62 protein-coding genes and 1 pseudogene (2 of these 63 only partly in view) are annotated in these 57,671 nt (G+C 51.3%); 32 read left to right on the top strand and 31 right to left on the bottom strand.

The window, feature by feature from the left end; genetic code table 11:
- The 5 genes from tca_RS02705 to tca_RS02685 form a co-directional block, all read right to left on the bottom strand.
- On the bottom strand, positions 1–285 hold the beginning of the coding sequence (locus tca_RS02705) for a hypothetical protein (RefSeq protein WP_048175377.1). Its footprint begins 666 nt before the window's first position; the window shows 285 of its 951 coding nt (coding positions 1–285); it begins with the start codon at positions 283–285; its stop codon lies beyond the left edge, outside the window.
- A 43-nt stretch (positions 286–328) separates the two neighbouring features.
- Positions 329–1,453, bottom strand: coding sequence for a 3-dehydroquinate synthase II (locus tag tca_RS02700; RefSeq protein WP_048060849.1), 1,125 nt, complete (start codon positions 1,451–1,453; stop codon positions 329–331).
- A gap of 1 nt (position 1,454) precedes the next feature.
- Positions 1,455–2,255 carry a 2-amino-3,7-dideoxy-D-threo-hept-6-ulosonate synthase gene (locus tca_RS02695; RefSeq protein ID WP_010876218.1) on the bottom strand — a complete coding sequence of 267 codons (801 nt, stop codon included), beginning with the start codon at positions 2,253–2,255 and terminating at the stop codon, positions 1,455–1,457.
- Complete coding sequence (locus tca_RS02690; RefSeq protein WP_010876217.1) at positions 2,236–2,796, bottom strand: trans-aconitate 2-methyltransferase; 561 nt, start codon at positions 2,794–2,796, stop codon at positions 2,236–2,238. Before tca_RS02690 ends, tca_RS02695 begins: the two co-directional genes overlap by 20 nt.
- Positions 2,797–3,121: 325 nt before the next feature.
- Positions 3,122–3,979, bottom strand: coding sequence for a pantoate kinase (locus tca_RS02685; RefSeq protein ID WP_048061230.1), 858 nt, complete (start codon positions 3,977–3,979; stop codon positions 3,122–3,124).
- A gap of 128 nt (positions 3,980–4,107) precedes the next feature.
- Here tca_RS02685 and tca_RS02680 point away from each other — a divergent pair, with 128 nt between their 5' ends.
- On the top strand, positions 4,108–4,773 hold the full coding sequence (locus tag tca_RS02680) for a histidinol phosphate phosphatase domain-containing protein (protein WP_048060848.1): 666 nt from the start codon (positions 4,108–4,110) through the stop codon (positions 4,771–4,773).
- 245 nt (positions 4,774–5,018) lie between these two features.
- Here tca_RS02680 and tca_RS02675 read toward each other — a convergent pair whose 3' ends face one another.
- Positions 5,019–5,147 carry a hypothetical protein gene (locus tag tca_RS02675; RefSeq protein WP_269889786.1) on the bottom strand — a complete coding sequence of 43 codons (129 nt, stop codon included), beginning with the start codon at positions 5,145–5,147 and terminating at the stop codon, positions 5,019–5,021.
- A 126-nt stretch (positions 5,148–5,273) separates the two neighbouring features.
- Between tca_RS02675 and tca_RS02670 the strand changes: the two genes are divergently transcribed.
- The 4 genes from tca_RS02670 to tca_RS02655 are packed head-to-tail and all read left to right on the top strand — an operon-like array spanning position 5,274 to position 7,253.
- Positions 5,274–5,912: a flavin reductase family protein gene (locus tca_RS02670; protein ID WP_010876213.1), complete on the top strand. Its 639-nt coding sequence runs from the start codon at positions 5,274–5,276 to the stop codon at positions 5,910–5,912.
- Positions 5,909–6,160 (top strand): dTDP-4-dehydrorhamnose 3,5-epimerase family protein, encoded by a 252-nt coding sequence (locus tca_RS02665; protein WP_010876212.1) that lies wholly within the window; start codon positions 5,909–5,911, stop codon positions 6,158–6,160. The genes tca_RS02670 and tca_RS02665 overlap by 4 nt, the downstream gene beginning before the upstream one ends.
- A complete protein-coding gene (locus tca_RS02660; RefSeq protein ID WP_197538713.1) occupies positions 6,132–6,455 on the top strand; it encodes a dTDP-4-dehydrorhamnose 3,5-epimerase family protein in 324 nt (107 codons plus the stop codon). The genes tca_RS02665 and tca_RS02660 overlap by 29 nt, the downstream gene beginning before the upstream one ends.
- 21 nt (positions 6,456–6,476) lie before the next feature.
- Positions 6,477–7,253, top strand: coding sequence for an AAA family ATPase (locus tca_RS02655; protein ID WP_048060846.1), 777 nt, complete (start codon positions 6,477–6,479; stop codon positions 7,251–7,253).
- A 141-nt stretch (positions 7,254–7,394) separates the two neighbouring features.
- Here tca_RS02655 and tca_RS02650 read toward each other — a convergent pair whose 3' ends face one another.
- Positions 7,395–8,327 (bottom strand): Ig-like domain-containing protein, encoded by a 933-nt coding sequence (locus tca_RS02650; RefSeq protein ID WP_010876209.1) that lies wholly within the window; start codon positions 8,325–8,327, stop codon positions 7,395–7,397.
- Positions 8,328–8,585: 258 nt separating this feature from the next.
- Between tca_RS02650 and tca_RS02645 the strand changes: the two genes are divergently transcribed.
- Positions 8,586–9,539, top strand: a complete 954-nt coding sequence (locus tca_RS02645; protein WP_286709112.1) for a zinc metalloprotease HtpX — start codon at positions 8,586–8,588, stop codon at positions 9,537–9,539.
- 225 nt (positions 9,540–9,764) lie between these two features.
- Here the strand turns inward: tca_RS02645 and tca_RS02640 are convergent, their stop codons facing one another.
- Both tca_RS02640 and aroD read right to left on the bottom strand, forming a co-directional pair.
- Positions 9,765–10,379, bottom strand: coding sequence for a S24/S26 family peptidase (locus tag tca_RS02640; protein WP_048060845.1), 615 nt, complete (start codon positions 10,377–10,379; stop codon positions 9,765–9,767).
- 2 nt (positions 10,380–10,381) lie between these two features.
- Entirely contained in the window at positions 10,382–11,047 is a 666-nt protein-coding gene (gene aroD / locus tca_RS02635) for a type I 3-dehydroquinate dehydratase (RefSeq protein ID WP_286709111.1), read from the bottom strand.
- A 233-nt stretch (positions 11,048–11,280) separates the two neighbouring features.
- On the opposite strand from aroD, the gene tca_RS02630 reads away from it, so the two are divergent.
- The 4 genes from tca_RS02630 to tca_RS02615 all read left to right on the top strand — a co-directional run bounded on the left by tca_RS02630 (position 11,281) and on the right by tca_RS02615 (position 14,856).
- Complete coding sequence (locus tag tca_RS02630; protein WP_048060844.1) at positions 11,281–12,012, top strand: hypothetical protein; 732 nt, start codon at positions 11,281–11,283, stop codon at positions 12,010–12,012.
- A 156-nt stretch (positions 12,013–12,168) separates the two neighbouring features.
- Entirely contained in the window at positions 12,169–13,035 is an 867-nt protein-coding gene (gene sucD / locus tca_RS02625) for a succinate--CoA ligase subunit alpha (protein WP_286709110.1), read from the top strand.
- Positions 13,035–14,228, top strand: a complete 1,194-nt coding sequence (gene hmgA / locus tca_RS02620) for a hydroxymethylglutaryl-CoA reductase (NADPH) (RefSeq protein ID WP_286709109.1) — start codon at positions 13,035–13,037, stop codon at positions 14,226–14,228. The genes sucD and hmgA overlap by 1 nt, the downstream gene beginning before the upstream one ends.
- A gap of 49 nt (positions 14,229–14,277) precedes the next feature.
- Entirely contained in the window at positions 14,278–14,856 is a 579-nt protein-coding gene (locus tca_RS02615) for a TIGR00267 family protein (protein ID WP_010876200.1), read from the top strand.
- Between the two features lie 259 nt (positions 14,857–15,115).
- On the opposite strand, the gene tca_RS02610 is transcribed toward tca_RS02615, so the two are convergent.
- The 4 genes from tca_RS02610 to tca_RS02595 are packed head-to-tail and all read right to left on the bottom strand — an operon-like array spanning position 15,116 to position 17,328.
- On the bottom strand, positions 15,116–15,949 hold the full coding sequence (locus tag tca_RS02610; protein ID WP_010876199.1) for a TatD family hydrolase: 834 nt from the start codon (positions 15,947–15,949) through the stop codon (positions 15,116–15,118).
- 4 nt (positions 15,950–15,953) lie between these two features.
- Positions 15,954–16,652, bottom strand: a complete 699-nt coding sequence (locus tag tca_RS02605) for a DUF116 domain-containing protein (RefSeq protein ID WP_010876198.1) — start codon at positions 16,650–16,652, stop codon at positions 15,954–15,956.
- A 47-nt stretch (positions 16,653–16,699) separates the two neighbouring features.
- Entirely contained in the window at positions 16,700–17,185 is a 486-nt protein-coding gene (locus tag tca_RS02600) for a hypothetical protein (protein WP_010876197.1), read from the bottom strand.
- Positions 17,173–17,328: a hydrogenase maturation nickel metallochaperone HypA gene (locus tca_RS02595; protein ID WP_143485748.1), complete on the bottom strand. Its 156-nt coding sequence runs from the start codon at positions 17,326–17,328 to the stop codon at positions 17,173–17,175. The genes tca_RS02600 and tca_RS02595 overlap by 13 nt, the downstream gene beginning before the upstream one ends.
- A gap of 236 nt (positions 17,329–17,564) precedes the next feature.
- On the opposite strand from tca_RS02595, the gene tca_RS02590 reads away from it, so the two are divergent.
- From tca_RS02590 to tca_RS02575, 4 genes are all read left to right on the top strand, one after another.
- Positions 17,565–19,568 carry a VWA domain-containing protein gene (locus tca_RS02590; RefSeq protein ID WP_269889784.1) on the top strand — a complete coding sequence of 668 codons (2,004 nt, stop codon included), beginning with the start codon at positions 17,565–17,567 and terminating at the stop codon, positions 19,566–19,568.
- A gap of 109 nt (positions 19,569–19,677) precedes the next feature.
- Positions 19,678–20,187: a DUF367 family protein gene (locus tag tca_RS02585; RefSeq protein WP_048060842.1), complete on the top strand. Its 510-nt coding sequence runs from the start codon at positions 19,678–19,680 to the stop codon at positions 20,185–20,187.
- 2 nt (positions 20,188–20,189) lie between these two features.
- Positions 20,190–20,336 carry a 50S ribosomal protein L40e gene (locus tca_RS02580; protein WP_010876192.1) on the top strand — a complete coding sequence of 49 codons (147 nt, stop codon included), beginning with the start codon at positions 20,190–20,192 and terminating at the stop codon, positions 20,334–20,336.
- Between the two features lie 42 nt (positions 20,337–20,378).
- Positions 20,379–21,116 (top strand): geranylgeranylglyceryl/heptaprenylglyceryl phosphate synthase, encoded by a 738-nt coding sequence (locus tca_RS02575; RefSeq protein WP_048060841.1) that lies wholly within the window; start codon positions 20,379–20,381, stop codon positions 21,114–21,116.
- Between the two features lie 280 nt (positions 21,117–21,396).
- Here tca_RS02575 and tca_RS02570 read toward each other — a convergent pair whose 3' ends face one another.
- Complete coding sequence (locus tca_RS02570; protein ID WP_010876190.1) at positions 21,397–23,958, bottom strand: ATP-dependent helicase; 2,562 nt, start codon at positions 23,956–23,958, stop codon at positions 21,397–21,399.
- Between the two features lie 118 nt (positions 23,959–24,076).
- Between tca_RS02570 and tca_RS02565 the strand changes: the two genes are divergently transcribed.
- The 4 genes from tca_RS02565 (at position 24,077) to tca_RS02550 (ending at position 27,904) form a co-directional block, all read left to right on the top strand.
- Positions 24,077–25,729 carry a helix-hairpin-helix domain-containing protein gene (locus tag tca_RS02565; protein WP_269889783.1) on the top strand — a complete coding sequence of 551 codons (1,653 nt, stop codon included), beginning with the start codon at positions 24,077–24,079 and terminating at the stop codon, positions 25,727–25,729.
- Positions 25,730–25,855: 126 nt separating this feature from the next.
- Positions 25,856–26,050, top strand: a complete 195-nt coding sequence (locus tca_RS02560) for a response regulator (protein ID WP_010876188.1) — start codon at positions 25,856–25,858, stop codon at positions 26,048–26,050.
- Positions 26,001–27,098, top strand: coding sequence for a response regulator (locus tca_RS02555; RefSeq protein WP_286709108.1), 1,098 nt, complete (start codon positions 26,001–26,003; stop codon positions 27,096–27,098). Before tca_RS02560 ends, tca_RS02555 begins: the two co-directional genes overlap by 50 nt.
- Complete coding sequence (locus tag tca_RS02550) at positions 27,071–27,904, top strand: glycosyltransferase family 2 protein (protein WP_269889832.1); 834 nt, start codon at positions 27,071–27,073, stop codon at positions 27,902–27,904. The genes tca_RS02555 and tca_RS02550 overlap by 28 nt, the downstream gene beginning before the upstream one ends.
- A gap of 46 nt (positions 27,905–27,950) precedes the next feature.
- Here the strand turns inward: tca_RS02550 and tca_RS02545 are convergent, their stop codons facing one another.
- Together tca_RS02545 and tca_RS02540 are read right to left on the bottom strand one after the other, a co-directional pair.
- Entirely contained in the window at positions 27,951–29,225 is a 1,275-nt protein-coding gene (locus tca_RS02545) for an amino acid permease (RefSeq protein ID WP_010876185.1), read from the bottom strand.
- A 93-nt stretch (positions 29,226–29,318) separates the two neighbouring features.
- Entirely contained in the window at positions 29,319–30,632 is a 1,314-nt protein-coding gene (locus tag tca_RS02540) for a hypothetical protein (RefSeq protein WP_010876184.1), read from the bottom strand.
- Between tca_RS02540 and tca_RS09230 the strand changes: the two are divergent.
- The 7 genes and pseudogenes from tca_RS09230 to tca_RS02505 form a co-directional block, all read left to right on the top strand.
- Positions 30,538–30,810: pseudogene (locus tca_RS09230) on the top strand (hypothetical protein); the annotation flags it as partial. The gene tca_RS02540 and the pseudogene tca_RS09230 sit on opposite strands and share 95 nt — an antisense overlap.
- Before the next feature lie 54 nt (positions 30,811–30,864).
- A complete protein-coding gene (locus tca_RS02530) occupies positions 30,865–31,209 on the top strand; it encodes a heavy metal-binding domain-containing protein (protein WP_269889831.1) in 345 nt (114 codons plus the stop codon).
- 122 nt (positions 31,210–31,331) lie between these two features.
- Entirely contained in the window at positions 31,332–32,381 is a 1,050-nt protein-coding gene (locus tca_RS02525; RefSeq protein ID WP_269889781.1) for a DNA double-strand break repair nuclease NurA, read from the top strand.
- Entirely contained in the window at positions 32,381–33,907 is a 1,527-nt protein-coding gene (locus tag tca_RS02520) for an ATP-binding protein (RefSeq protein ID WP_269889780.1), read from the top strand. The genes tca_RS02525 and tca_RS02520 overlap by 1 nt, the downstream gene beginning before the upstream one ends.
- A gap of 8 nt (positions 33,908–33,915) precedes the next feature.
- Positions 33,916–35,172 carry a DNA repair exonuclease gene (locus tca_RS02515; protein ID WP_269889830.1) on the top strand — a complete coding sequence of 419 codons (1,257 nt, stop codon included), beginning with the start codon at positions 33,916–33,918 and terminating at the stop codon, positions 35,170–35,172.
- The gene (locus tca_RS02510; RefSeq protein WP_010876179.1) at positions 35,169–37,682 is read left to right on the top strand and encodes an AAA family ATPase; all 2,514 of its coding nucleotides are present in this window, start codon (positions 35,169–35,171) and stop codon (positions 37,680–37,682) included. The genes tca_RS02515 and tca_RS02510 overlap by 4 nt, the downstream gene beginning before the upstream one ends.
- Positions 37,683–38,114: 432 nt before the next feature.
- On the top strand, positions 38,115–38,693 hold the full coding sequence (locus tca_RS02505; protein WP_286709107.1) for a hypothetical protein: 579 nt from the start codon (positions 38,115–38,117) through the stop codon (positions 38,691–38,693).
- A 227-nt stretch (positions 38,694–38,920) separates the two neighbouring features.
- Here the strand turns inward: tca_RS02505 and tca_RS02500 are convergent, their stop codons facing one another.
- The 5 genes from tca_RS02500 to tca_RS09225 form a co-directional block, all read right to left on the bottom strand.
- Positions 38,921–39,256, bottom strand: coding sequence for a hypothetical protein (locus tca_RS02500; RefSeq protein ID WP_010876177.1), 336 nt, complete (start codon positions 39,254–39,256; stop codon positions 38,921–38,923).
- Positions 39,257–39,297: 41 nt separating this feature from the next.
- Positions 39,298–40,164, bottom strand: a complete 867-nt coding sequence (locus tag tca_RS02495) for a thiamine pyrophosphate-dependent enzyme (RefSeq protein WP_269889779.1) — start codon at positions 40,162–40,164, stop codon at positions 39,298–39,300.
- Positions 40,161–41,828, bottom strand: coding sequence for a 2-oxoacid:acceptor oxidoreductase subunit alpha (locus tca_RS02490; RefSeq protein WP_286709106.1), 1,668 nt, complete (start codon positions 41,826–41,828; stop codon positions 40,161–40,163). Before tca_RS02490 ends, tca_RS02495 begins: the two co-directional genes overlap by 4 nt.
- Positions 41,829–41,841: 13 nt before the next feature.
- On the bottom strand, positions 41,842–42,339 hold the full coding sequence (gene msrA / locus tca_RS02485; protein WP_353681343.1) for a peptide-methionine (S)-S-oxide reductase MsrA: 498 nt from the start codon (positions 42,337–42,339) through the stop codon (positions 41,842–41,844).
- Positions 42,340–42,404: 65 nt separating this feature from the next.
- Positions 42,405–42,968 carry a class III signal peptide-containing protein gene (locus tag tca_RS09225; protein WP_353681342.1) on the bottom strand — a complete coding sequence of 188 codons (564 nt, stop codon included), beginning with the start codon at positions 42,966–42,968 and terminating at the stop codon, positions 42,405–42,407.
- A 48-nt stretch (positions 42,969–43,016) separates the two neighbouring features.
- Here tca_RS09225 and tca_RS02475 point away from each other — a divergent pair, with 48 nt between their 5' ends.
- The 5 genes from tca_RS02475 to tca_RS02455 all read left to right on the top strand — a co-directional run bounded on the left by tca_RS02475 (position 43,017) and on the right by tca_RS02455 (position 49,636).
- Positions 43,017–43,286, top strand: coding sequence for a hypothetical protein (locus tag tca_RS02475; RefSeq protein WP_286709104.1), 270 nt, complete (start codon positions 43,017–43,019; stop codon positions 43,284–43,286).
- Between the two features lie 28 nt (positions 43,287–43,314).
- A complete protein-coding gene (locus tca_RS02470) occupies positions 43,315–44,529 on the top strand; it encodes a Mur ligase family protein (RefSeq protein ID WP_286709103.1) in 1,215 nt (404 codons plus the stop codon).
- A gap of 303 nt (positions 44,530–44,832) precedes the next feature.
- Positions 44,833–47,823, top strand: coding sequence for a Mur ligase family protein (locus tag tca_RS02465; RefSeq protein WP_286709102.1), 2,991 nt, complete (start codon positions 44,833–44,835; stop codon positions 47,821–47,823).
- Positions 47,801–48,970, top strand: coding sequence for a hypothetical protein (locus tca_RS02460; protein ID WP_286709101.1), 1,170 nt, complete (start codon positions 47,801–47,803; stop codon positions 48,968–48,970). The genes tca_RS02465 and tca_RS02460 overlap by 23 nt, the downstream gene beginning before the upstream one ends.
- A 9-nt stretch (positions 48,971–48,979) precedes the next feature.
- Positions 48,980–49,636 carry an NTP transferase domain-containing protein gene (locus tca_RS02455; protein ID WP_286709100.1) on the top strand — a complete coding sequence of 219 codons (657 nt, stop codon included), beginning with the start codon at positions 48,980–48,982 and terminating at the stop codon, positions 49,634–49,636.
- Positions 49,637–49,721: 85 nt separating this feature from the next.
- Here the strand turns inward: tca_RS02455 and tca_RS02450 are convergent, their stop codons facing one another.
- The 9 genes from tca_RS02450 to tca_RS02410 form a co-directional block, all read right to left on the bottom strand.
- On the bottom strand, positions 49,722–49,931 hold the full coding sequence (locus tca_RS02450) for a hypothetical protein (RefSeq protein ID WP_115892307.1): 210 nt from the start codon (positions 49,929–49,931) through the stop codon (positions 49,722–49,724).
- A 20-nt stretch (positions 49,932–49,951) separates the two neighbouring features.
- The gene (locus tag tca_RS02445; protein WP_286709099.1) at positions 49,952–50,638 is read right to left on the bottom strand and encodes a DUF169 domain-containing protein; all 687 of its coding nucleotides are present in this window, start codon (positions 50,636–50,638) and stop codon (positions 49,952–49,954) included.
- Positions 50,639–50,647: 9 nt separating this feature from the next.
- Positions 50,648–50,830 carry a hypothetical protein gene (locus tca_RS02440; RefSeq protein WP_010876164.1) on the bottom strand — a complete coding sequence of 61 codons (183 nt, stop codon included), beginning with the start codon at positions 50,828–50,830 and terminating at the stop codon, positions 50,648–50,650.
- Positions 50,831–50,931: 101 nt separating this feature from the next.
- Entirely contained in the window at positions 50,932–51,633 is a 702-nt protein-coding gene (locus tca_RS02435; RefSeq protein WP_286709098.1) for a hypothetical protein, read from the bottom strand.
- Between the two features lie 141 nt (positions 51,634–51,774).
- Positions 51,775–52,323: a pseudomurein-binding repeat-containing protein gene (locus tca_RS02430; RefSeq protein ID WP_286709262.1), complete on the bottom strand. Its 549-nt coding sequence runs from the start codon at positions 52,321–52,323 to the stop codon at positions 51,775–51,777.
- A gap of 1 nt (position 52,324) precedes the next feature.
- Entirely contained in the window at positions 52,325–53,023 is a 699-nt protein-coding gene (locus tca_RS02425) for a PsbP-related protein (protein WP_286709097.1), read from the bottom strand.
- 31 nt (positions 53,024–53,054) lie between these two features.
- On the bottom strand, positions 53,055–53,369 hold the full coding sequence (locus tag tca_RS02420; protein ID WP_286709096.1) for a DUF4064 domain-containing protein: 315 nt from the start codon (positions 53,367–53,369) through the stop codon (positions 53,055–53,057).
- Positions 53,370–53,386: 17 nt separating this feature from the next.
- The gene (locus tag tca_RS02415) at positions 53,387–53,893 is read right to left on the bottom strand and encodes an FxLYD domain-containing protein (protein WP_286709095.1); all 507 of its coding nucleotides are present in this window, start codon (positions 53,891–53,893) and stop codon (positions 53,387–53,389) included.
- Between the two features lie 33 nt (positions 53,894–53,926).
- The gene (locus tag tca_RS02410; protein WP_048175340.1) at positions 53,927–54,253 is read right to left on the bottom strand and encodes a DUF2085 domain-containing protein; all 327 of its coding nucleotides are present in this window, start codon (positions 54,251–54,253) and stop codon (positions 53,927–53,929) included.
- A gap of 496 nt (positions 54,254–54,749) precedes the next feature.
- Between tca_RS02410 and tca_RS02405 the strand changes: the two genes are divergently transcribed.
- Positions 54,750–55,343, top strand: a complete 594-nt coding sequence (locus tca_RS02405) for a CRISPR-associated transcriptional regulator Csa3 (protein ID WP_048061223.1) — start codon at positions 54,750–54,752, stop codon at positions 55,341–55,343.
- 99 nt (positions 55,344–55,442) lie between these two features.
- Complete coding sequence (locus tca_RS02400; protein ID WP_286709094.1) at positions 55,443–56,273, top strand: ATP-binding protein; 831 nt, start codon at positions 55,443–55,445, stop codon at positions 56,271–56,273.
- Positions 56,274–56,370: 97 nt separating this feature from the next.
- On the opposite strand, the gene tca_RS02395 is transcribed toward tca_RS02400, so the two are convergent.
- Positions 56,371–57,671: the 3' portion of a cobaltochelatase subunit CobN gene (locus tag tca_RS02395; RefSeq protein ID WP_286709093.1), read on the bottom strand. 3,130 nt of this gene lie beyond the right edge of the window; 1,301 of the gene's 4,431 nt are visible here — the last part of the coding sequence; its start codon lies beyond the right edge, outside the window; the stop codon is at positions 56,371–56,373.

Here is a 57,671-nt window from a genome sequence, read left to right as displayed (position 1 = left end):
GCCATAGTAGTCGCAGTTCCTGATTATCACGGTTTTTGATACCGGCTCGTAGAGCACCTCAAGGTCCCCGCCATCTGAGATTGCGAATACCTTTGCATGGGGCCTCACATCGTCGCTCATGAATTTGAAGTTAGCCTCCCATTCCTCCTTGAATGAGATGTTATCGGTCAGTAGCTTGACACAGGCACCGTGCAGGTTGGCCTTCCTCTCAAATAACCTCAGATCTGAGAGTTCAGCGAGTACTTCATCCTTCTCGGAGGGCCCTATCAACTTCACATGGTACATTTTATCCCTTTCTGTAGCGGGGCATGGCTTCCTTCACACACCATCATTTCTCGATTATGGTCTCCTTTATGGCCATCCCGAAGTGCCTGGCGGATTCGTCGAAGTAGACCAGGACCCTGTCACCCTCACCCAGTTCACTTACAGATACCGGTTCACCCTTATCATTCACGAGCCTTATTGTCTCGGCATTCTGGAGGAGTGTCCTGACCTTCATGCCTTCATACTCTGCCTCAACGAGCATCAGGGGCCTCTTTTCGATCTTCACCCTCCCCACAATCGCGGAGCGTGATCTGCCATCCCTGTCCACTATGATGACCTCGTCGCCGGTTTCAAGTTCCGAGAGGTACCTGGTCCTGCCACCGGGCACCATGACGTAGGCCTGTACAGGACCCGCATTGACACGGAAGGGCCTTGATGCCACATACTCACTTTCAAGGGATTCACTGTGCACCAGGAACAGTCCCTGTGAGTAGCTACCCACAAGCATGCCCTCGCCTATCCCCATTATGGAGCATGTGTCCACGCAGACCCTGTCACCTGATCCGATGGGCTCGATGCGGGTTATGGTGGCGGGTTTAAGTTCGTAGGTCTCGCTTTCAATATTCTCAAGGAGGGCTGCAATGTCCTTTATCTGGGATATGTCTGCCGGTTCTATGAGGACACCGTCGGTTCCGTGTTCAAGGGTTTCAAGGGCAACCCGGGCCTCGTCCACGTCAGCCACCGCGGCGATGAGTTTAACATCCTCTTCCTGCAGGTCTGCGATTATGTTCTCCAGGGGGATGATCTTCCAGTCCTCACCCACCAGTATGAGGTAGTCAACGACGCGCCCGAGCCTCCTGGCAAGCTCCTCATGGGCCTTGCTCCTTATCTCCACGTAGGCTGCAACCTGTCTTCCACTTTCACTGAGTTCTGATGCCATTTCAATGTCCCTTGAGTACTCAAGGGTCTCCGGGAGTTCAAGGGTCCCGTCACCCTCACCATCCCTACCTACAAGTACTATATCCGCGTCCTCATCAGGGGAGATGAGGGTCAGGTTACCGAGCTTCTTTATCCTCCCGGAATCGGCGGTGTCCACTATGTGGTCTATCCCTGATTCCAGGGCCGCCGTTATGAAGGTCTTCTTCTCATCCCAGTAGGTGTCGGGGGCCAGGAGCCATGCGAACTTCATCTCACTCGCCACCCTTCAGTATCCTGACGGCCTCCTCGACACTCAGGCCATCATGGACTATGCCTGCTATGGCCCCTGTCATGTTTGCAGGTGAATCGGCCTGGAATATGTTCCTTCCAATGGCGACCCCTGCGCCCCCTGCCTCCACAGAGTCACTGACCATCTGGAGTAGCTCCTCCTCTGTCTCTATCTTTGGTCCGCCAGCTATCACCACAGGGACCGGGCACCCCTTCACAACGTCCCTGAAGGTGTCAGGGTCACCGGTGTAGTTGGTCTTTATTATGTCTGCACCGAGCTCTGCGCCTGCACGGGCTGCCAGCTTCACGACCTCCGGGTCGTGCTCATCATCTATCTTCTTACCCCTGGGGTACATCATGGCAATGAGGGGCATGCCCCAGTCATCACAGATCTCTGCAACGGTTCCGAGTTTTATCAGCATCTCGGGTTCCCTTTCGGATCCCACATTCACATGGACGGATACCGCGTCGGCACCCAGCTTGAGGGCCTTCTCAACTGAGGTCACAAGGACCTTGTGGTTTGGGTCGGGGCCGAGGCCTGTGCTGGCCGAGAGGTGTATTATGAGTCCTATGTCCCTCCCGTATCCCCTGTGTCCACTCCTGACCATTCCCTTGTGCATGAGAACGGCGTTTGCACCGCCACTTGCAACCTCATCTATGGTGCCTGCCATGTCGATTATCCCGCGAACGGGTCCAATGGAGACTCCGTGATCGAGGGGTACTATGACAGTCCTGTCCGTCTTCCTGTTGATTATCCTCTCAATCCTAATCCTTTTGCCTATCATGGGCACCCTCCTTGTATATCTTGCTGGACCAGAGCTTAAATTCCCTGAGTCGTGGGGGGATTCCAGCGTCCCCACTTGACTCAAGCCATCCATACCTGGAGGTGAATGACTCTTCGGTGATGGATGAGCATACAAAGTCCAGGAGCCCCCGGTTCCTTATGATGGAGACCCCTGGTTTGAGTGTGGATGACCAGATGAAGTAGACCTTGAAGGTTGTATCCGGGTGGTAGCCACCTCCAAGGTCCACGCTGAGAACATCACAGCTGTCTATCATGGTGCAGACCTTCTCGAGGGTTTCATGGAGCCGCACATCCCCTGAGATAAATTCAACGTTGTCACGTTCCCTGCTGAGGGACTCCATTACCTCGACAGCCTCGGGGCTGTTGTCGACGGCCACAACCCTCCCCTCAGGTACAAGGTCCGAGATTATGCGCGTTGAGTTACCCACGTGGCAGCCAAGCTCCACGACGGTGTGGGATGGTTCAAGGACCTCCCTGAGGACCTCACGGTAGATGTTGATATCATACACTATCCTTATCATCTGATCACGAAGCTGCTTCTGCTAACATCAATTAATATATCCTTTTAATTTAAAGTATTTTCCCCACAAATCCACATATCTGTTCATTATGAACCTCAGATGTAAGGAAAGGGTCATATAAGGCATAATCCAGCGGTGCTGGAGTTTTCAGAGTCTACGGTCGAGTGGCTGTCGGATCAGGGTCAGGGCCTGGCAGGGTATGTTTTCATATGGACTGAGTTTTGGAGTTCTGAGTACTTCCGGGGCCTGTGGCAGGGTATGTTTTTCATATGGACTGAGTTTTGGAGTTCTGAGTACTTCCGGGGCCTGTGGCGGGGTATGTTTTTCATATGAACCTTGCACCCAGCTGGTCGATACCGTAGGTACTGGTGCCAGCGCCACCGGCGTCAGGGTCCTCTGATAGGGCGAATACTGTGTTCCCCAGCATGGCCATGGAGGCACCCAGCGTACCCTCTGAGAGTTCCTCCAGGGGTTCCCTGAGCTCCCGGGGGATGAGGCCTGCCCCCTCTGCAAACTCCCGGGAGAGCTCCATGAACCGGGCCGGGGCTGGTCTCTTAAGCAGGCGACCTATCATACCACCCCCCATCCTGTTGATGGCCCTCACATGGGCATCATCATGTATCACCGATGCGGTGTCAAGTTCCCCCAGCGTCCGGGTTATAACGTGGAGGCCGTCCTGGATGATCCTGTCAACCCTCCCGTACCCTGGCGGCCCCTCCCGGGTCCTGATGACCATTCCACCTGTTACCTCAGCTATGAGGTCCCCGAGACCGGTTCCGAGTTCAACCTCTGCACGGTGTGCCACCTCACCTGCCATGTTGAAGGTGATGGGGAGTTCCAGTTCAGATGCAATTGCAAGGACGCTCCCGAGGGCGCAGGCGGCTGATGTCCCGAAGCCACACCCTATGGGCACCTCCACCTCGTGGTGGATACTCACCCCCTCACTGAACCCTGTGAGCTCCCTCAGGATTTCAACGGCCCTAATGCTAACTCCATCATCATCTCTCCTTCCGTTCACCCTCACCTTCGTGGTGTCATCTGAACCCCTGAGCTTCACCCCGGTTTTAACACCCCTGTCCAGGACGACACCGGCCCCCCTGGACCCTGACCTCAGGGGGTCCCTCTGCATTACAACCTCGAAGAATCCTGTTATGTGTGCTGGTACAAAGACCCTGGGCTTCATTTTAAATACTTCCCTGAACATACCTTAATCTTTGATGTGTATCAACAGCAATATAATGATTTTCAGGGAGGAGAGAATTGTTGCGACCCTCCCGGTACAGATTGTAATGATTTCATGGAGGGCCTGAAATTAGAAAGAGGATAGATCTTCACACCCACAGCCTCCTGAGTGACGGTGAGCTCCTGCCATCCGAACTTGCAAGGAGGGCCTGTGTACTTGGACATGAGGCAATAGCCATCACTGACCACATAGACGCCTCGAACATAAACACCATAACAAACCTCATCGACGCCGTGGAGGACATAGGTGATAACTGGGACATCACGGTTATCCCGGGGGCTGAGATCACACATGCGCCCGTTGAGATAATTGAGAAACTTGCAGTGAGGGCAAGGAGGCTCGGGGCCGAGGTGATTGTTGTACACGGCGAAACCCTGGTGGAGCCGGTGATCCCGGGCACCAACCATGCAGCGGTAAGCTGCCCGGAGGTTGATATACTGGCCCATCCGGGCCTGATAACGATTGAGGACGTTGAACTGGCCCGTGAGAATGATGTGACCCTTGAGATAAGTGCCAGGAAGGGGCACTGCCTTGGTAATGGTCACGTGGCAGCCATTGCAGGGGAGGTTGGTGTCCCCATCGTGATTGACACGGATACCCATGCACCGGGGGATCTGATCGACTATGAGATGGCACGGAGGATAGGCCTCGGGGCAGGTCTAACCGAGTCCGGAGTGGAGGAGGCGCTTGTGAAGAACCCCAGGAGGCTCCTTAAAAGGAACGGTATCCTCTGAAACTTGAAATGGACTCGGCGGATTTAAGGCGGCTTCAGCTGCTGTGGAATTCTATCCTTCTTTTTTCTTCGGTTCTGCTGCTGATTCAGATAGAATATCTTATATAATCCGCAGCTCTCATAATAATCCCCTGAAAGTGTTCAGATCTTTAATGTCTTCCTTATATAATTTTGCCACCTATATTCGTATTTTGATCCAGGATACTGTTAGAATCCCCATTTCATTTTTTAACTCAATTTAATTAGCTAATCCAGCACTAAATCCATAAGATTCTCGTATAGGTTATCTGAACTTCCAGCGAATTCTTTTGAGTGATTGTTGTTTTTGATTTTCTTTGGAGGATGTGATAATACATACTCCACGAGTTCCCTCAACTTTAAACCACCACTACAGGAAGTAGTAATAAGCATTAAAGAATATACGGCAAAATAATAATACTTTTTGATTTAGAACTAATATTTATATATACGAGAGGAAAAAAATTATGGATTGGTGATAATATGATACTTGAAAATTTTAAGAGAGAATCTCTGATACCGCTGCCAGTGACATTTATCTCAACGACAAGTAAAGATGGAATTAGGAACATAGCACCTTATTCATGTGTTATGCCAGTTTTACGCCCCTTTGATCTGATCTGTGTGGCTTCAGCAAAGATGAGAGACACAGTTGTTAATATCAAAGACACTGGGGAATTTGTTATTAATATGCCAGGGGTTGAAATGGTTGATAAAGTGATACCAACAGCTTCGCATGTTCCTTTTGATGTTAATGAATTTGAACTGGCGGATTTAAAGGAAAGACCCTCAAAAAAGGTTAAAGCACCGGGAATTGAAGGGTGTTATGCATGGATGGAATGTAAACTGCATAACATTTATGAAGATGAGTATGAAGGCTTTCCTTATTTATTGATCCTCGGTAAAGTTGTGCATCTTGAAGTGAACGATGATATCTACAATCCAGAAGATGGTTCATGGGACATAGAGAAGGCTAACCCTTTAATGATGGTAGAATCGGATCGTGGAATGCATTTCTGCACTGTTAGCGATATCAATAAATTTGAACCCTACGGTGCAATGTTCCCGGATGGCAAGGATCCTTTAGCATGGATGTATGAAAAAAGGGAGACCCGCGAATGAAACCAAAAAGTTTAAAAAATTTTGATGAACTGGAAAAGCCACGAGTTCAAAATATTCCAGGTTTTTATGGAGAAAAACTCATTGACGGAGTGGTTATAAATGATCTGAAAATGTTCAGTGATGAAAGGGGATTCCTGATGGAACTCCTTCGTTTGGATGACAAGAAACTGAAAGGAGAGAATATCAGGCAAATTAATTGCTTCATATTCCTATCCAAAGATGATCAAGGGCTGGAATCTTCACTCTAAACAGGAAGATCGTCTGATCTGTGTCGTGGGAATGGTAAAGCTTGCCCTATATGATTACAGGGAAGATTCACCTACATATCAGGTCCTTAATGAGATATTTATGGGTGAAAAATGTCCCTGTGTAGTCTATATCCCTCCTGGAATTTTTCACGGTACGAAAAATATAGGTAATAAAATATCGGTGGTAATCGGAATGCCTTCTCTTCTTTACGATCCTGAAAATGTTGATGAAAGGAGGGTCAATCCTCTTGATAATGATATAATCCCTTATAACTGGAACTGTAGGATGGAATAATTCAAGATGGAAGGTTTCGGCATGCCCAAGTTAATTATTAGTGGTCGAGGCGGAAGTGGAAAGAGCACGCTGGTAACTTTAATAGCTCACACACTTAAAGAACAGAAAAAAAGGGTCCTGGTTGTTGATTCGGATGAATCTAATATTGGATTAAGTGGGATCTTAGGAATTGAGCCAGCAGAGAAAACTCTCATGGATTATCTTGGCGGTAAACCTCGTGTAATGAAAAAGTTGAGGTCAATGATCAGAGATGGGGAAACTGAACCCGAACTTTTCAGGGAAAAATTTGATCTAGAGAGTCTATCACAGGAATTTGTGTGCTGGGTTGGATCTTTAGGTTTAATGCAGATAGGAAAAATTGATCATGCAATGGAGGGATGTGCCTGTCCTATGGGAGCTGTAACGAGAGATTTCCTGAATCATGTAAGATTAGAAGAAGATCAATGGGTTTTAGTAGATACTGAAGCAGGAGTAGAACACTTCGGGCGTGGAATAGTGGAGGGGGCAGATGCTGTAGTGATGGTGGTAGATCCTTCCAGTGATGCAGTTCTACTAGCAGAAAAGGCTGCAAAACTTACCCATGAAGCAGATAAACGTTTTGGAGTAATCCTCAACAAAATTGATGAGGAAACGGAGCCAATTTTGACAGAACTATTAACTTCAGAGGGTAACGAAATTAAAGGTGTTCTACCTTATTCACCAGCTATAACCAAAATGAATCTAAAAGGGGAATCACTGGGAGCATATGCTGTTAAAAATGAAGTGGATGAAATCATCAGGGAATTAATGAAATGTTAGTGTAGAAAACAGCACAGAAGCGCTTTTATCCTGCAGTTTTATAATCCAGAAAAAGAAAAGATCTCCCAACGATTCTCTAGGCTTACATATCCATCATTAGAACAATTCTAAAAAATAAATGAAGAATGGTTTTTTTCTACCCTATCTTCTCCCGGTCCTGAACCTAAGCGTCCATTTATTCTCTGGGGCGTCAACCAGTGCACCGGCCGGTATGGTGAGGGTGTACCAGCTGTTCCGGGATAGCCTGTAGACTGGTTTCACATAGAGGGTGTTACCGGAAACCCATGTCCTGACCCTCACAGATTTACCATACCTGTTTTTGAGGGTTACCCTGCTCCAGTACCTTCCAGGTTTTATTGTCTTTGAGAAGGTGACCCTTATTATCGGCCTCCTTGAGGTTACAGCTCCCGCAGCCGGGCTACTTGAAGTGATGTTTATACCCCTTGAAATGTAGGTTCTGAGGCTTTCAAGGCATGATATGAACATACCTGCGTCGCTGAGCTTTCTTGACTGGCTGTCATATTTATAGGTCTCATATATTATGGTGCTGTATCCCTGTGAGGCTATCGGCACTGTCACGTACTGAGGACTCGTTGCCTTTGGGGGTGTATATACTCTCAGGAAGCCCATCCTGGATACTATCTGTTCCGTGTAATTTATGGTTGCAAGGTTCTCTGAGATCACATAGAGGAAGCGGGGGTATGCGTATCCACTCTGACGGTAAAGGTTTTCATGGCAGTCAATGACCAGCATGGGCTTCTCATTCTTTACATCAGGTACAATGAAGTTCCTTGCAAGTAGCTGGCCGTTCATACGGCCCTTCGAGTAGTCGTAGGCATTGGATGTCACATGGACGCTGTAGAGGACGTATCTTTTTGTGAGGTTTGAGGTCTGGAGGGTCTTCCTCACGGCTTCATGTATACCTGACTCACGGGGATGAACCCCTATTATGAGTCCTATGGTCTCATTGGAGCTCTGGTTACCGTAGTAGTCCTTCTCAACATAGCCGTAACTTGTATTGCCTATCTGGACGGCCTGACTGGATCCGATAAGGGCAAAGATGGTCACTAACATTAGAACTTTCCATAGATTCCTGATATTATCATCCCCTTAATATGAAATATACTTTAATATTTAATAAACTTTGGGTCTCAGGGAATGGTCTCTTTGGTCGGGGTGCTATGCTACATGCGGATCCCGGCTACCGTGCTTACAGTCAGGAACCTCCATATTCAGGGCCCTCCATACCTTACAATAATAACAAAAGATTTATATCATCACATAATAAAATAACACTTTGTAACTAATGGCTCGATGGAGGAAAAAGCCAAAATGAGAAGACTCAGCACATGGAAACTGAAGCTCAGAATGTTCCTGGCGACAGTACTTTTATTCGGATTGATCTATGCGATACTCATGGTCGTAGGATCCATCCTGGGACTTGGAGGACCACTCTTCTATGCCCTCCTGGGTTTCGGAGTGATATTCCTGCAGTACCTCATCTCCCCGAAGATAGTGGAACTCACAATGAACGTCCACTACGTGAGCGAAGCAGAAGCACCCCGACTGCATGCAATGGTCGATGAACTTGCACGAAGGGCCGGCATACCCAAACCAAGGGTCGGAATAGCGGAGATCGCATTGCCCAACGCATTCGCCTTCGGAAGAACAAAGGCTGATGGAAGGGTGTGCGTGACCCGGGGGATACTCAACCTTCTTGATGAGGAGGAACTGAGGGCAGTCCTCGGACATGAGATATCCCATATAAAGCACAGCGACATGATAGTCATGACCCTGGTGAGCGCCGTCCCCCTCATATGCTACTACATATTCTGGAGCACGGTCTTCAGCAGGGATGATGAGGCAAATCTGGTGGGTATTGCAGCCCTCCTCGCATACTTCATAGGCCAGCTCATAGTACTCTTCATATCAAGGACAAGGGAGTACTACGCTGACCAGGGTAGTGTGGAGATTGGTGGTCAGCCACACAAACTTGCAAGCGCACTCTACAAGCTTGTATACGGCTCAGCCCAGTTCAACAGGGACGACCTGAAACAGGTCGAGGGTGTCAAGGCCTTCTTCCTGAATGATGTGTCAGCGGCATACGGTGAGATAGAGGACCTCCGCCAGCTTGACATGAACATGGATGGGACCATAGACCTCGCTGAACTCCAGAGGATAAAATACGGTGGAGTTAAGGTCGGAATGGGTGCAAGGATCCTTGAACTGTTATCAACACACCCAAACATGCTTAAGAGGGTTGAGAGGCTGTCCAAATTCACCTGATTCTTTTTTACCTTTTTCTGAGGGAATTGTCTGAGTTCATCATTTTTTTGAATTTGAGTTCTTTGAAACGGTTTTTCAGTACCTGGATCTAGATTAGCTGCAGATCCATAGAGTGAGTCACCATGGTGTTGAGACAGAGAAGGTATGTCCTCAAAGAAGGAAAATGGTGTCATCAAAAAAATAATGTTGCTGGAAATCTCTGATTCTGGAGGTCCAGAAAGGGTTTCAGTACTCCTTCACAACACCCACAATGGCTGACCTTGGAACCCATGTGTTCAGGGGTGTTCTCACAATAACAGAGGTCGGAGTGTAGATGCGTTCAACCTTCTTGTTATCACTCATCAGGTAGACCCTTTCAGGTTCGATCTTGCCGACCCTCTTCACAATGAGGCCGTATTCAGGGTGCCTTGCTATTACTATGTCCCCCACGGTGTACCTGTCTGTCTTGAGGACTATGAGATCCTGGCCGTCCTTCAGTGTTGGATACATTGAGTCACCGCTCACAACGGCCGGCATTGGGAGCTGGTCAACACCGAACTGTGACTCTATCCTGACGTTAACCTCCCTGTAACCGTACCTCTCTGCTATGTCGGTCACGTCCTTTTTTATTGATTCAACGGTGCTGTCAGGGTCATTGATGACATCCGCCATGTAGTCCCCTATCTCCTGCTCCATCCCTGCGGGGACCTTCTGGAAGAAGATGGTGTCGGCCTCAACGGTGATGTTAACACCATCGGTCTTTATGGTTATGTCAACAGAATCCACATGATCAAGGTAGTAAAATGCACCTGAAACGGCGATGATGGCAAGCACTGCAATGGCAATCAGAACCTTCTTCATGGTCAATCCTCCGGCATGAGTTCTCCAATCATTTTCCGGGTTACATCAACATCCATCTGTCCCGGGGCTGTCCCCCTCCCCATTGATGCGAAGGTGATGGGTGAGCCAAAGAGGGCGGCTGCAACCCTCGTGTATTTACCGAGTTCCCCCATGGATATTGCCACAGTGTCCTCCTCAAATGTGAGGAGCTGGAGTACCACCAGGGTGTCTGCCAGGTTCTCTGGCATCACAGCTACCTTGGCGATGTCACCCATCTCCTTAGCCATCCTGACGATCCTCAGGAGGGCCTCCAGTGAGGGCGTCTCCCTGAAGTTATGGTAGGATACGATGCTTCTCCTGGCACTACCTGTGACCAGCTCTATGTCCTCACGGGCACTGCTGAGTTCAATATCCACGAAGTCAGCGACCTCAGCGGCAGCCATCAGCAGCTTTATTCTTTCATCCTCGCTGCCACTGAAATGACCACCCTCGACAGGTGATCGGTTGGTTGCAATCACAGGGAACCCTATATCCTCTATGAGTTCCCTGATATTAACTTCTCCAGGATTCTGGAGACCATCAATCCTTATTTCAAGGATATCCGCACCTGCATCAATGGCCCTCCCGGCTGACTCAGTAACCTCCGGGGCTGTCTTCTCAAATACAGGGACACAGATCTTTGTGTTCATGTGAAATATTTCTCCCACACTTTTTTTGGAGTCTTCAGAGAACTAAAGATTTTAGTGTGATTCTTTATGTCCCTTTTGATATAAAATAATTTTTTGAGGGGAGCGCTGATACCGTCTGAGGCCAGCCCTCCGATATATAATTTTACATGCCCCCTCCAGTTCCCCATTCCCATGAGATGAGGCCCCTCTAAACTATTTATTCAGGCAGCTCAAATTAGGTATAGGTGATCGTTTTGAAGATAACTTCCATAGGTGCAGATATATCAGATAACGATACGAGCTGCAGCAGGGAACTTATAGCATCCCTTGAGGCCTCCATACCGGGACTTCTTGATGCGGGTGCAGAGAGCGCAGCACTGACAAACATAACAGGCGACGACGTTGTTATAAGTGCCTTCGTGGAGGATGACATGCTTGAGACCGTGAACAGGGCCATAGTTGAGATACTCAGGGATTCATCAGAGAGCCTGGGAGACCTTGAGGGGATATCAGATGAACCAGACGGCGCAGGGGAGGGCATATCATATGCAGAGGCAGCTGTACGACAGGACAGGTACCCAGATGCAGTTATACTGGCATTTGACACCTATGGTGGTGAAGACTTCGTGGCTGACGTTGCAAATTCTGCCATAGCCGCAGCCAGGGGCATGGATGGGGTTACCGATGTGAGCCAGGAGATAAGGCCGGGTGTCCGTGAAATCCCCGGGGTGGGCTATGTATCTGATAAGACCGACGACCCGGTGGTTGCTGCGACCATAGAGGACATTGAGAGTGTTGGCGTTGCAGCAGGGGCGATGCTCGGCGCTGCACTCGGCCATAAGAACGTCCACCTTGTAAGGAGGGGCTCACCATCATATGTAATACCCGGCAGCGTCATAGTTTCAGCCACAGCCTTCCTTAACGGTAACCTCATAGACCTCGCAGTACCCTTTGAGGAGAGGACGAGGATACTGAGGGTTTTATGATTTTTTCAGTGACCTCCACCGATGTGGAGTCACATTATCCTTAATATGTGAAGGGCTCTTCAGAACTCTATCATAATTAAACACTTCTCCTGAACGGCTCTTCATGAGCATAATTAAATATTTCAGACCACAAAAGAAAGGATGAGGGGATCAATCATGATACTGCTTGATGAGGATACCAGGTGCCTTGTTCAGGGCATAACAGGTAAACAGGGATCATTCCACACCAGACAGATGCTCGAATATGGAACCAGGATAGTGGCGGGTGTTACACCCGGCAAGGGTGGTCAGGAGTTCCTTGGCGTGGATGTCTACAACTCTGTGGAGGAGGTCACCGAGGAGATGGATGTTAATGCATCCATAATCTTTGTACCCGCACCCTTCGCCAAGGACGCGGCCTTTGAATCAATAAAACACCTCGACCTTGTGGTTATAATAACCGAGCACATACCTGTCCATGACTCCATGCAGATAATGGAGTACGCATCGAGGATGGGGAAGACGGTTATAGGCCCCAACACCCCGGGGATAATCACTCCGGGCGTCGGAAAACTGGGTATAATGCCCACCCACATATTCACTGAGGGAAGCATAGGCATAGTCTCAAGGAGCGGCACACTGACCTATGAATTCGCAGCCCAGCTCACGGAGGCAGGATTCGGCCAGAGCACCTGCGTTGGTATCGGGGGAGACCCTGTAACCGGGCTCGGATTTGTGGATGTCCTTGAAAGATTTGAGGATGACCCCGGGACAGACGCCGTCGTCCTTATAGGTGAGATAGGAGGAGACGCAGAGGAGAGGGCTGCCAGTTACATAGAGAAGATGTCAAAGCCTGTATTCGCCTTCATCTCAGGTGCAACTGCACCCCCCGGTAAAAGGATGGGACATGCAGGGGCAATAATTGAGGGCGGAACAGGTACCGCCAGCAGCAAGAGGGAGGCCCTGGAGGCGGCCGGGGCCGTGGTTGTTGACAGACCATCAGCCATAGTCGATGAGATAAGGGCCCAGCTGGGGGTGCGCTGATGTCAATCATGGATGACCTCATGGAGGGAAGGATCAAGCTCTATGAGATTGAAAGGCACGTCCCGGTGGATGAGGCCGTCAGGATAAGAAGGGAATTCATTGAGAGGACCTGCGGGGTTAAACTTGAACACGTCTCAAACTACAGCATTGACATGGAGCGGGCCTCAAGGAGGAACATCGAGAACCCCATAGGTGTGGTACAGATCCCCCTGGGAGTTGCAGGGCCACTGAGGGTGAGGGGTGAACATGCAGACGGAGAGTACTATGTGCCCCTGGCAACCTCTGAGGGCGCCCTTGTCGCATCGGTGAACAGGGGATGCTCGGTGATCACACGGGCCGGTGGCGCCACCGTCAGGGTGACCGGTGACTCCATGACCCGTGCACCAGTCATAAGGACAGGGTCCGTGGTTGAGGCCCTACAGCTGAGGGAATGGATCTACGAGAACATGGATGCCCTCAGGGAGGAGGCAGAATCCACAACCAGACACGGGAAGCTCGTTAAGATAGACCCCATCATCGTGGCTGGATCATATGTATACCCCCGCTTCGTCTACACAACCGGTGACAGCATGGGGATGAACATGGTCACCATTGCAACCGAGAGGGCCCTTGAATTCCTCACCAGGGAGACCGGGGCCCATGTGATAGCACTGAGCGGTAACCTCTGCACCGACAAGAAGCCCGCCGCCGTTAACCTCATAGAGGGTAGGGGTAAGAGTATAACAGCCGAGATCACGGTACCCGGCGAGATGGTCGAGTCTGTCCTTAAAACAACGCCTGAGGCAGTGGTCGAGGTTAACACAGCCAAGAACCTCATCGGTTCAGCAGCAGCAGGTAGCATGGGCTTCAATGCACATTACGCCAACATAATAGGGGCCATATTCCTTGCAACAGGACAGGACGAGGCCCACATAGTCGAGGGAAGTCTGGGGGTTACCATTGCAGAGGAGAGAAAAGGGGACCTCTACTTCGCGGTGAACCTCCCCGATGTCCCGCTGGCAACCATTGGCGGAGGCACCGGACTTGAAACAGCATCTGAGTGCCTTGATATCATGGGTGCCAGGGGAGGCGGCAGGGTCCACGCCTTTGCAGAGATAGTCGGAGGGGCCGTCCTTGCTGGTGAGCTGTCCCTGATGGGGGCCCTTGCAGCGGGTCACCTTGCACGTGCACACAGTGAACTCGGTCGTGGTTGACCAGGTGGCTGCTGAGGATTATGAACATTTAATGGGATGATGATCAGGGATGGATATACGAGGATTTCTTCATGAGTACATAAACATGAGCAGGTACGTGGCCCTGGGCACACTTGACGGTATACTGGCTGTTATGGGTGTCACCCTGACGGCGAGCGGGGTTGCAGGTGCCGGAGGCCTCAGTGTGGATAACTACCTCATAGCCCTCACCGGCCTCAGTGGTGGTGTGGCCCTTGCAATGTCCAATGCCTTCGGGTCATTCATTGGTGAGAGGGCTGAGGAGACCAGGACCATGCGTGAACTTGAGAGGAAGATGATGATGGATGAGGGTAAGCTCGATGACACCATCATCCACCAGCAGGCCAGGAGGAGGGTGTACATGAGCATGTTCACCCATGGGTTCTCCAGCTTCATGGGATCCTTTGTACCGGTCCTGCCCTTCCTTGTTATAGCTGACAGGATGACCGCAACCATCGTAACGGTCCTCTTATGCCTCATCGCACTCCTGGTCCTGGGAGTATACCTCGGGAGGGTTTCAAGGGAGAACATCCTGAGGACGAGCCTTGAGGTTGTGGTTATAGGTGTACTTATAGGAGTGGTCAGCCTGCTTCTCGGGGGTTCGCACTGACGCCCCCTCTCTGATTCTGTTTTTAATGTCCGGTTTTTGCTGAATGACCCGGACTGTATCTGATCATATTCTGGAACAGTAACACTGTGGAGCTGACCTGCCGTTAATGTGAGGGCAGGGTTAAGGCATCACTAAAAAAATGTCGGAATGACTGTAAAAAGTTGAAGCATATCAGGGATCTCAAAAAAAACTTTATCCAGGGCTCTGTTACTCAGGGGTAGCCCCTGAGATCCGGTTTTTAAGATGAGGGGGGAGTCATTCAGATCCCGTAGACCCTCTCAACGGTCTCCTCGTGGATCCTGTAGGCGTCCTCCTCGGTGAAGATCCCCTTATTGATGAATTCAAGGGTCCTCCTCGGCACTGTTTTCGGACCAAGGACGGCGCCGGCCCTTCTGATATCATCAAGGTAGTCTGTCTCCATGAGGAAATGACCCCCCTTCCTGATACCATCCCTCACAACGTCCCTTGAGGCAATGAGCGATGGAGTTAACCCATGGTTCTCCTCAGGGGCTGTAAGGGGCCCTGAGAAGTGCTTTATAACCATGTATTTCCTTATCCCGGCCCTTTTAGCCATCCCTGCGAATTCCCTGAACTCCTCAGGACCCGAGCTCTCGGTGTGTAGCTGAACAGGGCATGAAGCCTCGGCTGCAAGCTCCATGGCATATACCATGAGCCTGTTATGGGCTGCGAGCTCCTCGTCACTGACCGGGTAGTGGGGCCTTCCTACCTCGCCGATGGCCACAGCCATCCCATCCAGTACCAGGGACTGTGCATATTCCAGTCCATTCCTGATCATCTCCTCGGCCTTCTCAATCTCACGGCCCGCCTCAAGGAGCCTTGATAGCTCTGCAGGGTGCAGTCCCACAACCGCATGGGCCTCAACTTCAGTCTCCCTGTTGATCATCTCAACGTAGCCCAGGACCGTGTCCATGGTTTTACGGTAGTCAGTCCCTGCATTTATGGTCCAGGAGGGCTTATTCGGGATTATCATCCTCCTTCCACCGGCCCTGTAGAATTTCTCTGCAACTGCAACGGGGCCCTCACCGTTAACAGGGTCAACGTGTATGTGGTTATCGGTGATGGGGATGTCCATCCTATCACTGCTCCGGTGTCTTCCCTGGGACCTGGCTCATGCAGGTCTTAGGTCTTCTGATTTCACCCTCAAGGCCCATCTTCTCCAGGACGGCCCTGAAGTCCACCTTTGTCTTGAAGCAGCCGTCCCTCAGGAGGGGTACACCCTGGGGCGAGAACCTCGACAGCTTCATCATGGCGAGGTTCAGGTCCTGGTAGCAGGCGACCCCAAGGACCGCCTTGAACCTGTGCTCCTCCACGATCTTCTTTATGAAGGTTGACCCTGGTATCACGAAGACGGTGTATCCGATGGCCTCAGCCCTCTCCTTGATCTTCCCTATGATGCACCTGTTGCATCCGGTGCAGATCAGCCCTGTCCTTTCGAGTCTGGCCTCGCACTCGGGATTTCTGAGGCAGTGTGGCAGTACAAGGGCCTTATCATGGGGGTCTATGGATTTGAACCGCTTCTCGTTGATCTTGTTCCTGACCTCAACACCTATCTGGTCCACTATGCGGCTGTTGAGGCCAAGGGTCTCTGAGAACTTCTTGAATGGTCCATAGAACATGTCGACCGTGATGAGGAGGAGCCTGGGGAATATAAGTCTGTCCTCATTCAGGAGGAGCCTCCCAAGGAAGAGGCTTGAAGCCAGCATAACCAGTATGCCCACCCCTGCAAGGAACACCAGCTGTCCAAATATCTGATAGAATTCACTGATCATGGTCATTCACTGTGATGGTTTATGTGGCCCTGCCTTAAAAATAGTTTCCCACATCACCAGTCAAGTACCTCCCTCCACACCCTGATACCCGGGGGTGCATTCAGGAGTTCAACACCACCATCCACCGACACGATCTCCATGCCTGAGAGTGCCGGTGCAGAGCAGAGGAGGTGGTGGTCGGGGTGTGTCCCCGGTGTTATGTCACAGCTGAGCCTCACCCTGTCTGCGGCTGAGACAACCATCTTCAGCCTCCGTGACCCTGGATGGTCCTCCGGCAGGACCACAAGGGGGTTCCCGGTCTCAAGGAGGAGGTATGCAAGGGCCTTTATACCCCTCCTCATCTTATCATCGGCCCTGAAGGCGGATATGACTATGAGGTCCCGGGGTTCGAGGAAGAGGGCCACCTCATCCTCTGCTGTGTTCATGAATATGGTCCGCTCTCTACGTGATGGTATGACTCCAAGGAGCCCCCCGGCCTCGACAAAGAGTATCTCGTCCTCATTGATTTTGAATTCCAGGGTACCACCTAGCCTTCGCATTCAACATTATCTGACTGGCATGATGGGCAGATAACCCGCCTTCCAACACCCTTGAATTCGTTTCCACAGTCAAGGCACCTGCATTTACGTGTCTTCATCTTCTTAATATCTATATCAGCCATTGGACCTCCAACGGTACACATGATATCACCTGTTACTTCTATGGGGCCAATCACTTATCTATTTTATCCAGTGGATCTGGGAATCTCCACTCTGGCTGAAGGGGGGGTCAACCACTCATCCGGCGGCGGGTTAAGGGGGTCCCTTTTTATCTCCTGAGGTATCCTAAGGTGTGATGAAATCTTAATACAATGGCATGTAAAAACTTATTATTCAGAATAAATATAGAATTAGATGGTTAGGATGACCAGGTGAGTTAATGAAGAACCTTATTTTTCCATTCACAGCCATAGTAGGACAGGAAAAGGTTAAAAAGGCCCTTATACTCAACGCAATAAACCCGGGGATAGGTGGTGTCCTCATCAAGGGTGATAAGGGCACAGGTAAGACAACGGCGGTGAGGGCCCTGGCGGACCTTCTACCATCCCTGAGGACGGTTAAGGGCTGCCCCTTCAACTGCGACCCGGATGAACCTGAGGGGGCATGTGACATGTGCCGTGGAGGTGACGTGGATGTTGAATACCGCAAGATGCGGGTTGTTGAACTCCCACTGGGGGCCACAGAGGACCGTGTTGTTGGATCACTTGACATCAGTAAGGCCCTCACAGAGGGTATAAAGGCCCTTGAGCCCGGGATACTCGCAGAGGCCAACAGGAACATACTCTACGTGGATGAGATAAACCTCCTGGATGACCACCTGGTCGACGTGCTCCTGGATGCAGCGGCCTACGGTGTCAACACAGTGGAGAGGGAGGGCATATCCCTCCAGCACCCCTCAAGGTTCATACTCGTTGGGACCATGAACCCTGCAGAGGGCGAACTGAGGCCCCAGCTCTCAGACAGGATAGGTATACACATAAACGTGGAGACCGTGACCGACATAAAGCAGCGGGTCCTCATAATGAAGAGGAGGGACGAATTCGAGGACGACCCGGAGGGCTTCGTTGAGAGGTTTGCTGAAAGCCAGAGCAGTCTCCGCGACAGGATAATGGCTGCCAGGAAGCTTCTCCCTGCGGTGACAATCGACGATGACCTCCTTGAGCTGATAGCAAGGGTCTGTGTTGATGCCGGTGTTGACGGCCACCGGTCTGACATTGCAATAGTGAGGACATCAAAGGCCATAGCAGCCTTCAATGGAAGAAGAAGGGTCCGTGAGGAGGACGTTGAGGATGCAATAGTCCTTGTACTTGGTGAGAGAATACCCGGCAGGAGCTACAACCGCGAGAACACAAGGAGGGAGATGCAGAGGGCCCGTGAGGAGATGGAACGTGAGAGAGAATCTGAGGAGGATCAGGGCAACTCAGACAGCTCTTCAGGGGGTGAAGGTTCCGGGGGTTCTGAAGGTGAAGAGTCAGGCCAGGAGTCAGGGGCTTCATCTAGGGGTGAGGGTTCAGGGTCAGGGGCTTCAGCTTCCCTGGCCGGTCTATCGGCAGAGGGCTCAGAGAGAAGCCCTGAAACAGAGGACGTGGAGGTCGATATAAAGAAGCTCCTCAAGGTCAGGGGTAAGAAGAAGGAGAGGCTCTACGGTGCACGTGTCGAGTCAAAGACCAGAAAGGGGAAGTACATAAGGAGCAGGTTCCCGAGGGGTGAGCCAGGGGATGTGGCCATCGACGCCACAATCCGGGCGGCGGCCTCCAGGGGTGAACTTGAGATAGAACCCGGAGATATAAGGGAAAAAATACGTAAACACGGTGCAAGGGCATCAATAGTCCTGGTGGTCGATATAAGCGGCTCAATGTTCTCTGACAGGAAGGCTGCAAGGGTCAAGGGCCTCATAGAGAGGTTTATAGAGGATGCCCAGAGGCACAGGGACCGTATAAGTGTCGTTGGCTTCAGGGGCAGGGACGCCAGGGTAATAATACCCTCAACTGCCCATGCATCCTCCTTCAGGGATGCTGTGGAGAGCATAAGGGTCGGTGGGACAACACCCATGGCCCAGGGCATACAGAGGGGTCTTGAGATACTCCGGGAGGAGAAGAGGCACGGGGAGTACGTCCCATTCATGGTCATACTCAGTGATGGCATGCCCAATGTGGGGACCGGGAGGGACCCAAAGAGGGAGGCCGTTGAGGCCGCCTCAAGGCTGAGGGAAGAGGAGATACCCTCAACCGTGATAAACTTTGAGAGGGGATCCCGGGGTGGAAGGGACCTCAACATGGAGATAGCGCTGGCTTCAGGCGGCAGCTACTATGACCTCCATGACCTCAGGGACCCATCAGGTGCTGTTGCTAAGATAATGGAGCATGAGAGGGCCATGTTTTAGTTCTTTCAGTATCGTGTTTTGTTGGATATCTTCAGTTTATACTGCTGTATGAATGGTTACCTTTTTCAGCATCCAAATTTTATATAGCGGGACCACCAATATCAGTCTGATGAAGATTGTGGTCTACCATGCAGAGGAGTGTGACAGGAAGAAGTGCACGAGCCTCAAACTTGGAAGGAAGGGAAAATTTAAAATAGTAAGTAGTCTCAACCAGTTACCAAGAGGGGCACTTGTCCTCAACCCTTTTTCTGAGAAGGCGGTCTCCCCTGAGGACAGGGACATGGTCCTCAGGCGGGGCATTGCAGCCCTTGACTGCTCATGGAAAAAGGTTAAGAAATCGTCCGTCATATTCCAGACCGCAAGGAACCACAGGTCACTGCCCTTCCTTGTGGCTGCAAACCCGACAAACTACGGGAAGCCCTGCATACTCTCAACTGCAGAGGCAGTGGCGGCAACCCTTTATATAGTTGGACTGAAAGATATAGCGTCTGATATAATGTCCTACTTCAAGTGGGGTCCGCATTTCCTGGACCTCAACCGTGAACTTCTTGAAGCTTACTCCAGGGCTGAGAATAGCCTTGAGGTTGTAGAGATTCAGAAAAAATTCATAGGAGGCTAATTATGGCAAGGTTTGAGGAAGCAGAAAACAGACTGTTCAATATCAAGATCTGCCTTAAATGTAACGCTAGGAACCCACCAACTGCAAAGACATGCAGGAAGTGTGGTTACAAGGGGTTAAGGTACAAGGCCAAGGAACCAAGGGGTTAAGCAGCCCCCTCTCCTTTTTTACTATTTTTCTGAGTGTTCAAAATGAAGGTTGAAGATTACTTCCATGATATTCTTAGGGAGAGGAAGATACACCTTACCCTCATAGACCCCGAGGAGCAGACCCCTGAGGAGGCCGTTGAGATAGCCAGGGCTGCCATAAGGGGAGGCACCGATGGTATAATGCTTGGAGGGTCAACCACAGATTCCAGTGAACTTGATAACACAGCCAGGGCCCTCAGGGAGAACATAGACGTCCCCATAATACTCTTCCCGGGTAACACCACGGGTGTCAGCCGCTACGCCGATGCAATATTCTTCATGAGTCTCCTTAACTCCACAAACCCCTACTGGATCATAGGTGCCCAGGCCCTGGGTGCAGCCACCGTCAAGAAGATGGGTATAGAGGCTCTCCCCATGGGCTACCTGGTGGTTGAACCGGGGGGTACGGTTGGATGGGTCGGTGACACCAAGCCGGTCCCCAGGAACAAACCCGACATTGCAGCCGCCTATGCCATGGCCGCTGAATTCCTTGGCATGAGGCTCTTCTACCTTGAGGCAGGTTCAGGGGCCCCTGAACATGTGCCTGAGGAGATGATAGCCCTTGTTAAGCGATGCACAGATCAGATACTCATAGTTGGCGGTGGTATAAGGAGCGGTGAGGATGCTGCAAGGGTTGCGGGTGCAGGTGCAGACGTCGTGGTGACGGGTACCGTTGTGGAGAACAGTGACAACGTTGAGGACAAGATCAGGGAGATCGTTGAGGGTATGGGGTCCGTCTGATATCATATTTATTTTTTTAAGGTGATGATCCGGTTAATTCAGCATCTAAAAGTTCCAGTATTTCGTAGTTCTATTACAGAAACGGAAGTTTTTCCATTTCCCTTTGAATACACCTCTGGTAGACATCAGGATCTATTTGATGTCCTCAAGATATTCGGTTCCTCTAACATTTCTTCTGGCAATGTTTCTTCAAAATCATCAATGGTCTCAGGCTCCTCTGCAAATCTGCATGGGAATGTATCTGGGAATAAAGAGAGTTATCTCATATGAAGCCTGGAGATTAATTGTAGGAGTCAGTTTGATTCAGCATTTCTTGCAGATTTACAAGTTTAGGAGGTGGGTTTACAAATATTTCAGCCTTGTCCTTGTTATGATAGGAACAGTACCTTGCCTTACCAGTTTCATCATCAATCCCGTTGTAGAAGTAGCAGGTGTCATCATTGTTGATTATAAGGGGCAGGAGTTCCAGGTGCCTCCTCTTGTTTGGGTTTGCAAGGTATATGCTGTTAATGTCCATGGGTTTCTCACTTTCCAGTTTCACAGCCCTGAAGGGGGCCCTCGTTGTCATGTAACGCTTTGCTGTGTACCGGTGCACACCACCATCCAGGATTCCCTCACTGGGGATGACCAGGAAATTGCGGGTGTAAATGTCCCCGATCACATCCTTAACATTCCTTAGCTCCCCTATCAGTACACTGTAACGTTTACGGTATTCATCCTCGGAAACTCGCGGGCCATGCCCCTCCCAGACGTTACGGTACTTTAAAACATTTTTCAGTATTACAGGGAGCTTGCTGTTGGCCAGTGCATTTATAAAGTCATCATCTGGCTTTCCAAAGGATTTGCGGACCTGGTTTTTATGGTACCTATCATTCAGCACCATCCTCAGGCTTCTGATTGCCCTGAAGAGGAGTGCCGTCCAGTACCCGAAGGTGGGCCTTTCAAGATTATTTTTAACACCTCCAAAGGTTTCCCTAACCCTCATATCAAAGAAGAATTCGTCAGAGGATAGACCGCTCATAATGAGGTTGAAGTTGAACTCTGCAAGGGCCTCAAAGAAGTGAATGAGATATCTGACCCTGCTCTCATAGCTCGTTATGGTCATGCTCTCCCAGATGATGGAGGCGAGTGGGTACGGGAGTGTCTCAATCCATTCCTCAAGTTCAGGGTCCATCTCATCTTCAGTTATATCGGGAATTTCAACGTCCTCATCGTTTTCATAGAATTCAAGGTACCTTTCATTGGTGTTCAGTATGATGAGGTTTTCAAGGGTCCTGGTTATCGCGGTGTATATGACTGCGTCAAGGTTCTCTTCCTGTCCCCATCTGTCAGGTATCCAGATTATCACACTTCTTGCTTCCCATCCCTTGAAGCTGTGTATTGTGCTTATCTTCATCCGCCCATCGGATACGAATACCCTCTTGTTACCGGCACCATTCTTCCTGAAGAGGTGGTCGGTTTTCACGTTCATTGATCTGAAGAATTCAGCAACCTTCACACCCATATCATTGGTGGGTACCAGTACAGCTATTTCTGAGTCACGAACACCCATATCCCTGAGGGAACTGTAGGCGTCATATAGTTCATCCTGCCAGTCATGGGGGTCCACGTTTCTCCACACGGCTTCACGGTTATCAAAGAGGGTTTTCTGGCTGACATCTAATTCATTATCCCCTGATCTAAGGAAACTTTGAGCAAATTTATTTGCAAATTCAGCTATCTTTGGTGATAGTCGATGAACTGTCCCAAGTTCCCTCCATTTTCCCCGGAACTTAACCTTTCCTGCGCCTGACATCTTGTCGACCCAGCTGAGCTCCCTGTCATATATGTTCTGTCTTTCGTCGCATACAAAGAACAGTTCATCCCTTTCTGTCAGGAACTGGGATAGCAGGTTGTACCATTCCCACTCAAAATCCTGGCCCTCATCAATAAGGACAGCATCAAACATGTATTCTGAAATATCATGGTCCCGGATTGACCCTATGAGACACTCGACAACCCTCTCCTGGTCAAAGGGGATTTTAAGCTCATGTATAATGTCGTAGCAGAACCCGTGGAAGTGCCTGAACGTCAGGAGGGACCAGTCAAAGTTGTAGAGGGTCCTATCCACCATCTCCCTGATATACTGCCAGAGTGTGCTGTTAAAGGTTACTATGAGTACGCGGTGCCCATCAGCAGCCAGTCGCGCTGCTCTGTGGGCTATTACCAGAGTTTTACCACTCCCAGCAGCTCCTCTGAGTCTTCTGTGTCCTGGTTGTGGCTTTACATGTCGTTCCTGCTCCTCTGTAAGCCTGATATCAGTCCTTTTCTCCCTGTGATAGCTGGGGACCATCCAGGATTCAAGCTGCGATGCCCATTCAGGTTTCATGTATTTGCTCTTACGGAACCTCAGACCGGGTATCAGGGCCTCCAGGTTTGATTTCTGAAGGCTGTCATGGCCGGCACAGGTAAGGTAACTCCCTCCAGATTTGAACTTATCCTTAACTTCCCTGCTGGATAGTCCATGAACATATACACCTGTCCGGATGATACCATAGGCGCTCCTCTCTTTATCAATCATCTCACCCATGGATGGGACCAGCTGCCGTATTATCTTCTTCTTGTAATATCCCAGTCGCCTTATTTCAGCTTCAGGGGTGCAGTTGACTTCATCAAGGATACTGTAGATCATTATCCCGACATGGGGGTTCATGATTATGAGGTCAGGGTAGGAACCGTTAAGATGAGGTTTAAAATAGATTTTCCAGTCATCAGGAAGATTATCCTGGAGGAATGTAATGAAAGATTCTTCAGCAAGGCTCAGGTTCACTTTCTCTGAAGGATTTGCCCTCCCATCACTCAAATGAAAACCCCCACCACAGTATATTCATTTACATGATTAATTCAATCCACACGATTAATAAATTTACTGTTTCCCTGAACCAAAAGTCTGGTTAATGATGGCCACCATATTATAATGCATGAAGAATCATCTTGTGGCCCACATACTGAACCGTGTGGCTGACTACATGGAACTGGCGGGAGATGAATTCAGGACAAAGGCCTACAGGAGGGCTGCAAGGACGGTTGAATTCCTCAATGAGGATATAGAGGAGGTTGCAGCCAGGGGCAGACTCCAGGAACTTCCAGGAATAGGGAGGAACATCGCCGGGAAGATAGAGGAGATCCTCTCCACGGGGTCCCTGCAGCTCCTTGAGAGACTCTCAGAGGAGTACCCGGTGGACCTTGATTCCCTCCTCTCGGTGGAGGGCGTGGGGCCAAGAACAGTTAAACTCCTCTACGAGGAACTGGGGATAAAGACCCTCGCCGACCTGGAGGAGCAGGCAAGGAGGCACCGCATCCGGAGACTGAGGGGTATGGGTGAGAAGAGGGAGGCCATGATACTCCGGAACATCGAACTTGCAAGGTCAAGGATCTCAAGAAGACCCCTGGCCTACGTTGTCCCCCTGGCATCCAGGATAAAGGCAGGGCTCCTTGAACTTGAGGGGGTTCAGAGGGTTGAGGTTGCAGGATCCATAAGGAGGGGCCGTGAGACCGTGGGTGACATTGACATCCTGGTAACAGCCACAGATCCCGAGGCTGTCATGGACCACTTCACATCCATGGATGAAGTCGAGGAGGTTGTGGTTAGGGGTCCAAGGAAATCCACCGTGAGGCTCAGGGAGGGCCTCGACTGTGACCTCAGGGTCTTCGATGATGAGGTCTTCGGTTCAGCCCTCCTCTACTTCACAGGGTCCTGGGAGTTCAACGTGGAGCTAAGGAGGAGGGCGATATCATCCTCAATGAAGCTGAGCGAATACGGCCTCTTCAGGGGTGATGAGAGGGTGGCCGGGAGAACCGAGGCCGGGGTCCTGGAGGCACTTGGCCTGAGCTACATTGAACCCGAGCTCAGGGAGAACCGTGGCGAGGTGGAGGCTGCGGCCAGGGATGAACTCCCTGAACTTGTAACACCTCTGGATATAAGGGGGGACCTCCACATGCACAGCCTCTTCAGTGACGGGATCGATTCGATGGAGCAGATGGCAGAGTACGCCTCGGTACTCGGGAGGGAGTACATAGCCATCACAGACCATGCAAGATACATCGATGACCCCGACGCCTACTTCAGGGCGGCTGAGAGGATTGAGGAGATCGATGTCCTGGCGGGTGTTGAGGTCAGCATCCTGCATGATGGTAGCCTTGAGGTCCCTGACGGGGCTCTGAAGGACTTTGACCTTGTCATAGCGAGCATCCATGATCCCGGCAACCTGACAGAGAGGCTCCTTGCTGCAATGGACCATGACCCTGTGAGTATCATAGGCCACCCCACGGGGAGGGTGCTGGGCTCACCCGAGCCCGTCGTTGATATTGAGAGGGTGATTGAGGGGGCTGCTGAGGCGGGTGTGGCCCTTGAGGTTAACTCCAACCCCCTCAGACTTGACCTGAGGGATACGCATGTTAAGATGGCAGTTGATATGGGCTGTAAAATCGCGATCAACAGTGACGCCCACTCCCGTGGGGCCCTGGAGAACATCAGCTGGGGTGTCATCACCGCCAGGCGTGGCTGGGCAGAGGCAGGGGACGTGCTTAACACCATGGGATTAAGGGGATTCATGAAATGGCTCAGGAGATGATGCTTAAGCTTCGGGACAGAACTTAATCAGGAGCTGGCCAATCCCTGAGCCCTGTAATGTTTCAGGTTTAAATAGGATGGGGGAATAGTTGATGGAGCATGTTTTAAGTTCCGGGGGTGGCTGGCAGTGACTTCGATTCTTATAGTCGAGGATGAGGCACTCATTGCAGCTGACCTCAGGACACGCCTTGAGAGGATGGGCTATGAGGTGGTTGGAGCTGCCGGTGACGGGAGAGAGGCTCTGAAACTCATAGCTGAGAAGAGGCCAGACCTTGTCCTCATGGATGATGGTACCGGTTGTTTTTCTCACAGCATACTCTGACCCGGAAACCATAGGGAGGGCGCGTAGGGCAGGCGCCTATGGCTACCTCCTCAAACCCTACGATGACCGGAAACTCAGGGCAGCGGTTGAAACGGCCCTCAGGAGGTACCGGGCCGATGTCAGGGACATCCTCAAGGTCCATGAAACTGCAGTGAGGGGACCGGTGCCGGGTGTTTTAATCGTGGAGGACGAGGCCATCATAGCAGCGGATCTCAAGCAGAAACTTGAAAATGCAGGTTTCAGGGTCCTTGGTGTCGAGGATACTGGTGAGGGCGCCATTGCAGCTGCATCGGAGCTTGAACCGGATGTTGTGATAATGGACGTATACATCAGGGGTGAGATGGATGGTATCAAGGCTGCAGAGAGGATACAGGAAAGATACGGGATCCCTGTGATATACCTGACCGCCTACTCGGATGATGCGACCCTATCAAGGATCCTTGAGAGTGAACCCTATGGCTACCTCCTCAAACCCTTAAACACCGAGCAGCTGCAGGCCGAGATCGAGGTTGTTCTTGAAAATCTCAGGACCACAGAGGATTACTCAAGGAGGGTGAGGGAGGTCCTTGTAACCAAGGCCGAGGAGATGAAGATAGAAAAGACAGGAATCTTCTTTGTATCATCAGTTATAACTGCTCTTGCAGTCTATGGCTTCATCACAGGGAGCATGACCTGGCTCATGTACACCCTCTTCATACCGACGGTCTACAGCCTCATGCACCTTGCCTTCAGCTTCGGGGAGCCTGAGAAACCCTCATCATCTGCTATGCCAATGGTGAGTATAATAGTCCCTGCCAATAATGAGGAGAACACCATAGAAGGCTGTGTTGAGACACTGTCAGCCCTGGACTACCATGTAAATGGTGAGAGGAACTATGAGATAATAGTTGTTAATGATGGCTCCACAGACAGGACCGGTGAGATACTGGAGGGGCTCCTCAGGAAGCACCGGCACCTCAAGGCTGTAACAAGGAAAGCCCCCTTCGCCTTCAACGGAAGGGTTATGCCCTCAATGATGGTATCACCCTTGCCGAGGGGGATATTATAGCGGTCTTCGATGCTGATGCAAGGGTTGAACCTGACTTTCTCAGGAAGATGGTGCCCTACCTTGATGGTGAGGATGTTGCAGGGGTGCAGTCCCGTGTGAGGATGTACAATGCAGATGAGAACCTCCTCACAAAGATGCAGGATATTGAATTCGCCCTGTTCGGTAACCTCATCATGAGGTCAAGGATGAAGATGGGTGTACCGGCCTTCCTGGGGGGTAACGGGCAGCTGGTTAAGAGGAGGGCTGTTGAGGAGATCGGTGGCTGGGATGGCTACGCGGTTACAGAGGACCTCAACCTCAGTGTTAAGCTGATGCTAAGGGGCTATGATGTGAAGTTCTCATCCGAAGCAGAGGTCTTCCAGGAGGCGGTGGGTGACTGGCCAGCCTTCTTCAGGCAGAGGACCCGCTGGCTCATAGGGAACCTGGAGACCCTCTTCGTATACCTCGCCCCCCTCATTGACGCTCCCATAACACTCCACAGGAAACTTGACTCCCTGTTCTACCTCTTCTCAATGCTATTCATAGGCTTTGTGATGCTGGGATACGTTGTATTCATCCTTAACCTCGCAGGCTTCACCCTGAGGATGAACGCACCCTTCATAATAGGCATCATATCCACCATAGCATTTTTCCCCCTTGTAATAACAGGTATACGGCGGGACGGGTACAGTCTGCCACGGACGCTGATCCTATCCATTGAATACTGGGCCTACTGCCTCTACCTTCTACCCCTTTTCATCGTTGCAGCGGTCCATATGATCCGGCGCCGGGAGCGGAGGTGGGCCAAGACATTTCACACGGGATAATGATGATTGCTGGTGCTTCGTTAAGTTCCAAAAAATCTGAGGCCCTTCAGCGGCGCAGCCTTTTAAATCCGAATATCAGATAGAGGGGTGCCCCTGAAAGGATCAGGAGGAGTCCCCAGGCAGTGGTGGATGGTGTGGTGTTCATGAGGAGGTAGATGCAGACCAGTACACCCAGAACACTCTTAAGGGGGATGCCTGAACCATCCCTCCTCCTCAGGATGGCCAGTGAGATGCATGTCACAGCGTAGGGGAGGAGCAGGGTAACCACAGAGAGCTCGATGAGGCCCGAAACGGTGCCTGTAAGTGCCGCTAAGAGGGCTGTGAGGTTCTGGACCAGGATGCTCATGTGTGGGGTGCCGAACCTCCTGTGGACCCTGGAGAGGAAGCCCGGGAGGAACCCATCCTCTGACATGGCAAAGAGAAGCCTTGCAGTTGTGAGCATACCTGCCTCCTCTGAACCGGCAATGGAGAACACAGCACCCGCTGTGAGTATGAGGGCCCCGATGCCCCCCATGAGGCTGTAACCGGCCACCGTGAGGGGCGCGGTTGAGGATGCAAGGACCCTCCAGGGTACAAGGCCAAGGATAACAGCGTTGGTGAGGATGTAGAATAGGGTGACAAAGATCATCCCCAGTGTTATGGAGAGGGGTATTGTCCTCTCAGGGTCCCTGACCTCATCCGCGGGGACTGTCACAAGCTCAAAGCCCACATAGGCCCAGAATACCAGGACAGTCACAGTACCCAGGGCCCCGAGGCCCATGGGTGCAGCTGGAGTGTAATTTGATACCAGGAGCCCGGGGTTCAGTGCAAGGTGTATGGCGCCCAGGACCGCGAAGAGGAGCACCGGGGCGACCTTTAGGATTGTGAGGATATCGTTGACCTTACCGGCCCTCCCGACCCCTGCAATGTTTATGATGGTGAGTGAGAGGATGAAGAGGACCTTTATCACGGCCTCAGCAGGGGGGTCAAGGGGGATGAAGTATTCAAGGTAGTAGATGAAGGCAAGGGGGAAAACAGCTATGGCAACCCATGATGAGACCCAGAGGGACCAGCCGGTGATGAAACCCGTGAACCTCCCGAGGGCCTCGCCTGCATAGACGTAGGGGCCCCCTGTCCTGGGGAGCATGGCTGAGGCCTCAGAGAATACAAGGGCGATTATGAGGGCCATGAGTCCGGCGAGCAGCCAGGCGAGTATCGATGCCGGGCCCAGGCTACCGGCGCCATAGGCAGCCACTATGTATATGTCGGCCCCCACGATGGTCCCCACCACCAGGTTCACCGCGTCGAAGAGACCGAGTTCCCTCCTCAGATTGGGTTTCATGGATTTAATAAGTTAGTTGGTTGGATTTAATCTTTCCCTCAATTTAGATGTGATTATTATCTACTCTCTAACTGCTTAGGAATTTGAGATAGTCTATAGAGGATATATAACATCCACCGTCCTGTTTTTTTCATCCCTCACCACAAACTTTCCGTTCTCATCATAGATGTTGATCCTCTGGTGGGTCTCCCTGAAGCCGGGGGGAGGGCCGTAGTGACCGCTGGAGACCCTCCTCCCTGTCATCCAGGCCACCTTATCTGCAATGGAACTGGAGGCCCATACCACCTCATCCGGGCCCGTATGGGTTTCAATGTACTCCTTGAGGGGGTGGTAATGGTTCTCAAAGGGTATAACAGTATCTGACCACCTCATATCCGTGAGTAGCAGCTGCTCCGTGAATACTGTGGCTGATGAGATTATCAGGACCACTGTAACCAGCTTCACAACCCCTGATGAATTTTCAAGCATCCTTGAGCCTGCATAACCCCCCACAACTGCCAGGGGAAGGGCCACGTACTGCAGACCCCGTGATATGTCGTCGAAGAGGAATTCGGCTGCAAGCACCACGACCATGTAGACCAGGAGGGGCCGGAACTCCCTCCTTTCCCTCACAAGGTAGAGGCCAGGGATTCCGAAGTAGAGGAGTACCATGAATACCAGCCAGGTGACGCTGAGGTACCCGCCGGTGGAGGCCTCCTGGGGTGCCCCCCTGAAGCTGAGGAAGTAGGCCCACCAGAGTATCAGTGAGGGCAGAAGTGCAGCAATCACCCTGAGGTTCCTCCTGATGCCATCCGCCATCACAGCCGGCACCACCGTTATGAGGGCTATGAAGTGGGTCCAGAGCGCCAGGGTCCCTGTCACCGCTGCAGACAGCCGGTCCTCCCCCAGGAGGTACACCGTCAGGACCACCAGGACAGGGATGTAGGCTGCGGGCATTATAACAGAGAGGGTGTCTGGGCGGGGGGATGCAAGTACCAGTGCCCCTGCTATCAGCCCCGCCTGCCTACCATACCACCTTGAGGCCACCCAGGATGCCGTGAATACGGTGACAAGTATCTGGGCCATGCACATGATGGAGTGGGCGAACCTCAGACCACCATACATCCAGAGACCTGCAATAACTGCCTGGATGAGCGGAGGGTGGCCCAGGGGTCGCCCCTGAGGGTAATAGACCAGGTAGTCCCAGAACAGCCCCTGGATGGGGTCCATGAGTATCTCCCTCGCCCTCACAAGGTGGAAGTCCAGGTCGCCGTGGGTGGGGAAAAGGTAGTATGGTTTGAGGATGAGGAGAAATGCCACGATTATCACGGGGATGAAGGGCACAATCCCTTCTGGAATTCGCTCCTGGAGACGGTTGATGATCCCCTTTCCCGTGGATGGGACATCATCAGCTCTTCTGGATTCCATGGTAACCTTATTATACAGCTGCAATAAAAATAATTATGGTGTTATTATGGTTACGAGTGAAGAGATGAAGAGGAGACTCGCTGAGAAAAAGGGTATGAGGCCTGGAACGGTGAGATCTGAGCCCGAGAAAGCTGAGAAGTTCTGTCCAAACTGTGGCAAGGAGTATGGAGCTGACTCCAACTTCTGCGACGAGTGCGGTACAAGGCTGGAGGAGCGAAGGGAAAAACCTGCGGTGGTTGAGGAACACGGGGACGTTATATACGTCACAAGCAACTATGTCCCTGGCTACAGGGCCGTTGAAGTCCTTGGATTTGTATATGGACTTACAGTGAGGAGCAGAGGTCTTGGGGGTCAGATAGGAGCCGGTTTAAGGTCAATCGTGGGTGGTGAAATCAAGGAGTACGTCACCATGATGGAGCACTCCAGACAGGAGGCCCTTGAAAGGATGCTGGATCATGCCCGTGAGCTGGGTGCCAATGCGGTTATCAGCGTGAGATTTGATTCAGACTCAATCTCCGATATAATGCAGGAGATCCTGGCCTACGGGACAGCTGTTATAGTTGAACCGGAGGAATGATGCCCCACTAGAGCAGAGACCATGGCAGTGCCCCGACTGAGGCCCTTCACCAGAAAAACCACAAACTATTTATAACATTTATTTTCTATTCAATATTAAACATTCACATGGGGGATTTTTTATTGGATGTTCTTGATAAGATTGCACAGACCCTGGAGGGGATTGTCAGAGCGGATGTGGGAAGACCCTACTTTAAATCATCAGAATACAGGGTCCATGACTTCACCGCAGACGGCTTCATACCCCTTCAGGAGGGAGAGAAGAGACTCATGGCCTTCATAGATGGGGGTAACAGCCCCATAGTGGAGGGACCGGCAATATCAGTCCAGATCAACAGGGTCGCCCTGGGCCTCTTCAGGGGAGAGCAGAGGATCCAGCCAGATATGCCAGCAAGGATCGAGTTCTTCTCGGTCATGAAGTTCCATCCAGAGGATGGGACATACAGGTTCCAGCTTCACCCCCTCAGGGAGGAGTACCGGGAATTCCTTCCAGATGAGGATAACCTCCAGCTGGAGCTTAAAGATGCAGAGCGGGCTGAGGAGTCAGACCTCAAGGGTCTCCCAAGAAAATTTGCGGAGTGGACCATGGCCACAGGAGCCCTCAATGAACTCGATGATGGGGACATCCTTGTCAGGGACGGGTCACTCCGGGCATCATTCGAGAGGGAGAAAGGTTACATCAGGAGACTGGGGGATGAGGCCATGGATATCCACGTGGCTGGACTCTCAAAGACATGCACCCTCTACACAACCACATCAATGTCACTCCTCGCTGCTGTGGGGAGACTCGCCGCAGACTGTAACATGGAGGGTGGCTGGTGCTACCACCCCGTGGCCGTCACCACCGACAGGCTGACCACCATCACTGCAGTTAAACTGAACCCGGCCGGCAGGATATTCAGGATGGACATCCTCGGCGAGTGCGGGAAGGATGAGGCAATGGAGGTCGCATCAACCCTATCCCTCAATGCAAGGGACGCATGCTTCCCTGGCTACCCCTACGGCCTGGTTGATGTGGACATGAGGGCCAGGGTCTCAGGGGATGAGGTGGAGATATACAGGAGGAGACTCCTATCGCAGATCAGGGACCGGAAGGTCCTTGAGGCTATAAGGGATGAGATGAATACCCTCAACTACCATGATGAACTGAACAGGTATGCAGGTGAGGATTGATGGAAACTGCAGGGCAGATAATAGGCGGCGAAACAGCCGCGGTACTTATAAGACAGAAGGCAGGTGAACCAATAGAACTCGGTGACCTGCTGGTTGCAGAGGGCGAGGGCTACACAATACTCCAGGTCAAGGACCTCAGGTACAGCTCCCAGATACCCCAGGGCATGAGGGAGCTGGCCTCGGGATTCAACCTTGAGGGATACGGCAGGGAGGTGGAGCTCCTCGAACCTGAGCTGAGGAACTACATCATTGCAGAGGCCCGCCCCATACTCCATGTGCGGGATGGCCAGCCAATGATACCCAAACGCCTCCCCAGATTCTTCAGGGAGGTGAGGAGGATCCGGGAGGGTGACCTTGACTTCCTGGAGAGGCCCGGCAACCCGGTCTTCCTGGGGAACGTGAGGAGCGGGTCAAAGGTCCTGGATACACCGGTCTACGTCGATGCAGTTGACGCCATAACCCACCACATCCTCATACCTGCAACCACAGGGAGGGGTAAGAGTAACCTTGTGAAGGTGATGCTCTGGAGCCTCGCAGAGATGGACAGGGTGGGCATTCTAGTCCTGGACCCACACGATGAGTACTACGGGAGGAACGAGGCCGGCCTCGGGAGGCACCCCTCAGATAATGTGGTCTACTACTCCCCTGATGCACCTGTGGGCGGGAACACCCTCACCATAAACCTCAGATCACTCCGCCCCGAGCACTTTGAGGGTATAATACCATTCACACAGGCACAGGAACAGGCGATTGCAAGGTACTACAATGAATACGGGGATGGATGGATCCTGAAGATCGTGGAAGGGGAGGAACTCCCCGGTGTACAGCCGGTGACACTCAATGTGCTGCGGAGGATCTTTGACGTCATCCTCGGAGTGCACCTTGATGACGGCAAAATAAAGTCACGTGGAGGAGTCTTCAGGGAGCGTGGTGGTGAGTCAACCATAAAGGACATTGCAGCCAGCCTTGAGGATGGAAAGATCGTTGTGGTGGACACCTCAAGGCTCATGGGAGAGGCTGAGCTCCTGGTGGGCAGTGTCATCTCAGCCGAGATCTTCAGGAGGTACCAGCAGTACAAGGCCACAGGGGAACTCAGACGAAAACCGGTCATAGGGATAGTCATAGAGGAGGCCCCCCGCGTCCTTGGAAAGGAGGTCATTGAGAGGCAGGGAAACAACATCTACAGCACCATAGCCAGGGAGGGGCGTAAATTCAACATAGGCCTCATTGCAATAACCCAGCTCGTCAGCCTGATACCCAGGACGGTCCTTGCCAACATGAACACCAAGATAATCCTGGGAAATGAGATGGCCCAGGAGAGGGCCGAGATAATAGGAAGTGCCTCACAGGACCTTTCAGCTGATAACAGGACAATAGCAAGTCTGGATAAGGGTGAGGCCATAGTGAGCAGCATATTCACAAAGTTCGCAGTCCCTGTGAAGATACCCCTCTTTGAGGAGTTCATTGAATCGGCGGGGCTGGAATCAGAGGATACTGATGATGATATGATTGAGTTTATCGGGTAGGTTTGAGCATGTACAGATTCGCACACCTCTCAGACTGCCACCTGGGGGCCCAGAAACACCCGGACCTCAGGGAACTTGAATTTGAGGCCTTCAGGATGGCCCTGGACGATGCACTTCAGAAGGATGTTGACTTCATGATAATAGCAGGGGACCTCTTCCACTCCAACATCCCCAACATGGAGACTGTCAAGAGGGCCACCCTTGAACTCAGGAGGGTAAGGGAGGCGGGGGTCCCCATATACGTCAACTATGGGAGCCACGACTACAGTCCATCCAGCACATCCATGATAGACATCCTTGAAAGTGCCGGGGTGATAGATAAGGTCGTACGTCCCATCCCTGGTAAGAAGCTTGGACTTGAGTTCACGGTGGATGAGAAGACCGGTGCAAAGATCACAGGACTATCAGGCAGATCAAGGACCCTTGAGGCTGAATACTTCATGAAGCTTGACAGGGAGGCCCTTGAGGCCGAGGACGGATTCAGGATATTCCTATTCCACAGTGCCATAACCCAGTTCAAACCGGTTGACCTTGCAGATATGGAATCGGTGGACCTCAACCTCTTCCCCAGGGGCTTCGAGTACTACGCAGGTGGCCACGTACACCGGAAGGGGTGTTATATTGAGGAGGGCTACGGTCCCATAGTGTACCCGGGGACACTCTTTGGTTCATACGCCGGTGACCTCGAGGAGAACGCCAGGGGCGAGACCAGGGGGTACTACCTGGTCGAATTCACTGATAGGGCCAGGGAACCTGAATTCCGGGAGATAAGGCCCGCTGAATTCGAGTACATTGAATGTGATGTCACAGGTAAGAACTCCCAGGACGCATACCACCAGATAGGGCGGGAGATAGCAGGTCATGATGTTACCGGGAAGGTTGTGATGCTCAAGATCCGTGGTGAGCTGAGCTCAGGAAGGACATCTGACATAGATTCAGCGAGTATAAGGGAAAAACTTGAGTCGATGGGGGCCCGTGTTGTCCAGATAAACAGGTATGGCCTCAGCACCCGTGAGATCCAGAAGGTGAGGGTGGTGGAGAGTGACGTGCCCCGGCTGGAGAGGAGGATCTTCAGGGAGAAACTTGCAGGACTGGACATCAGGAACAGGAGGCTCATGGAGGAGGGGGATTCCATTGCGGTTGAACTCCTCAGAAGACTTGAGAATGAGAAGGCTCCCGGTGAGAACAAAAGCGAATATGAGAAGAGAATCATCGAGGATGCCGGGGATGTCCTGGGTCTTGATCTGGGGGGTGATGGTACTTGATCATCAGATCCCTTGAACTTAAGAACATAAGGAGCTATGAGTCTGGAAGGGTTGAGTTTGATGATGGAGTGACCCTCTTCGAGGGAGATATAGGTTCAGGAAAGACAACCCTGCTCCTTGCAGTGGAATTCGCCCTTTTCGGTCTGGGTGACCAGAGGGGTGACAGCCTCCTGAGGGCCACATCAAATTCAGGTTCAGTCAAACTCACATTCACCGTTGATGGAGAGGAGTACACGGTTTACAGGGAACTCAAAAGGGGATCATCGGGGGTTCAGCAGGGCGAACTCTACATCAGAAAACAGGGGGTGGTGAAGAAACTCTCTGCAAAGGAACTGAAGGCCGAGGTACTTGAGATCCTAGGGTACAGGGAGCCCCTTAATCCAAGGGCCAGGAGCAGGATATACCGTTATGCTGTCTTCACACCACAGGAGCAGATGAAGAGCATAATCGAGGCCCCGAAGAATGACCGGCTTGAAAGGCTCAGGAAGGCCTTTGACCTTGAAAAGTACAGCAGGGCGGCTGATAATGCAAATCTGGTTTCCAGGAGAATAAGGAGAGAATCAGAGAGCCTAGAAGACAGGTCCTATGATCTTGAAGATAAGAAGAGGGAACTTGAAGGACTCCTGGGGGAGAAGGAGAAACTGGAATCAGAGAAGAAGCAGCTTGACAGTGATATTGAAGGAATCGAGGCAGAGATAGCTAAACTGAAATCAGAGATGGAAGTTCTTCAGAGAGAGAAAAACCGGATTGAGAGTGCTGAAAGGGAAATAGAATCGCTTCAAAATGAAATAGAAACCCTCAGATCATCCTCAGAGAGACTCATGGAAAGGAACAGGAGTATAGAGGAGGAATACCGGAGATCCCTTGATGAACTTCAGAAATGCAGTGATATCAGGGAAAAGCTTCAGGAGGAACTGAATTCACTGGGAGAAAGGATCAGTGCCCTTGAGCTGAAAAGGGAATCCCTCATGGATGACTCCCGGAGGTTCAGGGAGGCTTCAATCCAATACAGAAACCTTGTCAGTGAACTTGAAAATCTTATTAAGACAGGAAGGGATTTAGAGGATGAAATATCCGGGCTTGAGGATTATACTGACAGGATAAAATCAAAAATAGAGAGTATGGAGTCCATTGAGGACCCGGGATACACGGAGGATGAAGTTGAAGCCGGGATAAGAAAACTTGAGGTTGAGGTGTCGGATCTCCAGCAGGAACTCGGGGGGATACATGGAAAGATAGAGGACTATGAGTCCATCGGAAGGAGGGGCGTATGTCCAACATGTGACCAGGAGGTTAATCCAGACTACATAAATGATAAACTCAGCAGTGCCCGTGAAAGAAAAGGATCGGTTGAATCAAGGATAGCAGATCTCAGAAATGAAATCATGAATAAGAATGAACTCATGAAGCGCATCGCAGAGTATAAAAGGTCACGGGAGGAACTGAGGTTACTCAGGGAGGACCTTGAAAAACGGATTAAGGAATGCCACAGAAGACGCGAAAGTCTTGATAATATCAGAGAAAGGATCCGGCAGATTGAGGAGGGTAAAGCTGAGAGTGAGAAGCTCATTGAAGAACTGAAGGATGCGGAATCTGACTTCAATAAGGTGGAGCATGAACTGAAATCCCTCCGTGAAATGGAATCAGGATACTCCAGTAAACTTGCAGCAGCATCCGGGAGGATGGATCAGCTCAGGACCAGGATCACTGAACTCAACCCTGAAACCAGCAGGGAATACAGAGATAACCTAAAGAAAATTGATGAAAATGAGAGTAACATCGCTGAAAAGAGAGCTAAAATCAGGGAAAATGAAGAGGCACTCAAAAACAGGGATGAAGTTGAGTCCAGTATACATGATCTAACCCAGAGTATCTGTGAAATGGAAAATCTTCGGGATGAAAAAAGAGACAGAAGGGCTGCAGTTGAAGGAAAAATCGAGGAGAAGCAGAGACAGATTGGTAACCTTGAGTCTGAAATTGCTAAAAAGAGAGAACTCAGGAAACGTGCCCGGGAACTGGGGAACTATGTGACCTGGCTCAATGAATACTTCATCCCTGCAATGGATGACATCGAGACCCACGTGATGGCACAGATAAACCATGAGTTCAATGAGAGATTCCAGAAATGGTTCAGGGTCCTGGTGGATGACCCCGGTAAATCCGTGAGGATCGATGAGGACTTCACACCCATCGTTGAGCAGGACGGCTATGAGCAGAACCTTGAATACCTCAGTGGTGGTGAAAGGACCAGCATAGCCCTTGCATACAGGCTTGCACTGAACATGGTGGTCCAGCGTCTCACCGATGTGAGGTCGGACATACTTATACTGGACGAACCCACCGATGGATTCAGCAAGGAGCAGCTCTACAAGCTCAGGGACATCTTCGATGAACTTGAATCCAGACAGATAATCCTGGTATCCCATGAGGAGGAACTTGAAAACCTTGCAGACCATATCTACAGGGTTGAAAAGTCTGACGGCACATCCATCATAGAAAAGACCGGCTGAGCTTTCAGTACCATTAAAATAATTCTATTTTTAATTTTGAGGATTTAAAACGGGTTTTAAGGTTATTTAAACCATCAGAAGAATTCTAAATTCAAATTTCAAGTATGGCCTTGTTTTTAACCCATTAAACCTTCTGGATCTTCTTTTAACACGAATGGGGCATTTGAATGGCTCTTTATAGCGGATTTGTCTTATGCACTGCTTTTCTATTGGCCAGTGCTTTTTGTCCCAAACCTTAAATGGGATTCCCTAAGGACCCATCTCATTAAATAACGTGTCATGGATTCTCAAAGAGTATTCAGATATTAGAAAAGGATTCTGGTGGCTTTTTTTGATTAAAGAAGCTCAGAGAGCTTTTATTTTATGGAAACATTTATATACCATGATGATGTAACCATTGACTCAGTGTCCTTAGTGACCTTAGGGTTAGTATTGGACATTGGAGGCGATAAAATTACGCGATTCAAAGCAGTCACAGTGCTCTTTGCACTGATGTTCACTGTGGGTTCAGTGCCCATCAGTGAGGCAGTAAATACTGGAACAGAAAACGCAAAAATAGTAACAAAAACTGAAAATATAAAGGCCGAACCTGTAAAGGTTGACGCCGCATACAAGTACAAGAAGTACAAGAAGTACAAGAAGTACAAGAAGTACAAGAAGACCTACAGAAAGAAGGTCAGGGCGACATACCGTACCAGTGTGAAGAAGAGGTACTCAAAGAAGTACTACAAGAAGAAGCGGGTGCGGGCCGCCTACAGAACCAGCACATACCGCTATGATCCTAACATAGGGGACTGCTGGGCCATGAGTGAATATTTATACAGGAAACTCACATCAGCCGGGAAGAAGGTGCGTATAATACAGTACGCCACAAGCATGTCACCACGTCACCGCACTGTACAGGTGTACAGTGGAGGGCGCTGGGTTGACTACAGCTACAGTGGCTACAACAAGATATACCACCCGACCTCAAGGAAGCCCGGCATGTTTGTGGTTAAGTCATCGGCCTGAAAATGGCCACCCTAACCCTAACCTTTTCTTTTTTTTTGAATTCCCATCAGTCAAGCAGGCAACCTTATTGATACCAGGAGTTAATACCAGGAGTTATTATCCTCTGAATATTGTGATCATTTTTATGGACCTGTTATCAGCTGAGGTACCTGAATAATGATGGTTCTGCAGGCCTTGCAGAGGATGCGTAGACAGCTTCAGCCTGATCGTAGCTACTACTTAACGAATTAGATCACATCCAGGGCATCCTCGAGAGCATCCCTTATGCAGTGGGGGTTCCAGCCGACGACCTCGGAACTCACTGCTTCCAGTTCAGGGGGTACATTCTCAAGGCCGTAGGGTCTCACGGTTATTATGGGCTTTGATGATTTACGTGCAAGATCCACAGCACCCAGTATCTCATCCCTCCGGGTGCCCCATAGACCCGCAAGTACTATGACCGCATCGGCATCCTCAGGGGTTGCAGGTCTCCACTCGAGGCCCGACTGTTCGAGCCTCTCCAGAAACACCCTGTAATCCTCAACCTCACCCTCAGTTATGTAGAGCCTGATTTCAGCTGTCACTCTATCACCCTATTAAATAAAATACATCAGTTTGACTGAAGCTACACCATCCTCTTTGATTCAATGAGACGCTTCAGTTTATCAGGGTCATGGCTCCGCCTCCAGAGGGGAGTGGCATCCCCATGGTATACACTGAGATTTTCCTCGAAGGTCCTCTCACCCTCAACTCTGTATATGACACCCAGTGGAAACCTACCCCCACCGTATCCCTCAAGGGATTTCTCAAGGGCCAGCAACCTGTCTGCAGGATCATGATCGGTGTAGTATGTGTGTTCCCGGAACCACTGGAAGGTGTTAACACGGTTGAAGGTCACACAGGGCTGGAATATATCCACGAGGGCATAACCATGATGGCTGATAGCCTCGACCAGTATGTCACGCGTCCTCTCAACATCCCCTGAGAAGGCCCTTGCAACGAAGGTGGCCCCCAGGGCAACCGCCACGGCTAATGGGTTGAATGGTTCCTCAAAGACCCCCTGAACCTGCACAGGAGTCCTGAAGCCGGGCTGACTTGTGGGGGACGCCTGGCCCTTGGTGAGACCGTAGACCATGTTGTCATGAACGATGGTGGTTATGTCCGGGTTCCTCCGGATGTTATGGATGAGGTGGTTTCCGCCCTCACCGTACATGCAGCCGTCACCGCTCACATCGATGACTGTGAGCTGGGGGTTCGTGGCCTTGATGGCCACTGCAGCAGGGAGGGATCTGCCATGAAGTCCATTGAAGTGGTTGCACTTCAGGTACTGGGGGAGCTTCCCTGCCTGGCCTATCCCCGAGACAAGGACAAGCCTCTCAGGGAGTATATCCAGGTCTGCAAGGGCCATCTTGAGGGCCCTCAGGATGGAGAAGTTACCGCATCCTGGACACCATGCAATTTCAACATTCATGTCATAATCCTCTGGCCTCATAGGAGAACCTCCTCGATGAATCCGGCAACCCCCTCAACGCTGAAGGGCATGCCATCGTACCTCCTGAACCTTTCATCGGCCTCAAATCCCTCAAGCTTGAGGAGGTCCGCGAACTGTCCGCGGTAATTGTTCTCAACCACAGCGGTCCTGTCGAATGATTCCAGGAGCTCCAGGGTGTCATGGGGGAGGGGGTAGACCTGGCTGAAGTGCACCATGCTCACATCTGCACCGGATGACTCGATGGCCTCCCGTACCAGCCAGTAGGTGGAACCCCAGCATATCAGTGCAGAGGAGTTATCACCGTACACCTCAGGCTTCAGGGTGTCATCCTTCAGCATCTCAAGGCGCAGGTTCCTCTTCTCAACCATCCTCCTCCTCACATCAAGGTCCTCTGTTATCAGGCCCTCCTCATCGTGCTCATCTGAGTCCACCCGTACCGTCCCGGACCCGTAGCCTGGAATACCCCTGGGTGATATACCATCAGCTGTGAACTCGAATCTCCTGTAACCCTCCCATGTCCGGGTGATATGGTAAGAGGGTTCCTCACCGATCTGGGGTGAGGGTAGGTCGTAGTAGAGGTCTGCCAGGTACTGGTCTGAGAGCAGAAATACAGGTATCTGGTACCTGTCTGCCAGGTTGAAGGCATGGGCCGCGATTTCAGGGGCATCCTCGAGCTTCCCTGGAGCCAGAATTGCCCTGGGGAACTCCCCGGGGCCTGCGTAGAGGGCGAGGTTGAGGTCCTCCTGGGCTGTCCTGGTGGGAAGACCAACAGCCGGTCCCGGCCTCTGGCCTATGTATATAACCACAGGCGTTTCTATCATACCTGCAAGGCCAACGGCCTCCTCCATGAGGGCAAATCCGCTCCCTGAGGTTGCAACAAGGGACCGTGCACCCGCATAGGAGGCCCCCAGGCACATGTTGATGGCTGCGATCTCATCCTCTGCCTGCTCGAATATCATGTCGAATTCAGCGGCGTTCTCTGATATGAATACCTGGAGCGGAGTTGATGGTGTCATGGGGTATGATGACATGAAGCGGCAGCCCCCGGCGATGCACCCTATGCCAACGGCTTCTGTCCCGTTGAGGACAACGTGTTCCCTCACCGATGGCTGGGGCTCAATGCTGATCTCAAGGTGCTCCCTGAGTTCCTCACCGAGTTCATAGCCCTTCCTCCCGGCCCTGAGGTCGGCCTCCAGTATCTCAGGGCCCTTGCGTTCGAATAGTGACCGCACGGCTTCATCGAATGTTTCCTCTCTGACACCGAAGAGGTTTGCGGCTGCACCCGCTGCAACGACATTGGCGAATATCCTGCCCCCCAGCTTCTCTGCCTCCCCCATTATCGGGAGGCTGATGGCGCCCTCCTCATGGAACTCCTCATCTGCAATGACCAGTGTATCCTTCACACGGCCACCCATGTGTTCCACTGCACCGGGGCTCAGTGCAAACAGCACATCCACCCTTTCTATGAAGGCCCGGACCGGTGTGGATGATACCCTTATAAGTGTGGAGTTCTCCCCTCCACGCACACGGGACATGTACTCCTTGCAGGAGAATATGTGGTAGCCGGTGGCCTTGAAGGCCCTTATGAGGAGGGCCTCGACGGTCTGTATGCCCTGCCCTGCCTCACCGCAGAGGACGATTGAAGCATCATCATTGATCTTCACTGGATCACCTCCTTTAGAGTAGTCTCATGAGGTAGCATCTCCTCCGGGGGTTCTTCTCAAGGTACTGCTGGTGGTACTCCTCGGCCTCATAGAAGGTGCCTGCTGGTTCAATGGCTGTAACTATCCTCTCCCTGAACCTTCCAGACTCCTCAAGTCTCCTTCTTGACTCAATGGCAGCCCTTCGCTGCTCATCGCTGTGGTAGAATATGACCGAGCGGTACTGCTCTCCAACATCCGGGCCCTGCCTGTTGAGGGTTGTCGGGTCATGTATGCTCCAGAACACATCAAGCAGGTCGCTGTAACCCACAACATCAGGGTCAAAGGTTACCTCAACCACCTCTGCGTGTCCTGTAAGACCGGTGCAGACATCCTCATATGTGGGGTTCTCAAGGTGGCCCCCCATGTATCCCACCCGGGTTGATACAACACCATCAACCTTCCTGAAGGCGTCCTCGACTCCCCAGAAGCATCCGGCCCCGAAGGTCGCCTTCTCATATCTGCTCAAACACATCACCCCTTAAAGGTTTTCATACTGATTCCACGCGGCATTTAGCCATGGGTTTTCACTTTAGGTGCTCATCCTGACACGTTTCCCCTCACCTTGACCTGGTCGCTGGTGAATTTGAAGGGTGAACCTCCACCTCCGCTTATGGAGAATGACATCAGCACGCTACCGGTGGGGTTCCTGCGGTAATCATAGGGTCCGCTTATAACCCATGAGTAGCTCTGGTTGCCTATTGTCAGCGTCCACCGGCCCCTCTGCCCTATACCCTTGAGGTCATCTGTTCCGCCTTTGGGGTCTCCGACTCCTCCCTCTATGGTGAAGCTCGTACCTCCACTCATCCTTCCAAGGTTGAAGGTACGGCTTGTACCTGGCTGGAGAAGGAAGAACCTGTTACCTGGATCCCCGGATACTATGTGTCTGCTTCCGCCGCCGGTGGTGTTGTTGGCCTCATAGATGAACTTGCTCTTGGATGGACCGATATTTGTTATGGTGAGTTTAACATCAACGGCCTCGTTTCCTGAAAACCTGAAGTAGGAGCTGTATATGTAGAGAGCTGCAACGGCTATCACTATTATGGCCGCAAAAAGGAGAATGTACTCAGCACCACCCTGTCCCCTTAAATCCCTGATTATCATGTAAGATTATATATTGTATGATTATTTATATAAAATTGAGGTGTGACCATGGGACCCGGCGCCGGCACAGAGACTCCAGCAATAGGCATTGATGTTCTGATAACCGTTGCAGCCGTTATAGCGGTCATTGCAGTTATAGTTGTACTGATTGTTTCCATAGGAAGGAAAAGGGGAGCCAGCGAGGATGAAAAGGCTGTGATACCAGAGGTATCCATGAATGAGGATCTAATAGCCCAGCTCAGGGAGGAGTACGGAATCTCCGATGATGAAGAAAATGAAGAGGAGCAGGGATTCTCTGATGAGAAGGATGAGAAATGATCCTTAAAGAGCAGTTAACGGTGAATCAATGAAGGTTGCGGTTCTGGGACTTGGAGCTGAGGGTTTAAAGGCTGTTGAATCCCTCAGGAGGAGGGGACACAGGGTATACGCCAGTGATATAAGGGCGGACATTGATCTGAACCTCGAGGGTGTGGACGTTGACCTGGGCTTCCATGACACCGAAAGGATAGCATCATCCGATGCTGTGGTGGTGAGCCCCTCGATCTTCGGCACGGGGCTCTGGGAGAGCTTCAGTGACAGGCTCCTCTGCAGGGTGCTCAGGGGGCACAGGGACCCTGTCACCGTTGCAGTTACAGGGACCAACGGGAAGACCACGACGGCGTCAATGATAGCACATGTACTGGAGAGTTCAGGCTGGAGGGTCCTTCTCGGTGGAAACGCCGGGGGAGGCTTTGATGGATACACAGAGATAATCCTGAGGGCAGCTGAGGAGGAATTCGATTACATCGTGGTTGAGGTCTGCGACATGACCCTTGAATTCGCATCTGAGTGCTTCGATATTGATCTGGCTGTCGTCACAAACCTCGGCGAGGACCACCTGAACTTCCATGGCTCCATGGAGAACTACAGGGAATCAATGGCCAGCTTCCTGGAGGGCAGGGCTGTGGTGATCTCCGCAGATGAACCCCACCTGGAGGAACTAACATCAGGGGCCAGGAGTGTCATGGAGTACACCCCCTACAGGGGCGAACTCGTCCTGGAGGGGGAGTTCAACAGGCTCAACGCCGGGGCCGCTGCAGAGGCACTGAAATTCCTCGGGGTACCCTCAGACGTCATCTCCAGGCACCTCTCAGTGTTCAGACCGGTGGCTGGCCGTATAAGGTCCTTCAGTGTAAACGATGCACTGGTAGTTGCAGGTAAAACCGATAACCCCCACGCCATGAGGGCACTGCTCAGGGAATCTAATTTTGATGTCATATTCCTCGGCACACCACGAAGATCAGAGGAGTGGCGCCTGGGGATTCTTGATGAAATCGCAGAGTCTCCACCCGAAATCCTGGTACTATTCCCCGGTCTCGATGATACCATTGACATGGCCCTTGAGCACCTGGAGGACAGAGGGATTCCATCAGAGATCCTGACTGTCCATGACCCGGGGGATATCCCTGAAATGGTCAGGGAGTTCTCCAGGGAGTACAGGAGGATACTTGTGGCCGGTAACGGTCAGGATGTGATAATCCGGGTCCAGGAGGAACTTGAGGGTCTTGCATCCTGTCTCTAGATCACCTCTGACTCTCCAGGAGCTCATGGATTACTGAGCCAGATGCCTGACCCGGGATCTGATAGCTATATAGGATGGGAACATATCTTTATAGGTAGAGTGTCTATGGGTGGATACATATCCTCCCGGGTGAGAATCTTTGGGTAGACTGCCTCTGGTAGATATTCCACAGGATGATCAGAGAGGTACACCCACTACCTCGGTCAGGACGGGTGCCATCAGGTGACTCTTATTTACAGATTAATCAGGAAGGAACGCGTGTTTAATAAAAACGTTTATGGGTGCATTTAATTGATCAGGAACATGAAAGTGCTTGTGATTGGAGCTGGAAACGCAGGTAGACCCGCAGCGAGATTGCTCAACCACCTGAACAACAGGGTACTTGTGAACGACGTCAGGGAACTCCATGAACTACCCCTGAAGGCCCAGAAGAGGATAGCTGAGATGGAGGATGAGGGCGTGATGTTCAGGTTCGGGGGTCACAGCATGGAGGACATACTCTGGGCTGACGCTGTTTTCATATCACCCAACATCCCCCAGGACGCACCGGTACGTAAAATGGTAAGGGAAGCAGGGGACCTGGTCCACATAACAACCTCTGATATAGGGAGGACCCTCAACGAACTCATAGGGCTCCCAATGGTCGGAGTTGCGGGAACCGATGGGAAGACCACGACAACCAACATGATAGACCACATCCTCTCCTCACGTTACAGGACAGTATCATTCTCATCACTCCAGGATTCACTGGTGATAGAGGGCCTCGTGGAACTTGTGGTAAATGGGGATATCGACGACAGGGATCTTGCAGTGTTTGAACTCCCCCACGGGACGATAAGGATGGCTGAGGGCCTTGAACTCTCAGCAGGGGTTGTGACAAACCTCACACCGGATCACATGGACGAATTCAGTAACTACGATGAGTACATTGAGAGGAACTTCTCAATAAAGGACCTCATGGCTCCTGGCGGAGTTCTGGCACTATGTGGTGATGACCCGGTCATATCGAGCCTCCTGGACGACCTTGAAGTGCAAAGGGTGGTCTATGGTGTGGGCGAGAGGAGGACCGTTGAATTCATGGGAAGGAGATTCACTGGCTCAGCCAGTATCCATGTCAGGGCCTCCGATATAGAGCTGAGGGGACTTGCAGGATCCACCTTCACCCTCAATGTATCAGAGATAAAGACAGCCATCTGCAGCACCTGCGGAGCCCTCAACTGCAGGGAACATGATGGGGCCGTCTCTGTGGGGCCCCTGAGGGAGAGGATAAACCTCAGGGTCCCGGGCATATTCAACATTGAAAATGCCCTCGCAGCCATAACCGTCGCACTCATACTCGGATTCGACATGGAGGACATTAAGAGGAGTATCGAGGACTTCAGGGGCATAAGGGGCAGATTCGAGTTCATAGACGAGGTTGACGGTGTCAGAGTATACATGGACGCAGCCCATAACCCCGAGAGCATGGAGAAACTCTTCGAGGGCATGGAGTTCCAGGGCAGACTCATAGTGAGCCTCGACAACCCTGACACCCTCACGGTGAGGGACAAGGAAAGGATAGGGAGGGTGCTGGCTGAGAGGGCCGACACCATCATCGTAAGTGCAAAGAACGAGACAACAGGCGTCACAGACATGGAGGCCGCCGATGAGGTGGCGAGGGGCGCCGGCGAGGAGAGGACCATAAAGACTGAGAGCGTATACGACAGCATAAGGAGGGCCCTTGAGATCGCGGAGCCAGGGGACACCATCCTTCACATAGGCCCCGGGGTTGTCAACGCCTACGAAAATGTAAGGTCCGACATCGAGGAGGCCCTGAAATCCATGGAGGACTGTGTGGTCGTCCTTGGGGGTCTGGGGAACGTCGGAAGCCTGATGGCAAGAAACCTCAGGGCCCGGGGCCACAGGGTCGTGGTCTCGGATCTCCGGGAGGACACGCCCCTGGTGGATGTGCTGAGGGAGGAGGGCATACACCTCGACCTAGGCGGACATGACCCTGAGATACTCAGGAGGGCGAGGACGGTGGCCATAACACCTGCCCTTGAGAATAACCGGAAGATCCTTGACCTCATAGGTGGTCTTGACGCCGACGTCATAGGTGTTGAGGACGTACTCAACATGTGCCCTGTGGATAAACCGGTGGTGGGTGTTACAGGGACAAACGGGAAAACAACAACCACTGGCATGCTCAAATCCATAATGAGGGTTGCAGGTATGAGGGTCCCGGAGCACCACCTGAACATCCAGGGAAACACTGAACTTGTACCTGCCCTCCAGGCAAGGCTGCCGGGTGACGTCGCCGTCGTTGAGATAGGTACCTTCGGCAGGAGGGGGGAGATAAGAAGCTCCGCGATGCTCTCAGGTGTCTCGGTGGGTGTTATAACAAACATATCAAGGGACCACCTCTCAGCTGGGCGGAGATTCTCTGACTACATTGAATGCAAGGGTGAAATGGTGGAGGTTGCAGAGGACCTTGTCCTGAATGCAGATGACCCCATTGTAGCCTCCCTTGCAGACGGACTCCCCCGTGAGAGGGTTGTGTTCTATGGCATACAGAGCTCTGAATCCGGTGGCGTGGTGCCTGAGGGCAGGGAGTGCCCCAAGTGCGGGAAGCCCCTCAGGTACACCAGGAGGACCATGGGGCACCTCGGCGACTACCAGTGCATCTGCGGGTACCTGAGACCCCAGCCGGATGTCATGGCCATCGAGGCATCCCCCGGGGGCTTCAAGCTCGTAATCGGTCAGGAGATGAGGGAGGTAAGGCTTGCAACCCCCGGGATATTCAATGTCTACAACGCCCTGGCGGCGGCTGCAACCGCATGGACCATGGGACTGGAAATTGATGACATAGTCCGGGGTCTGGAATCATTCAAAGGCGTCCCAGGGAGGTTCCAGGAACTCTCACAGTCGCCCAGGATAATCCTGGACTACGCCCACAACCCTGCAGGTGTCAGGGCAGTGATGCAGGAGCTCAGGGGAAAGGGCAGACTCATAGTGGTCAACACCGTGGCATCGGAGAGCGGGATCGATGGGGACAGGGAGATTGCAGCGATCCTCAAGGATGCGGATGCGGTCATACCGGCATCCTACGCCGCCAGGAGGGCCTCAGACATCCTTGGAGAGAGAGCGGTCCACATAGAGTCCAGCAGGATGAGAGCCGGTGGAGGCACCCTGGGTGCCAGCAGGGAGCAGGTAGCTGAGGCCGTCAGGAAGGCCCTTGAACTTGCAGGACCTGATGACACGGTGCTCATAATAGGAGAGGGGGGATACAGGTATGCTGAGGAGTCTATCAGGTAAACACGTCATCATTTTAATAATTCTGGTTGCAGCTGCAGCGGTCGGTGGCAGGTACCTTGAGGGAACGGTTGAACCCCAGAACCCTGGGGAGATAGCGGCCCTGCCCCTCGGCAGTACAGTACTTGAGGGTCAGGACGTCATCGATGAGTCCAGGGTGAGGAGCGTGCCCATCATGCTGCACCCTGACTACATCCTTGACGAATTCAACTACCTCAACCCATCAAACCTCCTCCAGGCCGTGCTGACGGGAGCTGTTCATGTCCCCATATCCGAGATGACAGAGGGTGTGGATGCCAGTGGCAGGTCCACTGTCAGCGGTCCGGGGTCCCTCAGGGTGCAGGGGGAGAGGCTCGTGGTGGAGGAGCCCCCCACCTTCCTCTGGGCCTACAAGACACCCTACACCTACGGGGTTAAAAGGAATGATGGTATGGAGATAGTTGAAAATGGAAAAAGGGTCCGTTTTGTACCGGAGGGGAGCATAAGCAACAGCACAGTTCCCCACCGGTACAGATCCATTGAGAGGATAAAGAGATGGTACAGGAGGGCCGATGAGGGTGACAGGATTGCGCTGGACTACCAGCTCTCAAACTTCAGCGACGGAAGGCTCCCTGTACCTCCAGGGATGATAGAGAAACTCTTTGGCAATACTGTGCTTGAGTACATGGAGAACTACCCCTCAGGTTCACCTGTGATGGTCTACACCGATAACAGCAGGAGGTCCCTTGTATCCAGTGCAGTGAGTTACCTTGGATCCTACCCCCAGTACGATGATAAGAGGAGGGCCTTCAATGCGAGGGCCTTCGCCTCAGCATGGAACGGGACCATAATCCCGCCTGGCAGTGAGGCCTCCGGCAAGGAGACCGTGAGATTCACAGCATCAAGGGATCCCGAAGCCCCTGGGGGTTATGCATCCCATGGTTCATGCCCACCTGCAAGGGCCTTGAGGGCCATCGTGACCTCGGCTGGCATGCCCCTCCCGCGGGGTATGACCTGGGAGTTCCATGCGGTCCTCTTCGGCTTCAACCCGGCAACAGGTATAAGGGTCAGGAACACAGGAAAATACCCGGTACTCATAGAGATGTGGACAACAGGTTCAGGTGCCAATACAAGGATATACGCCAGGCTATACAGGCTTGAACCGGCATAGGTGGGTAATGTGATCTCAGCTGTTGTTGCTGCAGCCGGCAGGGGAAGCAGGATGATGCGGGATATGGCTGAACTTGGCCTCGAATCGGTCCACAAACTCCTGCTCCCCCTCAATGGGGTGACCGTCATAGAGGCCACAGTCAGGGCTGTCCTCTCGGCGGGGGTTGATGAGTGCATAGTCGTGACCGGCCACAGGGCAGGGGAGGTTGAGGAGGTCCTCTCAGGCATGGATGTCCGTGTGGTGAGAAACGAACCACCGGATGTTCCCCTCTCAGCGTCACTACTGAGGGGTGTGAGGGCCGCAGGGGGGGACATAATCCTCTGTGCTGCAGGGGACCAGCCTGCGGTATCACCTGCAACCCTCAGGAGGATAGCTGAACATGCTGATGGGTCCACGGTTTCAATCCTTGCGAGGGGTGAGAGTGGCTGGCTTGATAATGCCAGGGGGATCGGCATGCCCCTTGCAGCAGGTGCTGATCTTCTCAGGGATTACCTGCCCCTTGGGGATGGCAACATAAACCCTCTCCTCTGGATGATGCTGGAGGACGGTGTGAGGCTCTATGGTGTGGAGGCCTCTCGCCCCATTGAGCTTGTGAACATAAACCATTACAGTGACTACCTGAGGATAAGAGACCATTTTCTCAGGATTAATGCTGATGGAAAGTAGTAGGGTTATCCTTCACCAGAACAGCGGTATTATGGAAAAACTAGAGTTATTTTCATTCCCCAGAAAAAAATAGAAAGGTGGAGACCTAGAATTTCTTTTCCTCGGTCTCCTCTTCAAGTAGATCCAGACGGTCCTCAACCTCCTCGAGGAGTTTACCAACGTTCCTGAGGATCTCAAGGGTATCGTAGATCCAGTTGATCACAAGTTCCTGGTCTGCCTCACCCTCATACTTCTTTATCTTCTCCTCAAGGTCGGCAACGTCCTCAAGGATCTTGAAGGTCTTCGTCTCAACCACTTTATCACCCCCATGATGGTCTAACTTATGGCCTCAAGGGCGTTAAGGACACATCCTATGTTTTCCCCGTTGAGACCGACAATGAGTTCATCGTCCCGCACACCCGCGTACTGCCTTGATCCGCTGCATCCCATGGTTATATTGGGTCTCTTCCTCATGTATGGCCCTGCAACGGCATCTGCACAGAGGGACTGTATACCTGAGAAGTCTGCCTCAACACGGCCACCGAGGGTGTATACGAGGGCCTGTGAGATCTTCATTGCCTGGGCAGGGTTGCAGATTATCACTATGACGTCAGGGTCGAATGTGGCCTTCTCGAGGGGAGCGTAGACTGCTGCATAGAACCTGAGGTCAACGGATGGTATCATATCGAAGGTCCTCTTGGCTGATGCAAAGCTTGCAAACCGTCCAAGGTCATAGTAGAACTCTCCTGTTTTGACCTTCTCAGGGGCCTCATCGATTCCGAGGGCATCGGCACCTCCCTTGCATGCCTGGGCCTCTGCGGTGGCATAGAATACCTCACCAGCTGCAGCCATCTGGACCATTTCACAGTGCCTTGCTGGTTTTCCTATCTTTTCAACACCCTCAGGGAGGTCATCCTCCCTCAGAACGAGTTTAATTGCCACCGGGGATTTTTCAAGCCCCAGCAGCTCCTTCAGTTTTCCTGAGATCTCATCGTATCCATTAACACCGCACACATCAATCATTGGATCACCTCAATCAATTATCTTCACGGGTTTACCGTACTGGCGCTTCTCAAGATGGCCACAGTCACGGCACCTGTAGATCACCAGGATGAAGTCGCCCTCTTCAGGGTAGGTCTCATCGACCTCATCTGCGATGCCGCCGCAGACACTGCACCTCACCCTGTCTGGCTGGTCCATTCTGTAGTGTATCATCGACTATAATATTTCATCCACCACGTATATTAATCTGGTGGTGGTTTTCTCAAGGGACCTTCGGTGGTGACTTCCTGATTGATATGGTGGTGGCTGTTCTCTCAGGTGAACATGGACACGTCAAGTGATTCGAGTGTCATCAGGAATTCCCTGGCGTTTTCAAGTGTCCTGGATTGGTCCTGGTACATGTAGTTTTCATAGAGGATTGCAGGTGTCCCGTTCCTTATCAGGGGTTCTGTCACATAGGCCGGGCTTGTCTGCGACTCCGGGAAGTGGTAGGATAGCCAGCTGATCCTCGATGATAGTTCCAGTGCTATCCTTCTGCTCCTCTCCTCAGGGAGTGGTGTGAATACGAACCTCCTCATGGCGTAGTTGCCCCTGTTGGAGTGGACATCAACGGCAAGGTCGTAGTCTCCGGCCGAGATGTCAGGGACCACGTACCTTCTTGCGAGTATCTGGCCAGCCATCCTCCCCTTCTCATAGTCTGATGGGGCCCTGGTTACATTCACATGGTAGATGACGTACATGTACCTGAGGCTGTCGGAGTTCTCCTCCACAGCCTGTATCATGGCACTGTGGGCCTTCGCCTCCAGGGGGTGGACGCCGGTTATGATGGCTATCCTGATGGATGAATCATGGTTACCGTAGGGTCCCAGCCTTTCAACGGTGCCAAGTTCATCCGAGCCGATGACATCATCTGGAGACTCATGGATGCCCTGAGAGGGCGCAAAGGGGTCCATAAGGTGGTATGTTGCAGTAATCAGGGTTAAGACAAGTAGCGTTAAGATTAGTTTCCTTCTCAAGTTATCGCATCCCTCTGTGATTCTGTGGGGTTCACAGTTATTCTTTCTGGTTCTGCTCTACGCACCTATTCAGATAATCTCTGATCTGTCAGTAACAGGATTTATGGGTATCCCCTGTTAAAAAAATAATGGAATGGTTCTTCAGAGGCTTATGATTTCAGGGAGCATTCCTGTCCTCATGTATTCAAGGAGGACCTCCCTGAAGATATTCTCTGCAAGCTCTGGTGTTATATCAGGTGAACCCTCCACGTATATCCCCACATGGTTGGGGCTTCTGTCATGGGATTCCATCCATGTGTAGGTGCGCTCTGCCATGTCAAGGTACTCGCTCTCTGTGAGGGTGGCGGTGTCAAGGTAGCCGTAGGGGTCCTCCGGTCCCCCGTAATCCCTGACGTGTATCATGCCAGTGTCATTGAATCCTATCATTACCACGGCCCTCGAGAAGATGTAGAGGCGCTGTGGTCCGGTGAAGTTGAAGCCCCTGTAGTTCACGGTTCCATTGCGAGGGTCCATCTCTGCAAGCTCCAGGGCGGCCTGGAGGTTGAGGTAGTATCCATCATCTGTTTTTTTGATGACAGCCTCTTCAATGGCACCTGAAGTGCTGCCGGTGTCCATGAGCTGCAGTGCCACCGCTGCCCCGGCGAGGATAACCATGACAGCCACAATTACCAGTATGGTCCTATCCGACACCTCAATCAACCCTGAAACTGTGTATTATGGTATCTATGTCATCCTGTATAAGTGATAGGTCATCGGTTGTGCAGAGGATATCATAGGCATAGTCTCCTTCAATGAAGACCACATACTCCTGTTCACCTCCATCACCCGCATAGTAGTATGAGGATCCTATGATGTAGGCCCTGTTGCCGTCCACTGCGGTCTCCTTAACGTAATTCACCTCATCACCATCTTCATAAAGGACTTCAATCCAGATGTCCCTGCGGGTCTCAAGGTCGAGGGTGTTTGGTTTACGGTATACACTAAGAATTGAATACATGCCCTGCTGATATGACTCAAGGGAGACAACCTTGGTGTCGTCACTCGTATCGGGTGTGTATATGTTCCATGTGTCTGGATAGCTGAACGAGATTCCGCTTCCCTCAAATGTTTTTGTGCTGGATGCGCCTGAAACGTCAGCTGCATCGTTATCATAGACTGTTGCATCATCATAATTAACATCGCTGTAACCGGACGGCTCTGTAAATGCACCTAACAGTAGAATCAGGGCCAGAATGGCAAAGGGTGTGATGATAAGAAACTTTGAGGATCTGTTCTGTTTTTTCCACCATCCTTTAATCCCGTCTTCATGGGGAAGCTCTGATCCACATTTTGAACAGAATGCTGCACCATTCCTGTTTTCTGATCCACATTTCGAGCAAGTTTTCAACACGATACCTCCATATAAAAAAATTGGTGGAGCCCTACCTTATGAGGGCAAGGACTCCTGCGATACCAAGGAAAACTGTGCCTGGAATCGCAAAGGCAGATATGCTTATGAGGAGCCATACTGCACTTATTATGAGTACAGCACCACCCCTGCGGGGGTTATTCCTCACATACACAGATCCTATGATACCCAGAATTGAGGCCAGAATTGCACTCATACCCAGGTACAGGAGTTCGGTTCCAAATACCGAGAAAACAATGGCAAAAAGTCCTCCGAGTAAACCGAAAATCCCGCCTATTATTCCAAGGACGAGTTCCAGTGTCCTTGATGTTTCTGGAGTGTCCGTCATATCCGTTCACCTCCCATTTAAACATTCACTGTTGTCCTGTAGATGGCTGAGCTATCATCCGCTGCCAGTGAGTCAAAGATCATAACTTCAACCTTGGAGGGGGTCCCTGTGTCAATAAAGTCAACTGCACTGAACTTAACTGTCTGCCCTGCCTTGGCATTGTTTATGTTCCATGCCAGAGGGTCATCATAGAGAAGGTTCCCCTCTGAGTCGTACCACTTCAGGTGCATTTCAAGGTAGGAGAAGTCAGTGCTGGGAGTGATCTTTCCCTTCACAGAGTAGCTTCCATACCCCTCTGAGACAACCTGAAGGTCCTCAACCACGATATCTGATTCAGTTCCTGTGGCTCCAGAATTCTCGTATCCTGTGGACCCAGAACTCTCATCTACTGATTCTACTCCGGTCTGAGAATTATCCGGGGCCATCATTCCAGCTATCGCAACTACCAGTATCATACCAAGGCACAGTGCCCCTATGAGGACGCCGGCCTTGGTGGCTGAACTCTGTTCCTTCCACCAGCTCATTTAAAATACCTCCTCTTTTTGATCCATTGAGTATCAGAGGTGGAGTATGAGATGTTTGAGGACCTTTGTGAGCACTGCCAGTCCAATACCTGCTGGCAGGCCAGTTGAGAATCTCAGAACATTGTTGCTTTCTCTGTAACCCATCAGCTGGGTGAATCCGTCAATGAATGTGGGGATCACAAGAAGCAATGCCAGAAGCACAGTGGCTGCTGTGTACTTCACAGGTATGAGGAATGCATACAGGAAATAGGTGAATGCCCCCAGGTATATGCCGGTACACCTTGAACACACAGGAAAGTAGTGCCCCCTGAATGAAAATGTTCGCTCTGGTTTTCTGTGACATATATATTTAAATCTCATACCTAACACCACAGTATAAAATGTATCAATGGATCTAAAATTTAATTAGTGAGTCATTATATTTAAATTTTAACATTTTTTATTGACAGAACATTATTTTATTTACACAGCAGAGAAATTTACCTCATGGATAAGATATCAGCTTCGTTAACTTCATTATACCATCCTTGACTGTGGAGTTTTTTCATCAGGATTAACATACCAGCCCGCTTAAGTTCAGTATACCATCCCCAGATGTGATGTCATGATCATTAAAAATCCCCGCATCTCCAGAAATGAATGAAACAATTCAAGATAGACACGATGGTTCCATGTAATTTTAAATTTATTTCTGAAAAATGCTCCGATATTTAATAGAAGAAAGCGGTTTTTATGAATGTAAAATCAAGGTAGGAAAATTATATATAGAATAATCAGAGAATATACCTTTAACTGTAATGAATTGTTTTCCGTGAACAAAAATTTGGGATAGGAAAACTGGAGGGATGTGATAATAATGGATACCACACTGATATCCACGATATACTCCATTGAACCCGTGATGTTCTGCATAACACAGTTCTCACCGCGAAAGGTGGTTCTACTCAAGGAGGACAAGGCTCCACGGGAGAAGGAACAGGTGGAACAGGTGCTCAGGGACACACTCGGTAACTTCGTGGAGATAACAACCTTTGAGACGAGCCTCTACGATGTTGTGAGCATTGCAAGGGATATGGTTGAGATCATAGACGAGGAAAGGGCCCATGGAAGGCGCGTGGTTGTTAACATAAGCGGCGGCAGGAAGACCCAGGCACTCGGAGCACTCTTTGGCTGCTACGCAAGGAACCATGACGTCCAGCGCATAGTCTATGTGACCGAGGAGGACAATGAACTGATAGACCTCCCGATACTGAGCTTCGGCATATCCAAGACAAAGAAACAGGTCCTTGAGGAGCTCAAAGCCGGCGAAAAATCCGTTAAAAACCTTGCAGTCAAGATAGGTATAAGCAGGGGCATGACCTACAACCACATAAGGGAACTCCGTGACATGGGGTTCATTGACCGGGAAAAGCTTGAGATAACCTCTGCGGGTGAACTTGCAGTGCTCTAGAACAAATTAAGTTTGAGATAACATCTGCAGGTGAACTTGCAGTGCTCTAAAACATGAATAAGTGTCATCATGCCCATAATTCCCTTAAACAGGACTGAAGTGTTTATTGGAAGGGCAAAGGAACTTAGAAGGATCAGAGAGGGCCTCAATAATCCAGGATTCGTTATTGTAACAGGAAGAATGGGGTCCGGAAAAACAGCTATTTTTAGGAAACTCCACGAGGAAAACCCCAGCAGAACAACCCTTATCGATATGAGGTGCACCGATATAAGGGAGGCCCATGAGGGGATACCCGACTTCAGGAGAATAATGGTGATGGCAAGGACAGTTGACTGGAATATACTCATAGATTCCATGCCACAGGAGGTATCAGCCTTCAGGGAAGCCTTCAAGATGAATCATATGTACGACATGAGATGCGCCGTCTCCATGAGGTACAGCAGGCGCTTCCTGCAGGAACTTGAGGAGGAGATACCGGGCGTGGCAGTCATCAGCATACCACCCTTCACAGAGAGGGAAACAGAGGACTACATCCAGAGGAAGGCGCCCACATTCAGGGCCACGGCCGCAGGCATGAAGTACATACATGGACTCACTGAGGGACTGCCCCTCTTCATTGACAGCTTCCTGAACGTCCTCTCAGATGGGATCATATATGGCCCGCTGCTGCTGGAGGAGAACTTCAGGGCCAAGTTCCAGCAGATCGCATTTCCATGGATGGCTGAACTATCACAGCTGAGTAAGGGTGAGAAAAGAATCCTTGAGGATCTAACTGATGCTCCAATACCTCAGAGGGATGTGGAGGCTGAGGAACTTGAGAAACTCGAGTTGAGGGGCCTTGTGGAGCTCAGTGGAGGGGAGTGGTCCCTCACAAGTGAACTCCTGAGGCGTGTTCTGACGGAACTCAGGAAACAGTTCGGGTGCATCTAGCAATGCTCAAAGAAGGGGTTTTCAGGGGCTGGTATTGATTATTTTTAAATACAATGGAATATCAGGTTTAGAATTACATTAAAAAAAGAATTTGGGGTTATTTACCCCTGAAGTAACCGAATCCGACCAGCAGGACAAGTGTCACAACCCCGAGAAGTGCATAGATCGGGACCTGACTCTCTGCTGAACCGCTGCTGTTTGAGGCTGAAACCTCATAGGCCTTCCCGGTTTCGCCCTCCTCACCTGCACTGGATGATGACCCTGCAGCTGCATTTGATGGGCTGGATGTCCTGCCTGTGGTCCCTGCGGGACCTGAAGCAGGTTTGCCTGTCTCACTGACTCCACCCCCATTCACTGAGCCTGGCTGTGAATCATCAGAGCCAGGTACATCAATGGATTTCCCTGTGGCTGCAGCCACTGCAGCTGCAAACTTCTTGAGGGATGCCTGGTCCAGGGATGAGACCTTCACCACCCAGCTGTTGAAGACCATGTTTGCGCAGGTGTGGTGGCAGCAGACAACACCGTACTGTCCTGCGAGTTCAATGTAGCGGTTTGCGAGATCCCTGACCATGGAACTGTCAGCACTCCAGATGTTTCTCCTTGCAGCTTCAAGGACCCATGCAATCATGGACTGTGTTGCGGTTGCCTCATAGCCCTCTGATGCCCTGAAGCGGTCACTGAGAAGGTTCCTGGCGAGCTGGTCCCAGAGTTCATTGCTAACACTGCCGGTTGTAACTGCAATTCCAAAGACGTTCTTGTACCTTGAAGCGTATTCCAGCCACCCGCTGGGTGAATTGAGGAGCGAATCCATGTACTTCGGGTTGAGTAGCTGGGATCTGATCTCAAGTTCAATCTCCTCAGCCACAGTTCTCACTGTAACCGTGTTCCTGTTCCTTATATCGATAAGAGCTGTATCTGGATTACCTCCCAGGTGCCTTGATGCAAGGACCATACCACCGAACCAGTCATAGTAGTCGTCTGTGTCCATCAGCCTCCAGGTGCTGTCGAGGTTCTGTGTCACCACGTTGACCTTACCCAGCAGGTACTGGAACGTGGCCCGGTTCTGCTGTATATCAACGCCTCCAGGGGTTGACCTCCAGGCATAGGATACCCTTGAGAGGTAGACATCTGCGAGCTCACTGCTTGTGTTCCACCTTGAGGTTGCAGGTGTCATATCAGATACGCCTGTACCCTCAAGTACGAGTCCCCTGAGACCGAATACACGGTCAAGGGATCCGCATTCACTGTAATGTTCTTTCACATAGTTTTTGGTGTCACTGGCTGAAGCTGCCAGTTCAACAGCCTTATTCATGAGGTCTATCCAGAGCTGATTACCTGTAACAGCTGTTACGAAGACGTCTATACGTGGTCTTGGGATCTGAGTGCCGTTAACTGTTA

Origin of the sequence: Methanothermobacter sp. EMTCatA1, from assembly GCF_002356395.1 — an archaeon.
Taxonomy (GTDB): Archaea; Methanobacteriota; Methanobacteria; order Methanobacteriales; family Methanothermobacteraceae; genus Methanothermobacter; species Methanothermobacter thermautotrophicus.
Note: the sequence above shows the minus strand (reverse complement) of the source record. Positions and strands in the feature narration are given on the sequence as shown.

Excerpts from the sequence above, each read along its gene's own strand:
- aroD (WP_286709111.1), bottom strand. The coding sequence starts at position 11,047 with ATGAACACAAAGATCTGTGTCCCTGTATTTGAGAAGACAGCCCCGGAG.
- tca_RS02545 (WP_010876185.1), bottom strand. The coding sequence starts at position 29,225 with ATGAAACCCAATCTGAGGAGGGAACTCGGTCTCTTCGACGCGGTGAAC.
- tca_RS02700 (WP_048060849.1), bottom strand. The coding sequence starts at position 1,453 with ATGAAGTTCGCATGGCTCCTGGCCCCCGACACCTACTGGGATGAGAAG.
- tca_RS02685 (WP_048061230.1), bottom strand. The coding sequence starts at position 3,979 with ATGAAGCCCAGGGTCTTTGTACCAGCACACATAACAGGATTCTTCGAG.
- tca_RS02420 (WP_286709096.1), bottom strand. The coding sequence starts at position 53,369 with ATGACGGACACTCCAGAAACATCAAGGACACTGGAACTCGTCCTTGGA.
- tca_RS02475 (WP_286709104.1), top strand. The coding sequence starts at position 43,017 with ATGGGACCCGGCGCCGGCACAGAGACTCCAGCAATAGGCATTGATGTT.
- tca_RS02460 (WP_286709101.1), top strand. The coding sequence starts at position 47,801 with ATGCTGAGGAGTCTATCAGGTAAACACGTCATCATTTTAATAATTCTG.
- tca_RS02640 (WP_048060845.1), bottom strand. The coding sequence starts at position 10,379 with ATGAAGAAGGTTCTGATTGCCATTGCAGTGCTTGCCATCATCGCCGTT.
- tca_RS02670 (WP_010876213.1), top strand. The coding sequence starts at position 5,274 with ATGATACTTGAAAATTTTAAGAGAGAATCTCTGATACCGCTGCCAGTG.
- tca_RS02515 (WP_269889830.1), top strand. The coding sequence starts at position 33,916 with ATGTACAGATTCGCACACCTCTCAGACTGCCACCTGGGGGCCCAGAAA.
- tca_RS02575 (WP_048060841.1), top strand. The coding sequence starts at position 20,379 with ATGAAGGTTGAAGATTACTTCCATGATATTCTTAGGGAGAGGAAGATA.
- tca_RS02660 (WP_197538713.1), top strand. The coding sequence starts at position 6,132 with ATGATCAAGGGCTGGAATCTTCACTCTAAACAGGAAGATCGTCTGATC.
- tca_RS02495 (WP_269889779.1), bottom strand. The coding sequence starts at position 40,164 with ATGAGGCCAGAGGATTATGACATGAATGTTGAAATTGCATGGTGTCCA.
- tca_RS02665 (WP_010876212.1), top strand. The coding sequence starts at position 5,909 with ATGAAACCAAAAAGTTTAAAAAATTTTGATGAACTGGAAAAGCCACGA.
- tca_RS02580 (WP_010876192.1), top strand. The coding sequence starts at position 20,190 with ATGGCAAGGTTTGAGGAAGCAGAAAACAGACTGTTCAATATCAAGATC.
- tca_RS02405 (WP_048061223.1), top strand. The coding sequence starts at position 54,750 with ATGGATACCACACTGATATCCACGATATACTCCATTGAACCCGTGATG.
- tca_RS02595 (WP_143485748.1), bottom strand. The coding sequence starts at position 17,328 with ATGTGTACCGTTGGAGGTCCAATGGCTGATATAGATATTAAGAAGATG.
- tca_RS02410 (WP_048175340.1), bottom strand. The coding sequence starts at position 54,253 with ATGAGATTTAAATATATATGTCACAGAAAACCAGAGCGAACATTTTCA.
- tca_RS02470 (WP_286709103.1), top strand. The coding sequence starts at position 43,315 with ATGAAGGTTGCGGTTCTGGGACTTGGAGCTGAGGGTTTAAAGGCTGTT.
- tca_RS02610 (WP_010876199.1), bottom strand. The coding sequence starts at position 15,949 with ATGGACATCCCCATCACCGATAACCACATACACGTTGACCCTGTTAAC.
- tca_RS02540 (WP_010876184.1), bottom strand. The coding sequence starts at position 30,632 with ATGGAATCCAGAAGAGCTGATGATGTCCCATCCACGGGAAAGGGGATC.
- tca_RS02445 (WP_286709099.1), bottom strand. The coding sequence starts at position 50,638 with ATGATTGATGTGTGCGGTGTTAATGGATACGATGAGATCTCAGGAAAA.
- sucD (WP_286709110.1), top strand. The coding sequence starts at position 12,169 with ATGATACTGCTTGATGAGGATACCAGGTGCCTTGTTCAGGGCATAACA.
- tca_RS02465 (WP_286709102.1), top strand. The coding sequence starts at position 44,833 with ATGAAAGTGCTTGTGATTGGAGCTGGAAACGCAGGTAGACCCGCAGCG.
- tca_RS02690 (WP_010876217.1), bottom strand. The coding sequence starts at position 2,796 with ATGATAAGGATAGTGTATGATATCAACATCTACCGTGAGGTCCTCAGG.
- msrA (WP_353681343.1), bottom strand. The coding sequence starts at position 42,339 with ATGTGTTTGAGCAGATATGAGAAGGCGACCTTCGGGGCCGGATGCTTC.
- hmgA (WP_286709109.1), top strand. The coding sequence starts at position 13,035 with ATGTCAATCATGGATGACCTCATGGAGGGAAGGATCAAGCTCTATGAG.
- tca_RS02600 (WP_010876197.1), bottom strand. The coding sequence starts at position 17,185 with ATGCGAAGGCTAGGTGGTACCCTGGAATTCAAAATCAATGAGGACGAG.
- tca_RS02695 (WP_010876218.1), bottom strand. The coding sequence starts at position 2,255 with ATGATAGGCAAAAGGATTAGGATTGAGAGGATAATCAACAGGAAGACG.
- tca_RS09225 (WP_353681342.1), bottom strand. The coding sequence starts at position 42,968 with ATGATAATCAGGGATTTAAGGGGACAGGGTGGTGCTGAGTACATTCTC.
- tca_RS02415 (WP_286709095.1), bottom strand. The coding sequence starts at position 53,893 with ATGAGCTGGTGGAAGGAACAGAGTTCAGCCACCAAGGCCGGCGTCCTC.
- tca_RS02585 (WP_048060842.1), top strand. The coding sequence starts at position 19,678 with ATGAAGATTGTGGTCTACCATGCAGAGGAGTGTGACAGGAAGAAGTGC.
- tca_RS02440 (WP_010876164.1), bottom strand. The coding sequence starts at position 50,830 with ATGATACACTACAGAATGGACCAGCCAGACAGGGTGAGGTGCAGTGTC.
- tca_RS02615 (WP_010876200.1), top strand. The coding sequence starts at position 14,278 with ATGGATATACGAGGATTTCTTCATGAGTACATAAACATGAGCAGGTAC.
- tca_RS02605 (WP_010876198.1), bottom strand. The coding sequence starts at position 16,652 with ATGACCATGATCAGTGAATTCTATCAGATATTTGGACAGCTGGTGTTC.
- tca_RS02590 (WP_269889784.1), top strand. The coding sequence starts at position 17,565 with ATGAAGAACCTTATTTTTCCATTCACAGCCATAGTAGGACAGGAAAAG.
- tca_RS02650 (WP_010876209.1), bottom strand. The coding sequence starts at position 8,327 with ATGTTAGTGACCATCTTTGCCCTTATCGGATCCAGTCAGGCCGTCCAG.
- tca_RS02565 (WP_269889783.1), top strand. The coding sequence starts at position 24,077 with ATGAAGAATCATCTTGTGGCCCACATACTGAACCGTGTGGCTGACTAC.
- tca_RS02520 (WP_269889780.1), top strand. The coding sequence starts at position 32,381 with ATGGAAACTGCAGGGCAGATAATAGGCGGCGAAACAGCCGCGGTACTT.
- tca_RS02655 (WP_048060846.1), top strand. The coding sequence starts at position 6,477 with ATGCCCAAGTTAATTATTAGTGGTCGAGGCGGAAGTGGAAAGAGCACG.
- tca_RS02645 (WP_286709112.1), top strand. The coding sequence starts at position 8,586 with ATGAGAAGACTCAGCACATGGAAACTGAAGCTCAGAATGTTCCTGGCG.